The organism is Fodinibius sediminis (assembly GCF_900182555.1).
Lineage (GTDB): Bacteria > Bacteroidota > Rhodothermia > Balneolales > Balneolaceae > Fodinibius > Fodinibius sediminis.
In genome coordinates, this window is the sequence record NZ_FXTH01000014.1 from 57,672 (window position 1) to 100,784 (window position 43,113).

The following is a 43,113-nucleotide window of genomic DNA, read 5'->3' on the forward strand; positions in this document are numbered from 1 at the left end:
GCGGGGGTTTGATATAGGTTGTCATTGTATCCGGATCGATCTCCTTAATTTTCTTGAGATTGCTGATCCGCGAGTCATGCATCTCTCCAATCCCAAGATCGGCCACCTCCTTCAGATAGGCTTCATGTCCGCATAACAATTTTGTTGTGATTCCCCACTTGATATCGTTTTTCTTAAACAGATTATCAAGGAAGTTATAATTCTCACGCAGTTTCTCGCGATATAGTTTTAAATAGGCCATGCCCTATTTCTTCAGTCGCATTTCCAGGTACTTGTTGGTAAACCCGTATTTTTCATAAAGATATTTAGCCGGGTTGTCGTGTTCAACATGCAAGGCAATATCACCTTCGGTGGCGTCTATAGCCCGTTCCATCAGCTGTTTTCCAATACCTTGCCCGCGGGCCTCACCATGAACAGCAATATACACTAAAATATGTTCCGGTATATAACCACCCATGTTGGTATCATTAATAATCACTGCCCCCACAATCTCTTCGTCCTGGTGGGCAACCAGGATAAAACCGTCCTGTCCGGATTCATCGCCGTAGGCGTATCCTATACACTTCAGAATATGACGCTTTTCATCGCCATATTCATCGAGATGCTGAAATAAGAAATCGGCAATGTCCTCACGCGAAAAGACCGTGGGATTTTCCGTGTCCGAATGTATGATATCAAATTGCATGATCAACCGTTTAGAGTCATTACTATGTTATTATTCTCAATTTGTCAGGATTTGTTTCTTCCGTCGGGAAACATGAGTGATAATAATACAAACACCATGAACGAAGCCGAAATTCCAAAAACATTGGCATCAAGGCCCGCGGGCAGCTTTTCCATAAACACTTCAAGCAGGATGGTGACTGCCCCTCCAAGGATCATAGCGCCCATGGCGCCGACACTGCTGCTCTTCTGCCAGTAGAAGGCCCCCACAATAGGCACAAACAGCCCGGAAACCATAAAGGCATACGAATAGAGCATCAGATCCAGCACATTGGTCATCATACTGGCGATAAACAGGGCCCCGGCACCGATAAGCAGTGTTGTAACCTGCGAAAAACGAAGAAACCGGTCACTGTCATGATCCACCTCTTTAAAATAACCGATGATGTCCGAAACCACATTGCCTGAGGCAGCCATCAGGCAGCTGTCGGCCGTGGAGAGAATAGCGGAAAAGTAGGCACTCATCATGACTCCCATCAACCCTACCGGCAACACGGTGCGCAGCAGCATCGGCAAGCCGGTTTCGGGATCTGTTTCTGCAATATTTTCAGCTCCGAGATAATCAAACATGCCCTGGGAAGCGGCTACTTTCGCAAAAAGTCCCAGTGCAACTCCCATAAATGCCATAACCGGCCATTCAAAAAGGCCCGCCAAAAACCAGGCTTTTTTTGCTGTTTTCTCGTCGTTGCATGCATAAATTCGCTGGTACAGGGTCATACCCACAAACCAAATGGGGATAATGGTCACTGCCCAATACACTACTTTCTGCCAGGTAATATTGGTCATTGACAGCAAGGATGGGTCCACGGTCCGGCCAATGGCCTCCCACCCTCCAACCGCATAATATGAGATGGGAATACCTACAAAGACCAGTCCCATCATCAGAATGGCCCATTGAACCGTATCCGTATAAATCACGGCCTTAAGTCCGCCCATGACGGTATAGATGACGGCTACTGATCCCATGATGATAAGCGCGGTCTGCAGATCCAGATTTGCAAACGTGCCCTGAGCCAGTTTAGCACCTGCCAGTATCTGCGAACTGGTAAAGCCGGCATACCCTACTGCCGAAATAATACCGGCAACGAGAGCAACCTCAGGCGTGAAGTAGTGCTTGAAAATTTCCGGAAAGGTATAGGCCTTATCAAAAGCAGCATTCCCCTTTACTTTCGGGATCAGCAGCACGGCGGCAAGCCAGGCTCCCAGCAGTCCCGTAAAAAGCATCCATGAGCCTGAAATACCCATTACAAAACCAAGTCCGCCGAGCCCAATGGAAAATCCACCTCCCACGTCGGTTGCAACCACCGACAGGCCGATGTGCAGACTGCTCATATTGCGGCCGCCAACGTAATAGTCTTCAGCGCCTTCATTCCTGTTCAAAAAGAAAAATCCAAAGCCCAACATTGCCAGCATATAGCAGACAAAAATCGTCAGGTCAATCCAGTGCATAAATCTAAGCCATAAATTGGATTTCCACCTAATAAAAAAACCCTTGAGCAAACTACTCAAGGGTTCATTCATATCGACCCCATAATATATCCTTTACGTTCCGGAATTCCCAAATCTGAAAAGCGGATGCGGACGGCTAACCGACAGGGGACTGCCTGGGCCACCTGGAATCTGCCCCGATGAATTGCCGAATCCGTAAAAGAGAGGTACAGTACGCATTGATTATCCCCCTCTTTTCTTTTCTGTAAAATCATTTTAACTGAGATGAACGTTTTGAAAAACGTTTAGAAAGTATATTTTTCTTCTCTTTTCAACATCCTATCTTGTAACCGCAATGGGATTAACCATAATTTAACCATACATGACTACTACGGAAGAAGCTATCTCGCTCGAAGATCAATTTGGAGCTCATAATTACCATCCCCTCCCGGTGGTGCTTTCTAAGGGCCGGGGCGTTCATGTATGGGACCCGGAGGGGAACCGGTATTACGATTTTCTATCGGCTTATTCAGCGGTTAACCAGGGCCACTGCCATCCACGCATTATCAACAGGCTGAAAAAACAGGCTGAAGAACTAACGCTTGTTTCACGGGCCTTCTACAGCGACCAGCTGGGCACCTACGAAGAATATATGCACGACCTTTTTGGGTATGACAAGCTCCTGCCCATGAATACGGGAGCCGAAGGGGTGGAAACGGCTATAAAACTCTGCCGCAAATGGTCTTACGAAAAAAAAGACCTAGCGCCCGAACAGGCGACCATTATTGTAGCCAAAGGGAATTTCCACGGACGCACAACCAGTATCATATCCTTCTCAAATGACCCGGTGGCCCGCAAGAATTTTGGACCTTACACCCCGGGCTTCGTATCTATTCCCTATGACGATCTTGATGCGCTTGAGCAGGCCCTTCAACAAGAAGATGTTGCCGGCTTTCTCGTGGAGCCCATTCAGGGCGAGGCGGGCGTAAAGGTGCCATCCGAGGGCTATCTCAAGAAAGCATCCGAACTGTGTAAAAAATACGAAACTCTCTTCATAGCCGATGAAATACAGACCGGCATCGCCCGTACCGGAGCCCTGCTGTGTGTGGATCATGAAGAAGTACGACCTGACATTGTTATTCTTGGCAAAGCCCTTTCAGGAGGCGCCTATCCCGTTTCAGCGGTATTGGCCGACAACGAAGTCATGGAATGCCTGCGTCCCGGCGAGCACGGGTCCACCTATGGAGGAAATCCCCTGGCCTGTGCCGTTACCATGGAAGCCCTCGACGTAGTCCAGGATGAGAATCTGGCCGAAAATGCCGATCGCCTGGGTCATCTGTTTCGTCGTGAAATGGAAGCCCTTGCCAAAGAAACAGATCTCGTGAAGCTGGTTCGCGGTAAGGGACTGCTGAATGCCATCGTTATCAACGACGCCGAAGACAGCCAGACGGCCTGGAACATCTGCCTGCAGCTAAAAGAAAATGGGCTGCTTGCCAAGCCGACGCATGGTAACATTATTCGCTTTGCTCCTCCGCTGGTAATGACGGAAGAACAACTTCGGGAGTGCATCTCAATTATTTCAACAACTATTAAAAAGTTCGAAGCTGAGCTGTAAAACCTATCCCCTCCCGGGTGCAAAACAACCGTTTCATCCGGGAGATCTTCCCTCCTTCAGCTGATTTCATTGAAACTACCGGCCCCCCTTTACCCAAAAAACAGCCTGTGTTCCGCAGTCTTTTCTGCAGGTTGAAATCTGATAAAATGAGCAGATAAAACCATTTCGAGCTGCAAACCCCGGCTGCAGGACTCTTTTCCTGTGCTTATTGTGCGAGCAAGGGGCCTGTTCTTAGTACAACATCGTATTTCCACTCGTTTTTTGCTGGTGAAAGAGATGCCCGCGCGGTGAACCGATTCCATAAATTTTCCCCGCGAAATAAAAAAAGCGGCTCCCTGACCTCAGGAAGCCGCTTTTAAGTAGTGGCGGGGGCAGGATTCGAACCTGCGACCTTCGGGTTATGAGCCCGACGAGCTACCAGCTGCTCCACCCCGCGATGTGAGTGCCTATAATAAGGCTTGACATGGGTACTTGTCAATAGTAAATTTATTTTTATTTACCACCCTTCTTTGACTTGCATCAAAATCCTAAAAAACCGCTACAAGGTTTATGGCTATCACAGAAAACGTTACGGCAGCACAAGTTCATAACATTCTCAGCAAGCACATGCTTACCGATGGCTACGATATGGTGCTGGACCTGGAAAAAAGCAAAGGCAGCTATCTCTATGATGCCAAAACGGGTGATCGTTACCTGGACTTTTTTACCTTCTTTGCCTCAAACCCGCTGGGTATGAATCATCCGCGGCTTGCCAATGACGCCTTCCGAAATAAAATGGGCAAAATAGCCATCAATAAACCCTCGAACTCTGATATTTATACCGAAGAACTGGCGGCTTTTCTTGAGACCTTCGACCGGGTTGGCATTCCGGATTATCTGCCATACACCTTTTTTATCTCAGGCGGGGCACTGGCTGTTGAAAATGCCCTCAAGGTGGCCTTTGACTGGAAAGTGCAGAAAAACTTTGAAAAGGGATACCGCCGGGAACGGGGACAAAAAGTCCTGCATTTCGAACAGGCTTTTCACGGTCGAACGGGTTATACCATGTCGCTGACCAATACCGATCCCACGAAGATAAAGTATTTTCCAAAATTTGACTGGCCCCGCGTGATCTCACCGGCCATGACCTACCCGGCCACGGAAACGCACCTGCAGCAAACCAAAGCACAGGAAGAACGGGCCCTTGCCCAGGCAGAACGCTACTTTGAGATGTATAAAGATGAGATTGCCTGCATTATTATTGAACCCATACAGGGCGAGGGCGGCGATAATCATTTCCGCAAGGAATTCCACCGGGCCCTGCGCCGGCTGGCAGATGATCATGAGGCCCTGCTCATTTACGATGAGGTTCAAACCGGTGTGGGGCTCACCGGCACGTTCTGGGCCCATGAACACTATGTGAAGCCTGATATCCTCGCCTTTGGAAAGAAGGCCCAGGTCTGCGGCATTCTGGCGGGCAAGCGGGTAGATGAAGTGGAACACAACTGCTTTCATGTCTCATCGCGCATTAACTCAACCTGGGGAGGCAACCTGGTTGACATGGTACGCTTCGGGCGTATCCTGGAAGTCATTGAAGAGGACAACCTGGTTCACCATGCCGAACAGATGGGCGATTACCTTCTTCAGAATATCCAGGGGCTGGCCGACCAGTACGATTATATCTCGAATGCCCGGGGCAAAGGACTCTTCTGTGCCATCGACTTCCCCAACACGGAAATCCGGGATGCCGTGATCAGAGAATGCTTCAATCACAAACTTATGATCCTCGCCTGCGGGACCAGGACCATACGCTTCAGGCCCCCGTTAACGGTCCAAAAACAGCACCTTGACGAGGGTATTGATATCATTGAACAGGCCGTGAAGGCAGTTATGAACAACTCCAATGGCTTATAGAGCTTGATGCCTCCTTTTTTTCTTCTATATTGCTGTACACGGCAATGTAAGAACTACGAATTAATCAGACCATGGCACATATCGATCTAAAAAATGACCAACCCGGAATTGTGGGACTTTTCCATTTTAATCCGGAAACTTCACGGCCGCTCTGCGAGCTGGCTGAAACCCTTTTGAGAGGCCCTTCCCCTCTTTCCAGCGGAGAACGGGAAATCATTGCCTCCTACGTTTCATACCAGAACAAGTGCCATTTTTGTCATACTTCGCACGGAGCTTCGGCCGCTCATCATTTTGGAGGCGACCTTTCGCTCATTGACGATATCAAAAATGATTTTTCTCGGGCCGACATCTCACCCAAGCTTCGTTCACTTTTGGGTATAGCCAAGAAAGTTCATAAAAGTGGACGGGAAGTAACCGGCGATGACATCCAACAGGCCAAAGAGGCGGGAGCCAGTGACCAGGAAATTCACGACACGGTGCTTATCGCTGCTGCATTCTGCATGTACAACAGGTATGTTGATGGCCTGGGAACCTGGGCGCCGGAAAAAGATGAAGCCTATGATGAAATGGGTAAAATGATGGCACATGAAGGGTATCTTCGGGAACGCCCCGGGCTCGACACGGATTGATCAGACCATTTGGTGCGACTCGGGCTGGAGCACCATTTCGTTAAGAACAGAACCTTCCGGCTGATTGGCCGCATAGTATACGGCCTTCCCCACTTCTTCGGGGGTCAGCATCTTATCTTTGCGAACCCGCATGCCAACCTGGGAACGATCCCACAGGGGGGTATCCACCCCACCCATATACAGAAGTGTAAACTTGACGCCACTGCGTTTATATTCCTCGGTCAGTGATTTTACGAAACCGGTAAGAGCGAACTTGGAGGCGGCATAGACCGAGGTATTTTTCATGGGATATTTTCCCATACTCCCCGGCAGCATAATCACGCGGCCTTTTTTCTCGGTCGCCATATGCCGAACAACCGTCTGTGTGACCAGGAAAGTGCCGTAGACATTCACATCCAGCATCTCCCTGGCGTCATCGGGTTTGATGTCCAGCAGTGGCTGGATAACCGCCGTACCAAAAGCATTGACAAGCACATCGATAGTACCGAGATTTTCCGTTACCTGCCGTACCATATTTGAGACTGAAGCTAAATCCGTCACTTCCACATCAATGACATGGGCTTTCCCCCCGCTTTCATTGATCTCTCCGGCAACCTTTTCTGCTTTTATCCTGTTGCGTGCCGCAAGCACAACCCTGGCTCCTCCTCTGGCAAACATTTTTCCACAGGCACGGCCTATGCCGCCGGAGCCACCTACAATAAGTACGACTTTATCTTTCATAATCGAAGTCTTTATCCACCGTTAAAAAATTCAGCCCCAAATCGTCATGAGGAGGTTATCGGCCGACAGGTCAGGAGCTATTATTGCTGCATCGCCTGATCGATAACCGAATCGTAGAGATCAACCATTTCACGGACGGAAACTTCAATCAGACCGTCCATAACAAGTGCCTCCTCTTCGGTTCCTACGGATCCAATCTGCTGGAATGGGATCTTAGCGTCGTTGAAATGATCTTCCAGCTCATCTTTTTGATCGGCCCCGCAGGTGACAACCACCCCTGATTGCGCCTCGCTGTATAAAACCTCGTGGCTGTTTGACCCGAGTTCATCCAGAGATACCTTTGCTCCCCGGCCGGAAAAAATAGCCATCTCCGCCAGGGTGACCGACAGACCGCCATCGGAAATATCATGCACAGCATTTACCTTCTGCTGCTGGATAGCCGAAAGCATCGCCGCTTGCAGACGTCCCTCAAAATCCAAATCAATCTCAGGGGCATCGCCGGTCGTCAATCCATGTACCGTATGCAAATATTCACTGCCGCCCAGTCCCCGGCGCTCGGCGCCAACAAAGTAGATAAGATCATCCTGCCCCTTGAAACCCGGGGTCATGCGATGGTTCTCCAGATCCTCAATAAGCCCCAGCATGCCTATGACCGGGGTCGGGAACACAGCCATATCGGGATTTTCATTATAAAAACTCACATTTCCTCCGGTTACCGGCGTATTGAAGGTACGGCATGCCTCTCCCATTCCTGCCAGGGCCTCCTTGAAGGTCCAGTAAACTTCCGGCTTGTAGGGATTGCCAAAATTCAGGCAATTTGTAATAGCCATCGGCTTTGCTCCGCTGCATACCACATTGCGCGCCGCCTCAGCAACGGCAATTTGTCCCCCCCGGCGGGGATTCAAATAGACATACCGCCCGTTGCAATCCGTCTTCACAGCCAGCCCTTTGTTTGTCCCCTTGATACGGACGAGTCCAGAGTCTGAAGGGCCGGGGCCATTAACCGTGTTGGTACGTACCATGGTATCGTACTGCTCGAAAACCCAGCGCTTTGAGGCGATATTGGGCGACTGAAGCAAAGTAAAGAGCACCTCCCTGTGGTTTGTGGGGTGGTCCAGACTGTCAATATCGAAACTCTGCGTTTCGTCCAGGTATTCGGGCCTTTTTGTTTCCCGTACATACTGCGGGGCGCCCCCGCCCAGTACCAGACTGTCTGCAGGGATATCTGCTTTCACTTCGCCATCCTTGGAGTAAGTTACGTTCTCATCATCCGTCACCTCCCCGATCACTACAGCATTGAGATCCCATTTTTCATAGATGTCAATAATTTCCTGCTCACGGCCTTTTTCAGCAACAACCAGCATTCGCTCCTGGCTTTCAGAAAGAAGCAGTTCGTAGGCCGTCATTCCCTCTTCGCGGGCGGGAACCTTGTCCAGGTCAATTTTCATCCCGCTTTTACCCTTGGCACTCATCTCCGAAGAGGAACAGCTGATTCCTGCAGCTCCCATATCCTGGATCCCCACAATGCCCCCATTCTTAATCACTTCCAGCGTAGCTTCCAGCAGTAGCTTCTCGGCAAAGGGATCCCCCACCTGTACGCTGGGTCGTTTGTCCTCACTCTCCTCGCTAATCTCCTCAGAGGCGAAGGTCGCCCCATGGATACCATCGCGACCCGTCTCCGATCCTACGATAATAACCGGGTTTCCCGCGCCTTTGGCAATAGCCGATGCGGTGCGGTCGGCTTTTACAATACCAACACTCATGGCATTGACCAGCGGATTGCCCTCATAACTGTCATCGAAATAGATTTCACCACCGACGGTGGGAACGCCGAATGAATTTCCATAATCGGCAATGCCGCGAACGACGCCGTCCAGCAGGAACCGCACCCTGGGGGTCTCGAGGTCACCAAAGCGCAGTGAGTTCAGGCTTGCCACCGGCCGGGCTCCCATGGTAAAAATATCACGGTGAATACCTCCGACTCCCGTAGCAGCTCCTTCATAGGGTTCTATTGCAGAGGGATGGTTATGACTCTCTACTTTGAAAACACAACCCAATCCATCGCCAATGTCCACCAAGCCCGCATTTTCTTCACCGGCTCCGACCAGCATCTGCGGACCTTCATTGGGCAGCTTTTTTATTTCCAGGATGGAATTTTTGTAGGAACAGTGTTCGCTCCACATCACTGAATAGACTCCGAGTTCCGTGAACGTCGGAGTGCGGCCCAAAAAATCTTTTATTTTCTCAAATTCTTCTTCCGAAAGACCATGGTCTTTGGCCAGTTCCAGTGTCACTTCGGGTTCAATAACAGTTTGTTCAGACATCAGCTTTTTGTTAGAAAATTGGAGATTGAAAAATTAACGGTTGTATATCAGACCCTTTGCCGGCCGGATTGAATATGGTATTTTAAACATCCAGAAATTCTGCCAGGTCATTGAAATCGTGGAATACGAATTCAGCCCGCTTATGCTTTTCGGGCTCACCATTGGATGTGTACCAGGCAGTACTCCAGCCAAAATCACTCCCTCCTTCAATATCCGAGGTGAAGGAATCGCCCACGTACAAAATGTCACTGGCCTTCACATTAGCCTGATCCGTTGCATAGGCAAAAACGCGGGGATCCGGCTTGAGGACACCGACATCCTCGGAGATGACGACCTCGTCTGCCGATTCATACAGATCAAATGCCTCAAACTTCTTACGCTGGGTTTCAGCAAAGCCATTTGTCACTATACCCACCGCATATTGGCGGCTCACCCGCTCATACACAGGCCGGGCTCCATCCACCCATTGCCAGTGATTTCGGTAACAGGACATATAAAACCGGCCAACTTCGTAATGGCGGCTGGCGTCGAGCTGAAGCTGTTGCAGCGTTTGCTCAAACCGATTTCGCTGCAGTTCACTCCGGCTCACATCACCCTGGCTGTACTGCATCCACTGCTTCCTGTTTACCTGCTGGTATGCATCAACCAGTGCCTCGGCAGCCACCTCCGAGAGGAATGAAAAATTATCATGCACATCCATAAGGGCAGCCTGCTCGGCGGCCTGATGATCCAGAAGCGTGTCATCCAGATCAAAATAAATGAACTTGTACGACAAAAAGTATTAATTTGGCGGTTAATGAAAATTCACCTAAAGATAGGAATTAGATTGTTAAGAATTAAGAAATGAAAAATTTAAAACGAACTGCTACTTTTAGTGTACTGAATATTTGGTAAATGTATCTATTTGGGTGACCTTTCGTATATTAAACCGCTAAACTTTAACAGAATAACAAATATATGAATATCAAGACGCTCATCGGAATCGGTATCGTGGCCCTGTTGGTGATTTACGGGATCAATGTAAATAACAGCCTGGTGGAAAAGCAGGAAGCGGTAAACCAGGCCTGGGCACAGGTAGAAAACCAGTATCAGCGCCGGGCCGACCTCGTTCCCAATTTGGTGAATACCGTTAAAGGGGCGGCAGATTTTGAACAAGAGACGCTTACCGACGTCATTGAGGCCCGAAGCAGGGCTACGTCTATTCAGCTTAATGCGCAAGACCTGGATAATCCGCAGATGATGCAGCAGTTTCAGCAGGCCCAGCAGCAGCTTTCGGGAGCCTTGTCGCGCCTGATGGTTACGGTCGAACGCTATCCTGAATTGAAGGCCAATCAAAACTTCCGCGACCTGCAAACCCAGCTGGAAGGCACGGAAAACCGGATTGCCACTGAACGGCAGCGATTCAATGAAGTAGTGCAGTCTTACAATACTGATATCCGGAAGTTTCCGACCAGCCTCTTTGCGGGTGCACTGGGCTTTGATGACAAGGCCTATTTCGAGGCAGAAGAAAGCGCAAGCGAAGTACCCGAAGTTAATTTTAATTAATCCTTGGCTTTAGAACGTTCAATTATGGCAGAAAAACCCTTTTTAACGGATGAGCAGGAGCAGCTGGTCATCAAGGCTATCAAAGAAGCCGAACGGCAAACCTCGGGGGAAATCCGGGTACACATTGAGAGCCAGTGCAAAGGAGAAGCACTCCAACAAGCCGCCCGTATCTTCCACGACCTTGGGATGGATCAGACCAGAGAGCAGAATGGTGTCCTCATTTATGTTGCCAGCGAGGATCATAAAGCGGCTATTTACGCCGGCCGTGGGGTCCACAGCCAGGTTGAAGATCATTTTTGGAGCACCATACTTGACGATCTGATCACCCATTTCAAACAGCAAGAATTTGAAAAAGGTCTTGAAGAGGCCGTACGGCAGGTCGGAGAAGAGCTCGCCAGCCTTTTTCCCGGTGACGCCGAGGACGACGACGAACTTTCCAATGAGATAAGCTATAACTAAAACCATCCGTACCGGGATGGATTAACCAACAATTCCATGATGATAACAAAAAGAATACTTCCTTTATTATTCCTTCTCTTTTTTCAGCTAATTTCCAATCAGGCATTTGGCCAGGCAGATGATACCAGCCGGGATTATTTCCAGATCAAGGTATACCACTTTGACAGTGCTGATCAGCAGCAACAGACCGATCACTTCCTGGAAGAAGCGTTCCTGCCTGCTTTGCATCGCCAGGGTATTGAGCATGTTGGTGTCTTCAAGCCGCACGACGAGAGTGAGTCGACCGAACTCAAAACATATGTGTTGATTCCTTTTGATTCCATACAAGCCTTTGCATCGCTACCCTCAAAGCTCAGCAGTGACACGCGCTATCAGGCCGATGGGAAAGATTATCTACAAGCGTCCCACGAACAGCCGCCCTACCAGCGAATAACATCCACCTTGATCAGGGCCTTTGAGTATGCACCCGAAATCATGTCTCCCAGCCTGGAGAATCCCCAAAGCGAGCGGGTGTATGAGCTCAGAAGCTATGAAAGCCCCACCGAGGCACTCAATCGTAACAAAGTGGATATGTTCAATGCCGGCGGGGAGATTGAAATTTTTGACCGCCTGGATTTCAACCCGATTTTCTACGGCAATGTCATATCCGGTGGAGCCATGCCCAACCTGATGTACATGACCTCATTTGAGGATATGAAAAGCCGAGATGCTCACTGGGATGCTTTCCGAACAGATAAGCAGTGGGAGGAATTGTCATCCCTTGAAAAGTATCAGAATAATGTATCCCATGCCGACATCTACCTGCTGAAAGGAACCTCTTATTCTGACCTTTAATCACATATATCTCTCAGAAGCTACCTCGTGCTATGCATGACCTGAAACATTATTTATTCTGCTTCATTCTGATCGCTTTCACAGCTGGTTCCTCCATGGCCCAGGATCTCCCATCCGAGCCGGTGGGCCATGTCAATGACTTTGCTCAGCTGCTGAGTCGCAGCGAACAGCAGCAGCTGGAGACAAAGCTGCGTAACTACCGCGATACCACCACAACGGTCATTGCTATAGCAACCCTTGAGAGTCTTCACGGCATTTCGATTGAAGAAGCCGCTACCACCCTCTTCAATGAATGGAAACTGTGGGAGGGCGACAAAGACAATGGTGTTCTTCTTCTCATTGCCCCCAACGAGCGAAAAATCCGTATTGAAGTGGGGTATGGACTGGAAGGAGCGATTCCCGATATTATGGCCGGCCGCATCATCCGGGAGATTTTATCCCCGAGCTTTCGCAAGGGCGATTATTACTCTGGACTGGATCGGGCTACCTCAGCCATGATTCAGCTGGCCAGCGGCGAATATACCGGGCAACTGACCGACGACCGGTCTTCCGCCAACAAGGACGATACCATATCATTTATCATCTTTGTGCTCTTCCTCATTTTTGTGGTCTATTCCTCATCGCGCCGCGGGGGCGGTGGAAAAGGAAACGGCCGGCGCAGAACCCTCGGACCGGGTGGCTTCATCTGGATCGGCGGGGGCGGCGGTGGCTTCGGGGGCGGCTCCGGCGGCGGTTTTGGCGGCTTCAGCGGGGGCGGTGGTTTCGGTTCCGGCGGCGGCGGGGCCAGCGGCGGATGGTAGCATTCAGTGATTTCCAGATCTAAAAAAGGTGCCGCAAATGATAAATTTGCGGCACCTTTCTATTCTATATTCGGTACGTATGCCATTCTCCTTCTGAATGGAGCCCCAAGGTAGCCGTCTTCTAATTCAGAGCCGGCGTAATCGTTATATTACGGTATTCTACCGGTCCGTGATCCCCCTGCAGCATTATGGGACCCGGTTCTCCTTCATTACTGTCGAGCGCTCCACCCGTGATACCCGGAATAGGCCGCTTGCAAATAACCTCGGTTCCGTTCAGTACTACGGTGACGGTACGTCCGGTCAGTGTTATATCGTAGGTCTGCCATTCACCTGCCTTTTTGGCTGCATTAACACTCGGGTCGATGAAGCCATAGACCCCGCCCAGGAGATGGCTTTCCGGCTCCATGCCGTAGCTGTCAATAACCTGTACCTCATAGCGGCCCCGCAGGTAGATCCCGCTGTTGCTCCCCTCCGGGTAGCGGAACTCCACATGAAGCTTGAAATCTTCGAAAGACTGCTTGGTTACCAGGTTGCCACCTGACTTTTTATTTATCATCACACCATCCTCCACATGGAACTGGTTATTGTCCGGGACAACCCACTTCGACAGGTCGCTATCCAGCAGTTCAACGGGATCGCCCCACTCGGGTTCTTCCTCCCGCTCCAGCAGAGGTGCCCGAACGCCTGTCCACTGCAGCTTGTTCCCTTCCGGATCGGTTGTCCATCCCTTGAGCCTGCCATCCTCCAGGGAAAATTCAAAATGGGGATCTGTCTCGCGCTGGGTCCACTGCGGAGGAATCGTAAAACTGTAACGATCCTTTTCTTCCGAATAGTTGATCTCAGAGATCGGCCGTGCACTGCCCGACGGTCCCACATACTGTCCGACCAATGCACTGACGCCCGAGGTTTCAATTTCCAACCATGCCGGCTGTTGACCGCCCGGAGTTTCTATGGTTATATCCCAGCGTCCTGCTGCTTCATTGCCCGGAATTTGGGCCCGGGTATGCTCTACGGATAATCCCGCAATAACTGCTGTCAATGCAATAATTAAAACTGACTTCATAGATAATGCTACCTTGTTTCTTTTCTTAAAATTATCATTTGGAATATCCACACGCGGGGATACCATGCCCGGTTTACTTGAGTTCCTTAATGGTAATATTTCGGAATTCGACCCTGGAATCGTGATTTTGCAGGCCGATATGCCCAGACCGGCGCTTCAACCCGGGGTGTTCGTCCAGACGATCCATATAGTTAACCAAATCGGTATTTATGATGATTTCCCCATCCAGCTTAATCTTCATTTTGGAACCGTCGGCTGTAATCTCCATGGTATGCCACTCGCCGGCTTCGGCATTCCCCTTTTGAGAAGGGGCCTGCACATCGTAGATGCTACCGGTAAACTGCCAGGGTTCGAGGTCAGCATACTGCTCGGCGGTGTCATCCAACAGCTGGATTTCCATTCCTTCATAGGCCGGATTACCATCACGGGGTGCCCGCAGGAAGATACCGCTGTTTCCTCCTTCCGGGAGCCGGTATTCCAGCTTCAGTTTGAAATTGTCGTACATTTCGGTCGTTGACAGCCATCCCGTGCCGCCTTCGGTATAGAGCACCCCGTCATCCACATGCCACGGCCCCGTATCATCACTGGAACGCTCCCATCCGGAGAGGTCCTCACCGTTAAAAAGCGGTTCCCAGCGTGGAATTTCACGGATGAAAATATTCTTAAAATAAAGCGGTGTACTATGCGACTGCAGCTCAATCTGTCCCTTCGGGTAAATCGGCTGATCCCGGTTCCAGTAGTTTTCCAATACGACATTGTCTACCACCAGCTGATCGTTGAGGTGTACCGTCACCTTCTCACCAATCATCTTGATACGCATTTGATTCCATTCCCCGATGGCGTTGTCGGCCGGCACCAGGGGTTCGCTGGGATGATCCTGGTTGTTATACAATCCACCAGATCCCTGGGGCCATTCGGTGATATCCCAGATCTGAACCTGGGGCGTACCGCGGAGGTAGACGCCGCTGTCGCCACCCGGTTCAATTTTCCAGTCAACCATCATCTCAAAATCTTTGTATTTCTTCTCCGTCACCAGGCTGTGACCTTCTCCATCGAAGGAGAGCACGCCATCGCGCACGAACCAGTGTCGTTGCATCTCAGCATTGGCTTCCTGCTGTTTTCTGGCCAACTCTTCCTCGCTCATTTCTGCCCGGCTTTCAGGATTGCCGACCAGTCCTTTCCAGCCCTCCAGGCTTTCGCCGTCAAAAAGCGCCTTGAATCCTTCGGGCGGCTGATTCATACCATCGCCATTGCCCGAACCCGAGCTGTAATCGGGATAATAAACATCCAGATCCTGTATGCGAATGTTGCGAAATGCAACCTCATCACCATGCCCCAAAAATCCGATATGACCGGTTTCCCGGAGCAGGCCGGGATGCTCGCGCCCGTCTATTGTCTCGGGCGTTCCGACCTCTTCGATATTCGTATCGAGGATGGTATGCCCGTTCACTTTGACGGTTATCTGTGAACCGTCGGCAATGACTTCCTGGGTATTCCATTCGCCGGGCGGATTCAGGTATCCACGTTCTGCCGGGGCTACCCCATAAACCGAACCATGAAATTGATAAGGCTCCAGCTCAGCATATTTTTCTGCTGTATTGTCGATAACCTGCAGTTCCATGGCATCATAGGCCGGATTGCCCTCCAGCGGGGAACGGATGCCAAGGCCATTGTTGGCACCGGGGGTCAATTTAAACTGGAACCTGAGGATAAAATTGCTGTACTCCTGCTCAGTGAAAAGATTTCCGGCCGCCCCATCCTTGCTGATAATCTGTCCATCCCGAACCAGGTACGAATCCTTGTCGCCGACCCATCCGCTCAAATCCTCACCGTTGAAGAGGGAGGTGAAATTCTGCTCTTGGCCGCTTCCGGATTCCAGCTGCTGCATATACTGTTCAATCTTGTCCCGGTTATCGGGATTGGTCGTTGCCTCAACCAGTGAGAGCTGCTGTTCGGCATCTCCTCCGGATGCTGACAATATACCTGCCGCCGATCGCAGTGCCGCTTCTTTGACCGCTTCATCATCGTCATTAAAATGCCCGGCAACGGCTTTCAGTGCTTCCGCGGATTCCAGTCCGGCATATCCATTGATCACCGTCACCCTTTCGCCCGTCGATGAAGTTTCCCGGAGGATTTCATCGAGTAATTGTACTTTATCCGCCGCACTGTATTTGGACTGTTGGACCAGACGGATGTAGCCTTCCAACAGTTCACTCCGTCCGGATTCCGGAGCCACGGCAAACGCTTCTTTCAATGGCGCTATCGCCGTCGCTTCAGGCCAATCTGCCAATGCAGACCAGGCTGCCTGCTGCACGGCCTCCCCCGAACTGCCGGAGGCGTTAATGACAGCGTTCAACGCCTGTTCGCCGCCTATTTCCGGAAGCAGGGCCAACAGATGCGGTTTCTGACGGTCAGGAGCTTCTTCAAGGGCTTCCAAAACGGCCTCAGATCGACTTTCTGATTCCTCAACCCCTTCCGATACAGCCACAACAGCTTCCTGGACGGCGCTGCGTTCTTCTTCATTCCGGACCCCTGCCAGCAAACCCACTACACGGGGCAGATCAGCCGGTTCGGCTATTCCCTGCATTGACTGATAAATAGCCATTCGCACCGGTCCGTCCGCAGAATCAAGCTCATCCAGAACCACATCCAGCTGCTGGCTGGCCCTTCGCTGGGCCAACAGTTCAATCAGGGCAATCTGCACATTGCCTTCCGAAGACGGCAGTCGATCGGCGGCTTCAGCAACCACTGGCTGTGTAGGCAGCTGGAGCAATGCCGACTGCAGGGCAGTAATTTCCTGCTGCTGCTCTGCCTGTATCAGGGCCTCAAAAAGAACCGAGAGGGCCTGCTCCTGCTCCGTTAATGCAAGGGCCTGAGCCGCAGCTATGCGAACCGACAGGTCATCGCTGTCCAGGAAAGGACTCAGCACAGCAAGGGATCCCCGCCCGCTACGACCCAGCATGGCAAGGATATCTGACTGTACAGCTGGTGATAGTCCGCTCATGTCTCCCTCCCAGCGCTGAGGCGTTTCCCAGTCATCATGCTGCTCAAACAGGGTCAGCGCGGTTGCCCGCACGCGATCATCCGGCCCTTCGGCAGCTTCGATAAGTTCATCCCGCGCTTTTGCTCCCTCGTTTTCGACCAGCATGGTCAGGGCGGAGCTCTGGCCATCCGAAGAGAAGTCACCGGAGAGTATATCGCGACTGATCTCCGAGCTCAGCTCAACATGCCCTTCCTCGGCCAGTCGACCGGCGTAAAGCAGAAAATACCGTTCCGCCTCTATTTCCTGGTATCCATTTTCGGTATCCAGGGATGACCGCAGGGCTTCTGCAGCTTCAGGATTTCCACTTTGAGCCAATGCATAGAGCGTCACTTTCCGGCTCTGCGCATCATCCGGCGTGATATAGGGGAGCAAGGCATCCCCAACAGCGGAGACTTCCAGATCTCCAAGCGTTTTGATAACCGCTTTCCGCTGCTTGTCGGTCTGCGTTTGGCTCAGTCCATCAAGCAGCGCCTGGCGGGCGCTGGCGGAATTAACAGCGCGAAGGGCATGTACCGCTGACTCATTAAGCCGATCGCTCCCGATAAAGGACTGCAATACGGGAACCGACGTATCACTTCCGACCAGTTCCAGCTGTTCCATCAGGAACACTTTGACCAGCTTGTGCCGACCGGATTCCAACTCCTGGAGCAATACTGCTTCGAGCATGGCACGTTCGGTGTCGGCACCCGGTCGCGAAACGTACTTTGCCAGGCCATTAAGGGCAAAACGAGCGGCCGTATCATTGCCATTGCCCGGGGCAACCAGCATATCGGTAATCGAACGAACTCCTGAGGGGCCAAGATCCACCAGCTCCCCGAAAATCCACTGGTTTTCAGTCTGGTCCTGGGCCGGAAGATCGGCAATGAGACTACTTACTTCTTCAAATGATGATGATTCTGATTGTTTCTGCTGCATAACCTCCTGAGACGGGGCACAGGAAACCATCAATGCAGCAAGGAAAACATAAACTGTAAATCGTGAGTAACGCATAAAACTATTCTTTGGTTTATTAAATAAAATAAGCGACTGGTTGTTATCTCAGATATGCCAGGGGGCCCGCATCGGCTGGTTAATCAGGCGATTGGCCGCCTCATCCCCAACAAAACGCTGTGTCTCCGGATCAAACTCCAGTTTGCGGCCCAGGCGCAGGGCAATTTTACCAAGATTTACCAGCGTACAAGAGCGATGACCATTCGCTTCATTTAACGCAAAGGTCTCCCGGTTCCTAACAGCCTCACTGAAGTCTGTCACCTGCGGATCCGGGTTGGGAAGGCTGTCTGCAATTTTCCGAATATTGGGAATATCGGACTGAAAGCCCCGGAATAGCTTACCTTCGGGTCCCTCAATAAAAGCCGCATCCGTATCCTTGTTTTCTCCATCCAGGATAATCTGGCATCCGTCCGCATAATTCAACTCAATACGTCGCCAGGAACTCACGGCATCCGGATGCTGCTGCGGAGCATCGGCTTCCACACTCACCGGGCTGGTGTGATCTTTTCCGAGGATATACTGTACAGGATCAAGATAATGCTGGCCCATGTCGCCCAGGCCTCCACCATCGTAATCCCAGTACCCCCTGAAGGTTACATGCGTACGATGTTCATTGTATGGTTTTTCAGGAGCGGGACCCAGCCACATATCATAATTGAACGGTTCAGGCACCCACTCGGGGACAAGGTTTGTCAAGCCGCTCCAGTTAAATTTCCAGTTGAAACCGGTGGTTTCACTGATAGTGACCTTGAGCGGCCATCCAAATACATCATTCTCAACCAATTTTTTAATTGGCTGGACAGGCGTCCCCATGCCATAAAAAATATCGCGGAACCGGAACCAGGTATTAAGCCGGAAGATGCTTCCGTTACGCTGCACTGCCTCTACTACTTTCTCTCCCTCGCCAATCGTCCGGGTCATCGGTTTTTCACACCAGATATCCTTGCCGGCCTCGGCCGCATCCGCAGCCATGATGCCGTGCCAGTGCGGCGGAGTCGCAATATGAACGATGTCTATGCTTTCGTCTGCAAGAACCTCGCGGTAATCGGAATACCCCTTAACATTTGAATCTGTAATATTCAGGGCCTCCTGCAGATGCCGCTCATCCACATCGCATACCCCGACCAATCGTGCGCCCGGGTAGTTCAAGTGGCCCTTGCCCATCATTCCTACCCCGATAACAGCTTTGGTCAACTGATCACTCGGCGCCGTATACCCCGTGCCACCCAAAACATGCCGCGGCACAATACTGAAAGCCCCAAGTGTACCCAACGCACCTTTTAAAAATTTTTTTCTATCCATGATACTCGCCTTTTTGTTATTTGATATCTTTAAAAAATTAGTTGTGAAATAAAAACCCTAAGTGTGTGAGACAAATATACATATATAATGTTTTTGTCCCGATAATTAAAGATAAAAATCACTTGTTTATAACAGTTTTTCAGGGAGTCGGCACCTGATCTTCAAGCATACCTCATGCCGCAGCAGATTGGGGTCTGCAACAATGGGCGTCACTGAGCACGAGCATACCCCTTGCTTACAGAACCCAGGAATATCCGACCAGCCTGCATTCCCATCCCCTTGACCGTACTACTCAAAATGCAACCGAATTCTTACCCAATTATAAAAAAGCATAACCTATTTTGACACTTCCTCCATCCATCGCTCATATTTTTCCACCAAATCTCCCAGTACCTCCGGACGTTCCTTACTGAGATCATTGGTTTCCGTGGGATCTTCTCGCATGTTATACAGCTCCCAATCCCCCTTGTCTTCGTTCTCCGCTCTCCATGAAACAATCTTCCAGTTGTCAGCCCGCAAAGCCTTTCCTCTTCGCAGCTGTTGAAACAGCGGCTCGCCCCGTTCCAGTTCATTTCCTTTCAGCAAGGGCGTTATGCTTACGCCCTGTACCGGGACCAGGGGCTCATTGTTGTAAACCTTCGGATCCGCACCTGCTTCTTCATAGCTTTCTGGAATTTTGATCCCGGCCAATTCAGCGAAGGTGGGTAAAAAATCGATAACGTGAACCGGTGTCCGGACGACCCTGCCCCCATCCTCAATCCCGGCCGGCCAATAGGCAATCAAGGGGGTTCTGATGCCTCCTTCGTGGCTGTAGACTTTGGATTTTCTGAGCGGAGTATTTGCCACGTTTGCCCAGTCAGGTCCAAGCGAAGTCCACCGGCTGATGCTTCCAATGGGCCCCGAATCTTTCATGGTTACCACCTGGTGGGCACCGCCGTTGTCAGAAGCAAATAAAATGAGGGTATTCTCTTCTTCCCCCATGGCTTTTATTTTGTCGAGCACCCGGCCAATTTCCCGATCCAGCCTGTCTATCATAGCGGCATAGACGGCCATTGTGCTGTCTTCAACCAATTTTTCTGTTTCCGAAAGTGACCTCCAATCTCGGTGGGTTGCTTCCGAGAGCTCATACCTATCTCCCAGCAGCCCGGTTTTCTTTTGTTTTTCGAACCTGGCTCTCCTAGTGGCGGCATATCCCTCCATATAGGTTCCCAGGTATTTCTCAATATCTTCCGGCCATGCCTGCAGCGGATCATGGGGAGCCTGGTGTGCCAGGTAAAGGAAAAAAGGCTTTTCTTCCTTTCGGTATTCCTCCAGCCACTGCACCACCCGGTCTGTGATTGCCGTTGTAACATAGAAGTCCGAATCTTCCGGGGTAAAAGGCGCACAGAGCTCCCCCTCAATAATCCACTTTCGGGGATACATCGACTCCTTGCGGGCAGGTTTCTCCTCCCCCGGACGCCGATCCCCGGGGTTAAAATAGTTGGAACATCCATCCCTCAACCCATAGTAGCGGTCAAAGCCCATATCAAGCGGGCTCTGTGTTCCATGATGCTTGCCGGCCCACAGCGTCCTATAGCCCGCCTTTTTTAGCATATCTCCGACAGTGAAAGCCCCCGTTATATTTTCGGGCCCCTCCATCATGTCAACCTGCTGGGGATAGGCGCCGGTGAGGAATGCAGCACGTGTGGGATAACACACAGCATGGTTGTATGCCTGGCTAAACCGAATTCCATGTTCTGCAAGCCGGTCAAGATTCGGAGTGTCGATTTCCGAGCCATAGGCTCCTATATCAGAGTATCCCAGGTCATCCGCCAGGATAAAAACGATATTGGGTTGAGCGGAAGAGGATTCCGTCCCGTCTTCCCCTGCCACACATCCCATCACAAAAATGAGCCCCCAAAAAAAGCACCATCGCTTATTTATTCTCACTGTGCTAACCTCCTGTATTTTTCAGTGCAATTCAAAAACTGCACCCGGTACTAATAGGTGCTGCGGTCCGTATCATCATACTGCTCCTGCAGCTCAGCCAGACGAGCCTTCAACTGCTCAGTCAACTCCTCATAGCCCTCCTTTCCGTACAGGTCATTCATCTCCATCGGATCTTCCTTCAGGTCGTAAAGCTCCCAATCATCAATATCATTATAAAAATGGATTAGCTTATATCGATCAGTGCGGATGCCATAGTGCCGTTTGACCATATGCTCATTGGGAAACTCGTAGTAGTGATAATAAAGCGCGTCCCGCCAGTCGGTATCCGCATCCTGAACCAGGGGCACCATCGATCTGCCCTGCATATCTTCCGGCACCTTCACTCCTGCCAGGTCCAGCAGCGTGGGCGCATAATCGATATTCTGCACCAGTTCATCCACTTCTCTGCGGGTATCCATGCCCTCGGGAAACTTCATCAGCAATGGGGTACGCATGGACTGTTCGTACATAAAGCGCTTGTCAAACCAGCCGTGCTCACCCATATAGAAGCCCTGGTCGGAAGTATAGACCACCAGGGTATTCTCATAGAGCCCGTTCTCTTTCAGGTAGTCCAGTACCCGTCCTACATTCTTGTCAACTGACTGTACCGTTTTCAGGTAGTCGCGCATGTAGCGCTGGTATTTCCAACGGGCCAGCTCGATATCCGACATCTGTTCCCGTCTGTCCATAAAATCTTCGATAATAGGATCGTAATAGGCATCCCAGACGGCTTTCTGCTCCTCATTGAGCCGGCTGTAGCGGCCATTGGCGTAGGCCTTGCGGTACTTGGTCTGCAGCTCTCCATCCTCGTCAAGCATCTTCAGATCATAGACCAGATCCATGTCCTCAGCAATGCTCATCTTCTGCTCTGAAGCTGCGCGGCGCCCCTCGTAGTCGTCAAAGAAGGTCGCAGGCATACCCGCCAGCTTATTCGGATCCGCCGGTGCCTGGTCTTCCCCCCCCTCCATGGCCGGAAGTGTGAACGGCTCCGGCCCGTCGGGGCTCAGCAGCGAAGTGTCCGGCATCCAGATCCGGTGAACCGCCTTGTGGTGTATCTGCAGGGCAAACGGGCGATTCGAATCGCGGTTCTCCAGCCACTCCAGGCTCCGGTCCGTAATCACGTCTGTGACATACCCATCAGTCTGACTGGTGTCGCCGTTGGTGATGAATTCGGTATTGTAGTAGTCGCCCTGACCGATCAGCCGGTCCCAGTGATCGTAGCCGGTGGGGGTGCTGCGCAGGTGCCATTTGCCTATCAGCGCCGTCTGATAGCCGGTTTCCCGGAGATATTTAGGAAAGGTAGGCTGAGAACCATCGAAGGTTGTACGGTTGTCGATCTGTCCGTTTTTATGAGAATGCTTGCCGGTCAGCAAGGTGGCCCTGCTGGGCGCGCAGATGGAGTTGCCTACAAAACTGTTGACAAATTTCACGCCCTCTTCAGCAATGCGATCAATGTTCGGTGTCTCGATAAACCGGTCGTCGTAGGCACTGAGCGTCTGATAGGAGTGGTCGTCGGTCATGATAAATACAATGTTCGGCCGCTCAGCTTCAGGCTTCTCCTCCTCGTTTCCAGGCGTGCCGCAGGAAATCTGAAAGATCAGCAGCATGAACAGCGGCCCGGCCCAGAAATGTTTTTTCTTCATTACAAGCATATTGTTTAATTAAGCTATTGGTTGTTAATGATGGCTACCGGACCTGTCGCCCCTTGCCGGCACTCAGAAAATCAAGGTATTAAAAAGCGAAATCCTTTTAAAAAAGACGATTTATAATTACCGGCTTTCTCCTTTGTCGTAGGTAATTCCCAGTTCGTTGTCTCTTACTTCCTCAAGCTTCCTCTTCAGCTGGTCCTGAAAATCCGCGACTACCTCTTGATAGTGTGGATTGTGGGCCAGGTTGTTATACTGGCCGGGGTCGTTTTCCATGTCAAACAGCTCCATCCCCGACCCAGCATCTTCATCATACTGTATATAGGCCCATTTATCCGAGCGAAGCATGTAGGAGAACCCTCCCCTCCACCGGTGCATGGAAAAGGCCGCATCCCGTACAGTATGACCGGGGTCCTGCAGCGTTTTGACCAAACTTTTGCCCTGCAGCTGATCTGAATAATCCAGGCCGGCCAGCTCAGCAACGGTGGGATACAAATCCACCAACTCGGCCAGGGAGTGCGTAACAGCCGGTTCCATGCCCGGAACCTTGATGATGAGCGGAACTTTTACCGATTCTTCATGCAGGCTGACTTTCATCCAAAACCGGTGTTCTCCCAGGTGAAAGCCGTGATCAGAGGTGAATATGACAATCGTATTGTCTTCCAGCCCCTCCTCTTCAAGCGTCCGCAACACTTTGCCCACCTGTGCATCCATATATGAAACCGAAGCATAATAGCCCGCCACTGCTTTTTTCTCTTGCTCCTCCGACATTTGGGCATTCACGCTGGTAACATAGTTAATACCGCGTGAAGGGATGTCATCCCAGTCGTTCTGTACCCTGGGAGGCAGTACCATCTGCTCGTACGGATAGGGCCTGAAATATTCCCTGGGAGCCACAAAAGGTACATGGGGGCGGACCAGGCCGACGGCTAAAAAGAACGGTTCATCCCTGTGTTTCCGAATCAACTCCGAAGCTTTCTCGGCCGTCTTCCCATCCGAGTGAACCTGGTCTCCCCCTTCGGCTTTGACAATAGTCATCACATTCCCTCCCTGGCGCGGCTTATTGCCATAGGGATTATTCTGTACCAGCTCAGCTTCGCCTTCCGCTTTCCATTCAGGGCCCGGGCTGTTGAAGCGCTCGTTCCATGAAGCTGCATCGTCCGCACCGTTTGATCCGGATTCAATATCACCCGGTACACCCATGTGATAAATTTTGCTGACCCGGGCCGCGTAGTATCCATTGTTCTTAAACAGCTGGGACCAGGACTGGCGCTGATCGCCCACATTTTCCCTACCGCTTACATAGCCGTAGGTTGTAGTAGCGCTGGGATAATAGCCAAACATCAGCGACGCCCGTGATGGGCCGCAGACGGGATATTGTGAATATGCCCGGGTAAAGCGTACGCCCTCAGTTGCAAGTCGGTCGATGTGGGGCGTTGTCCCCAGTTTATTACCATAGGAAGAGACCGCTGTTGCTGTCAAATCATCAGAAATGATGAACAGTACATTCGGGTTTTCCAGCTCCTGTGCTGAAACCGGAAGGGTCACATACAAACTGACAACGATGAAAAAAAAGACTCGTTTTATCATATGAATGCTGCTGCAAATTATTTCCAGGGGTTTCATGTGTGCATTGGTTAAAATAGCTGATTCATTTCATGCGCTTTTGCCGACTATCGATCTCCGAGAGCTGGCATCCCAAAAGAGGTATGGCCCGGTTTCGTGTGGGCATCCTGCATGATCCTTCCAATTTTGTCTGTAACTTCCGGATAATCGTCGGCTACATCCCGGCTTTCCCGGGGATCGTTCTCCAAATTATAAAGGGCGATATCCAGCTTCCCCTCCTTCAGAATATTCTTGCGAATGCCTTTCCATTTGCCCATGCGCACGGCCTGCTGCCCCCCGTAGGCCGGAAATTCCCAGTAGAGATATTCGTGCTCCTGCTGCTGGTCCGGCATGTTCCTCAAGGTCGGGGCGAAACTTATCCCATCCGTATGCTCCGGCCTTTTTACGCCGGCAATGTCTGTCAATGTAGGCATTATGTCCCAGAATGCCGAGAGGTGATCACTCGTGCTGCCGGGCTCAATAACCCCGGGCCAGCTTGCAATCATCGGGACGCGAATCCCCCCTTCGTGCAGGAACCCTTTTCCCCACCCATAGTTCTCATTGAATTTACCTGCACTGTCAAAGAAGGCGGCATCGGTTCCCCCATTATAGGTGGGACCATTATCGCTGGTGAATATAATGAGGGTATGATCATACTGGCCGGTCTCTTTCAGTTTTTCGACCAGCGCTCCCACCTGTTCATCAAGATAGGATATCATCGCCGCATAGGTGGCCCGGGGATAACGGTTGGGGGTATAGCCTTCATCTCCGACATAGGGCTCCTCTGCTCCAAACTTTTCCCGGTAATAATCGACCCAGCGCTGCGGAGCCTGCAGCGATACATGCGGCAGCGGGGAGGCAAAATACAAGAAAAAGGGCTGCTTCCTGTTCCGTTCAATAAATCCGATTGCTTCCTCCAGCATGAGTGCGGGGGAGTAATCAGGCTGATCCTGAAACCGGTCATAACTTTTCGGGTCATCAGGATCCAGACTGTCCGGAAGGGGCGTATGAGGATTTACAGGCTCGTTATCCAGAGAAATCCGTTCCTTGTTTTTCCACAGGAAGATGGGATAATAGGTATGGGCTGCCGCCTGTCCCAGATAGCCGTAAAAAAAATCAAATCCCTGGTCGTTTGGAAGCCCAGAGCTGCCGGGACCGCCCAGCCCCCACTTCCCGATGGCGGCGGTTTGGTACCCGGCATGCTGGAGCTTTTCTCCCACTGTAAGAGTGGAGTCGGGAATAGCTATCTGCCCTTCGAGCGCGGGGTTCTCCCGCAATGCCTCAAAGTCCCAGATGCGCCGGTCTGCATGCCTTGGCCGGTTGTTTCGGATATATGCATGACCGGGATGCCTTCCCGTCATCAGCATATAGCGTGAGGGCGCACATACCGGGGAGCCCGCATAGTGTTGGGTAAACAGCATCCCGTTTCGGGCCAGGGCATCAATATTAGGCGTTTCAATCTTCTGCTGGCCGTAGGCTCCCACCTCACCATATCCCAAATCATCCGCCAGGACATAAACGATATTGGGGCTGGCATCCGGTGAATTCAGCGACGCATCTTCGGAATGCCCGGTACAGGAGGCCAGCGTCAGGAACAGTAAGAAAGTACCGCTATAGAATATAAAAGCCTTAATCAGTAGCCAGGATTTTGTTCGAGGTCGGGATTCAGTGAAATCTCGCTCTCGGGAATGGGATAGCGGTTATACATCGAATCAAAGCCCCCCTCAAATTTCGTATCAATTAATCCACCATCCCGGCTTCGTACCTCTATTGGATACAGGTCATCCCGAAAATCGTCTATCATATCCCAACGTTTCTCATCAGCCCAATATAAACCTTCCAGTGCAAACTCAATGCGACGTTCATGTCGAAGTTTTACCCTGGCTTCATCCAAACTCAAGCTCGTTGAGAGTGATGGCATACTTACATCGTCACGCTCTGTTCTGATACGATTTATTAACCGGACGGCTTCTGCAATATTGGGATTATCTTTTTCAATTAATGCTTCAGCTTTTGATAATAACACATCAGCATAACGCAAGACGATAAAATTGAGAGGTGATTCCCATTGAGTAACATCTCCCTCTATAGTGTATTTTCTTATGCCAAACCCAACCTGCTGTCCGGTATGGTTTTGTAGTTCATCCGGGTATAACTGTCCTTGAAAATAAGCACCCGGTCGTAAAATGGTAAAATCCAGTCGTGGATCACGGTTTTCATAGGGATTCTCAGGATCTACCTGACTCCCATCCAAGGTGCCATATGCATCGACTAAGTGCTGTATGGGTGCAACTGAGTTAGAACCATTGATACCATTCTCCAAATTTTGGGGCTGCCAGTAACGATCAAAAATACTTCCCTGCCCCCGTGGGCCTTCCATAAATTCTACGTTGAATATGACTTCTTCATTATGTTCATTCTCAACCTGAAATAGGCCTTCATAACTATGAAACAAACCATATTTATTCATATCAATGATTGTATCAGCATATTCAATTACCTTATCCCAGTCTCTTTGATATAAATACGCTCGCATTTTCATCCCATATGCGGCGCCCAGGGTTGCTCTTCCGGCTTGAGGTGCATCCTGATTTAATCGGGCAATAGCTTTATCGTAATCTGAGTGTACCTGGTTCCATGTCTCCTCCAAGGTAGCTCTAGTTAGTGATCTTGCCTCTTCAGCCGTTATAGGGTTCGTAAATACCGGGACCCCACCATAACTATTTGCCAAAAGAGCATAGAAAACACCCCGTAAAAAATAGGCCTCTCCAATCATTGTTTCCTTGGCTGACTCCGAGATGCCCTCAACATTATCAATATTTTCCAAGAATACGTTCACTCTGTTAATACCCCTATAACTATCCGTCCATCTTCCCAGAACGTTGCCGCCAATATCAGGGGTGACCGTACCATTACCAATCTGAAGCTGCTTTCCTTCCCAGTGGGCCCATTGGTGTGCATTAGAACTCTTCGCATCATTACCACCTCCATAGCCATATACACCATTATCCTGCAGAACACTATAAATGCCCATTAAAGCCATCTGGGCATCCTCCTGATTCTCCCAAAACATTTCATTCGTAATTCTATCTTCAGGCGTGACATTTAAAAAGTCCTCACATGAAAACAGTCCCAGTGCCACTATTATAACTGCTAGTATATTTATAAAATTCTTCATGATATTTCCTTCTTTAAGTTTGGCAGACATGACTTTTTAAAAATTTAACTTTATACCAATTGAAGTTACAACCGGAGTAGGATACTGATAGGCTCCTGAACCAAATGTACTTCTTTCAGGATCAAAACCTTCATAGTTGTCACTCACTAAGGTATAAGGATTAGAAATATTTAGATATGCATTCGCTCCCCTAAGACTTGCTTTATCCGTCCAGTTCGACGGGAAATCATAATTTAATTGTACATTCTGAATCTTGAGATAGGATATATCAGTGGTCCAGAATGAAGAAGGTAATCTATTATATTGGTCACCTATCCGTATTCTCGGCAATTCATTACTTTTATTATCAGGAGTCCAAGCATTTGACCAACGCTCTGTTACTGTAGCACCGGAAATACCTAATGGTTGAGTCCAGGCATTTTGAGTATATGCTGTTACATCATATTGTCCCTGCAATACAGCATTTAGCGACCAATTTTTATATGATAAACCAAAATTAAATCCGAAAGTATATTTTGGAATGGTATTGCCAAGAACTTTCTGATCTTCATTACCTAAACTGCCGTCGTTGTTGAGGTCTTCATATTTAATATCACCAGCTCTAGGATTGTGGCTGCTATTTGGCATATGCTGTTCAGCTTCATCGTCTGTTTGATATATCCCTATAGCATTATACCCAAACAAGGACTGATAGGATACTCCCTCCCGAATTAGATACAGTTGATCAGGGGCTTCTCCTCCTCTAAAAGAGGTTACTTCGTTAACTACATGAGAGACATTTGCGCTGATGTTGTAATTCCAATTGGAGGATCTAGATACATCAGATTGATAGGACATGGCTATCTCCAATCCTTTATTAGACATTTCACCAACATTCTCCACCGGTGGTGTTACACCGCCGAGCGTGTTGGGTATTGGTAATTGAACTAAAATATCTGATGTTTTTTTATCAAAGATATCAAACTCCATAGTAAGCCGGTTATCCATGAAACCAGCTTCAAGACCAAGATTAATCTGTTCAACCGTTTCCCAGCTTATACTTTTATCCACCAAGGAGGTTATGGCAGCCCCAGGTTGGAAAGTTCCATTCAGATTATAACTTGTACTATTATTTTGTGTAAATGTACTTAAATAAGGGTAGTTACCAGCAATTACACTTATATTTTGATTGCCAAGCCTTCCCCAGGAACCCCGCAACCTTAGATTGTCTAAAAAATTAGCCCCATCCATGAAGGATTCTTCACTAATTCTCCAACCCAGAGAAAAGGAAGGGAAGAAGCCCCATCTGTTACCCTCTCGGAATCTTGATGAACCGTCTGCCCTGAAGGTACCTTCGACCTGGTATCTCTGATCATAATTATAATTAAGTCGCCCAAAATAAGACTGCATGCGCCACTCACTCATATTACCTTGTGCAATGGCCGCTGCAGTACCTGTACTAACCTGTTTTAGACTTTCTTTTGGGGGATCAGATTGTTCAACATAGGTACTTTTAAAGGTTTGTGATTCAAACTCAATACCAGCCAAAGCCGATACATCGTGATGCTCACTCAACGTAGTCTCATAGTCAAAGGTATTGTGAAAATTCCAGTAAAACTCATCACCTAAATCACGATGTCTTCTCAAATTAGTATCATAATCCAGCGTAGTTGACTGCACTCCTCCATCGGTATATACATAATTTATTTCATTCCAACGGTCCAGCACATTTGAACGTTGTTCTGCCGTAAAAGAAGGATTTGCACTTAACCCATCAAGAATATCAATTACTGCACTAACGGTACCTCTGTAGAAATTAATGGTATTTTGATCCTGGCCATTATATTGATCGGCCAAGGGATTGCGGGAATCTACGATTGGATTCCCTTCGTTGGGACCGCTGAGATATACAGCCTGCGTAGCTCCAAAATTACCCTCTCTTGTATAGGGAGCGATAAATGGATAAGCCCCATTTTGAAAAATATACATGGTTCGGCCTCTACCACCATAAGGTCGATCATTAATTCTCCTTGTCACTCGTAGATTACTCTGCAGTTCAGCCCATTCCGTAATTTTACCCTTTACATTAATATTGAGCCCATAACGGTCACTGCTAGTTCTTTTCATTATCCCCTCCTGACTCAAATAGTTTATAGACGTATTATAAGTAAAGTCAGGAGTACCTCCACTTACACTAAAATTATGTTCAAATTGTGGGGCAATTTGATATACGTGATCAAAAAAATTGGTATTGGGTGCCAGATAAGGGTCATCAGTATTTTTGAAATAGCTTAGTACTTCTTCAGGAAATATTGGTGCTCCCCCTTCCATTTCAACGGCGGTGTTCCAAATATTCATAAACTGAACACTATTATCTATAATATCATATCGTCGGCCCAGTCTTTGCCATCCATACGAACCACTATATGAAGCTTGCATTCCAGCCCCATATGTTCCTTCCTTAGTTGTTACCAATACCACACCATTTGCTGCTCTTGAGCCATAAATAGCAGCAGAAGAAGCATCCTTCAATACACTAATTGATTCAATATCATTAGGGTTTAAATCCGACATCTGTCCTTCTACTCCATCAATCAGTATGAGGGGGTCATTATTATTTAATGTTCCAAATCCACGAACGCGAATTTGTGGTGTATCTTCCCCTGGAGCACCACTTTGCTGGCTTACCCAGACACCCGGACTCTTCCCAGAAAGTGCCTGTAATCCGCCTGTCATAGGCCGATTCTCAAGTTCTTCATTAAATGAAACAGAAGTAATAGATCCAGTCACGTTCTCCCGCTCTTGTTCACCATACCCTACAACAACTACTTCTTCCCCAGCGATAGCTTGTGGCTGTAAATTAATAGCAATTGTAGTTCTGCCATCTATTGGGATCTCTCTTGTTTGATACCCTATAAAAGAAACAACCAATGTATCCTGAAGAGAAGGAACCGTTAATTCAAAGCTACCCTCTGCATCCGTTGAAGTTCCGGTCGTAGTCCCCTTTACTAAAATATTGACTCCCGGTAATGTTTCTCCACTGCTCGCATCCGTAACGGTTCCCTTAATTGTTTCCTGAATCTTCTCAAGTGATTTTTCTTCACTTTTCCTCATCAATATTAATTGCCTGTTTGAAGAAACAGCAAAACGTAATCCTGTATTATCTAATACCGTCCACAGTGCATCTTTGATACTAACCTGCTTTAAACTGAGTGTTAGTTTCTCATTCAATACGGACAATTGAGTGTCATACGAAAGTGAAAGGTTTCCCTTGTCTGCAATCCTCTTTAATATGCTAATCAATGACTCCTCGCTAGTTTTGAGGCTTACCCTCTTTAGTAATACAGAGGATTCACTAACTTTATGAGTCACTTCAGCATTATAAACCTGTTCAATGGTATTAACTGAAACAACCTGTCCTGCAGAATGTCTGCCATCTTGAGCTTTTATTGGCAGTGCCATTAAACCCAACAGCATACCTGCCGCAAAGAAATTGGCTATCCATTTATGTGGCTTCATACCTCTATCCCTATTCATCATAATTTATTTATAAAGTTAGGTTTACCCATTTGCTATGTTAAAAATTCAGTTTTTCACAGACTGTTTTCTTGAAAAGTTATGACCTGTCCATCCTGCTTATATGTTATATCCAGTGAGAGTGCGATGACCGTCAGCACCTCCGATAGCGGCTCGTCTGTGAAAGAGGCCGACAAGCGACGCTTTTTCAATGAGGAATCCGCCAGCAGAACCTCGACGTTATACCATCGCTCCAGTTGAACAGCGATTTCCTCCAAGGGTTTATCGGTAAAAATCAGCCGCTTGTCCTTCCAGGCAATAAGGTCATCGATGTTACCTTCTCCCTTTTCTATAAGCTGCCCCGAAGAGCGGTATGTTACCCATTGATTCCTGGTAACATAAATGGTTTCCCTGCTTGACACTGGCTGTTCTTCAGCCCGGGAAACAGCTACCTCCCCCTCAGCCACAGCAACCTGCAAAGCGTCCTCGCTACTGTAGGCCCTTATATTGAAGGAGGTACCCAAGACCCGGGTTGTCGTATTTTTGGCATGGACCAGAAAGGGTCTGGATTCATCATGCGCGATGGAAAAAAATGCTTCTCCCTCCAAATAGACCTCTCGCCTTTCCCTGCTGAATTTCTCGGGATAACGGAGGGTGCTGCCCGCATTTAATTTTATCACCGATCCATCACCAAACCGCAGGGTGGCCGTCTGGCCCTTTGACAAGGTACGCTGATCGAATTGGGTTACGGAGTCTTCACTGAAGGACGAAAAATCACTGTAGTAAAGCCCCAGCCCCCCGGCTGTTAGGATGACAACAACCATGGCCGCTACTTTCAGCCACAGCCCCCGCCCAATGTGAGCATTTGGGCGATAACCCCGCTTTGCGGAACCAGCATCAGCCGTATTATCAACCTCTGCAAACAGCTGGTCCTTGACCTCTATCGTATCTGCAGCAGATAATCTGCCCTCATAACCGATCTCTTTTGATACCTCCTGCAGCAATGTGATATTGCCGGGCTCCTTGTCGAGCCAGTACTCTACCTCTTCTTCCTCACCAGGCGTACACAGGCCCAGCAGGTAGTTAATCAGGAGTTGTCGTTTTGGAAAATCGTTCATAAGAGTTTTGATCTGTGTTTCTATGTATATAATCCCCTTGCCCGGCCGATACCCTGATAAAAAAAGCAGCTTTTTTTCTGCCTTTAGACGCTCTGAGGGCATAACAAGGAAAACATATTCCTTTTTTTTCTTAAAAATGTGCGAGCCTGCCTGTAGATTTGATCCTACCCCCGGGAACCTCAGCCGTGCCTGGGAATACGATAGCTTGCAGGCCGGCGCCCTAATGCCCGAATACTATATCCCCTGATTGAACTCTCGCAGCTCCGATCGAAGTATTTGCAGGGCCTTACTGATATGGCTCTCGACGGTCTTGATGGAAATATTCATAACCTCTGCAATCTCCGGGTAGGTCAGTCCCTCTTCGCGACTTAAAAGGTAGGCTTTGCGTGCACGTTTTGATATTTTGGACAACGCAACCGAATACGCCTTCCTAATTTCTGTTGCATCTGAAATGGACGTGCCGGAAGCTTGTATGGCGACAAGCTTCTCTAAATTTTCCTCCAGCCAAAGATCGTATTTCTTCTCACTCTTCAACCGTTTCAGCGCATGATTACGCGCTGTTTTCAACAGATAACTTTTAAAGCCGGGATGCTCAAAATCAATTTGACCTCTTTTTTTCCACATTTTCAAAAAAACTTCCTGCACCCAGTCCTTGACCTTCGCCCTGTTAGAGGTATAGGTATAAAGAAAGGATGCAACATCATCGACATAGTTACAAAATAGCTGTTCAAACTGATCCCTTGTGAGCATTGTCCCCCCGTCTTATATCGTTACACCTGCTGCTTGCTGACTTTTTATTGTCCTCTTTACATTTTTCCTTACCAGGTCAGAGGACCTTTAATTTACATAACCCTTTTTAAATAATGTTTTTAATTCAATAATTAAAAATCAGAATTTAATTTATTGCCAGATAGACTGGTTATTACATTTTACAATACAGCAACAGCTGAAAATAACCATGCTTTTGAAATCTACAGCAGAAGTGATAAAGTCACAGCAGTCTCCCCGCAATATTGTGTGTAAAAACCAGATCTTAAGAAGATCAAAAATCGTGATATTGGCTTTCCATCCACATCCAGCCGTCCTCCGGACAAGGGTCTAAAAAGTCAAAATTAGAAATCCGTTGTTATACAAAAGCCTGCCGCAGCAAATCCAGGCTTTGGGGAATCGCTTTATCGGGATCTTCCTGCCCCTCAAATTCCAGTGATACGTAGCCCCGGTAGTCTGCAGCAGCAAAAATATCGGCAACCCGGTCATAATCGATATCCAGACTATACCATTTGCCGCCGCCAAAGTACGTCTTGGCTTGAAGCAGCACCGTCTTGGGTGCCATCATTTCCAGCTGTTCATACTGGCGCTCCAAAAAATTACCGGTATCGGTGGTTACCTGCAGCCAGGGAGAATCGATCTCTTCAACAATTCTCAAAACCCCTTCGGCCGTGCGACCAAGCCCCCAGTGGTTCTCCAGTCCCAGAACAACACCGCACTTTTCCGCGGTTGGTATGCACCGGGCTATGGCATCAATCACCCATCGAAACCCCTGCTCCCGGGTATATCCTTCCAGTACAGGTTCTTTACCGTCATTGGCCATCAGTTCATCAAAAGAACCCGTCGTCCCCCACCGACCGGTATTGATACGCATTGTAGGGATCCCCAGCCTGTACGCCAACTCAATCTGTTCAATGGTCTTTTCGATCTCCTTCTCTCGCTCCTCTTCATCCGGCGTCAGAAAATCCTGGTGGGTCGAAAAGCCCATCAAGTCAAGCCCGGCATGCAGTGCTTGCCGCTTGATATTCTGCAAATGACTGTTCTCATACGATCCCATTTGCATCCATAAAATTTCAAGACCGTCAAACCCCATCTCTGCCGCTTTCTCGATGCATTCACTTACAGGCGTTTCCTCCTTGGGACCATTGAACTGCCAGAAGGAATAGGTAGACACGCCGATTTTATTCCTGCTATTGTTGGCACGGTTTTCAGTCTGAAATTGCTGGAAAGGGGCTGCAATGCCTGCGGCAGTCCCAAGGGCGGTGTTTCTAATGAACTCTTTACGGCTGGTTTTCATAGCAAGTAATTTTGTTATGAATTAATATCTATGATATCGTATAAACAAGACTAACTGAAAGCTTGCTATTGAGCAAGTATAAATTACTTATTTGAAAAATAGATCCAATCGAGGTTGAATAAGTTTTCATCGCCCCCCCCAGGATGTCGGAATACAAAATACAGGTCGTACCTGCCTTCGGTGGGCTGAATCTCCGCAGTCAGTTCCCTCCATCGCGGAACCTCTCCCCCTGCCGGACCCGATGGAATATCCAGCGAGGAAATCAATGGTCCATCAGGACTGTCCAGGTGCATTTCAATGGTTCCACCCGGGCCTGCTGCCTGCACACGGTAGGAAATCGAGGCTATCTCCGTTAGATCCTTTTCATCAAAGCGTATATAGCTTCCCGGGCGGATATTATTAATATATCCCCTGTTCTCTGTAGCTACATGGGCTACATTCACATCTCCTGCATCATAAAGTTCAGCTTCCACCCGCGGATTCCGCAATACCACGTAATCTTCCCCCTCGAGAGGGGCAATGCCGTTGGCACCCTCGTCGGTGTAGCGGGCCGATACCAGATACGCCCCACTGGTACCGTGCCGGTCAAGGTGCAGGATTCCCGTCAGCGGGCGGGACTCTTTGGTATTTCCCAGCGAGAGGATATATCCCACAATTTCCCTGGCATCAGCCGTTGTGATGCCGGGGTGGGGCGGCATCACCCTGTCCCCCCAATTTCCACTGCCCCCTTCCTGAATACGCGATACCAGCCTGCCCGTTATCTCCGGTTCATCCCGGTAGCGCTTGGCAATGGCCGTAAAGCTGGGACCCACTGATGACTGATCCACGGCGTGACACGACCGGCAATCCGAGGAGGCCGCCAGCTGCTGCCCTTCCAGATGTTCAATTCGATCCAGCTGTTTACTGCCCGAGAGAATGACCGGCACATCCTGTTCATTTTCAAGATAACCAAACGAAAACTGTACCCGTGAGGTATCGATAGCCCCATCTTCCCGATCGGTCACCTCCACCTGGTAATCAAATGCAGCATCATCCCAGTAGAAACTTGTATTCGATTGGCTGGCGATGTGCACCTCAGGCGGGCTATTTCCCACCCTGACCGTCGCGGTTGCTGATCCTTCTCCTCCCTTGCCATCTTCCACATTAAGCGTAACCTTGTAAACCCCGGAGGTATCGAATGTATGAGTGAGCTGTTCGCCCTGCAGGGTCTGCTCCCCGATGACCCACCGGTACTGCAGCTCGTCACCTTCATCATAATCCCTGGAATCGGCTGCTGACAGTTTCACTGTCAGGGGCGCTCCTCCATATTTCTTATCGGCACGGATGGCTGCCACTGGATTCCTGTTGCCCTCCTGGTATTCAATGCGCACCAATTTGGCATCTACATTCTTGGAAAACCAGTTGCTCCCGTACTCCAGCACATACAAGGCCCCGTCGGGTCCAAATTGCATATCCATGGGAGAGGCAAATTCCATATGCTCCAGAAAGGGTTCCATACGTACATAGCGTCCCTGCTCATCCAATGTGACCGCCATGATCCAATTCCTGATCCAGTCGTATATAAACAGCTTGCCATCGTAGTAGGATGACAGCTTGTAGGGTGTCCGGGAAAACTGATGACTGTAATAGACGGGTCCCGCCATGGCGCTGGCTCCCCCGCTGCCTACCAATGGAAATTGCTCTGATGATTCTGGTCCATACCAGATCATGGCAGACCGGGCGGGCGGAAGCTCCTGAAGGCCTGTATTATTGGGCGAGTCGTTAATAGGCTTCGCCGGATCCTTGCGCGGCCCCTCCTCTCCAGTAGAAAAATCATACATGGGAAAGGCGTCATTATTGCCGAGAAAGTACGGCCAGCCATAGAAACCCGGCTCAGCCGCACGGTTAATTTCGTCGTAACTCATATTGGTCCCGTCGCGGCCGGGCACGATGGTATTGGGGCCGACCTCTCCCCAGTATAATATGCCGGTTTTCATATCAACGGTGAAACGGAAGGGGTTTCGCAAACCCATGACATAGATTTCCGGTTTCGTCTTCCCGGTTCCCTCCGGAAACAGGTTGCCCTCAGGTATGGAATAGCTACCGTCATCCTCCGGCCTGATGCGCAGAATTTTTCCTCTTAAATCCATGGTATTGGCGGCCGTGGCCTGGTCATCTGCCAGTTCATGTCCGGGACGCTCATCTACCGGCGGGTACCCCACTTTATAGGGATCATCTGCATTCGTATTGTCACCCGTAGCCAGGTAGAGCAGCCCATCAGGGCCAAAGCGCAGGTAGCCGGCCGAGTGACAGCAGTAGGTCCGTTGCGTTGGAATCTCCAGGAGCACTTTTTCGGAAGACCTGACGAGATCATCTCCCTGCAGTTCCATCCTCGACAGGCGATTGACCGAGCTGTCCGCCACGGCATAATAAAAATAAACCCAGTGGTTGGTATCATAGTCCGGATCCAGTGCTACGCCCAGCAGCCCCTCTTCAATACCGCTGAAAACATCGAAGTGGGCAATGGTTTTAAGACTCTTCAGGTTGGAATCAAAAAGTTTCACCGCTCCTTTCCGTTCTACAAAAATGACGTCATTATCCGGCAGTACGGCCATTTGCATAGGTTCATCCAGTCCCTGGGTCAGTACTTCTTTGCTGTATCGGCTGCTGTCGGGCACAGCCGGCGTCTGTGCATCTTTATAGTCGGGGGTCTTATTTTCCCCCACTGCGTGGGGCAGGGCTTGCATCCACTGTTGCCGGTCAGCCTCCGGCTCTAACAGGTAAAGGGGGATCTGATCCCGGCTATGCGGCGTTGCTGCCGCCAGGCTGTCCCACTGCTGCAGCCACGGCCAGCCCTTGCGGCTGAAGGTACTACTGTCCTTTATGAGGATCGCTCCGCCCCCGCCGGCTTCCAGGTAGCGCTTGAGGGCGTTCAACTGGCGATAGTCCAAACGGTCAATCCCTGAGGCTGACAAAACGAGGCCACTGACCTTTTCCAGGGAGTCGGAATTAAAATATGCTTCAGCTTCATGATCCAGAACCTGAGCATCTTCAAATCCCGGGGTTTCCAGCAGGATTTCCTCAAGCGGCACTTTACTGTCGCCGGTAAAGTTTAGAATTCGGGTTCGGCTGCGCTCCTGTGAGATTTGACTGCAGCCGGTGAAATAAATCAGCAGCAGTATCCACAGGCAGCTTCGGGGGTCCCTATACAATCGTTTCATGCAATTCTTATGATGCGGTTTACAGTTAGTTTTCCATCGGCGGTGCCTGCTGTTTCTTAACTCATCTGTCCGGCAGGCTCTACCACTGATCGACGATCCAAAACAGCGACAAAAATAACTTCTTTTGACAATTATTCCATATTTAAGAGATTAGCCTCCTCGCATCCCCCCCGTGAGGCCGGTAGCCTGGGATGGCCAGTTTTTTCCGGGGCATACCAATGAAACCGCCGGCCTATTTCGTCTGCTATCTGAGTGTTTTACTGCGCGGCTATTGCTCCTTCCTGCTGCTCCAGATCGTCCATCCCCACAGGACCAGAAAACCAATGCCGAGAATAGCCGCAACAGGCCGGTCAAAGAAAGGCAGAATTAATCCCTCGGAACCTGTGATAGTCTGTATAAAGCGTTCTTCCAGGGGGCCGCCCAGGATAATACCAAGCACGATGGGACCCAGCGGGATGGCCCGGCGCTCCAGAAAGAAGCCCAACACTCCCATAAATAGCATAATAACAATATCAAAATAACTTCCCTGTATGGCATAGGACCCAATAATGCAGAATAGTAAGATAACGGGCAGTAAAATTCGCTGCGGGATGCGTATTACAAATCGACCGGCCTTGATGGCAAAATAACCCACCACCAGGAGTGCAATATTGGCGGCGATAAAAGCTACATAAATGCTGTATACCAGGACAGGCTGGTTCACAAAAATTTCTGGCCCGGGATTCAAATTTTTCATAAGCAATACCCCGATCATAATGGCCGTGATGGAGTCACCCGGAATTCCAAAAACCAGGGCTGGTATCCATGTGCCGGCAAGCGCCGAATTATTTGCTGTCGTGGCATCTGCGATCCCCTCCAGGGAGCCCTTGCCATAATTGTCCGGTTCCTTACTGGCCTTCTTTGATGCCGCCAGTGATACCCATGAAGCCATATCAGCCCCCGCGCCGGGAAGCATACCAATGAGCGAACCAATAAATCCTGAACGCAGGAACGAGCGCTTGCGATTGGCAATCATGCTGAAGGGACCCCGGAAAAGTGATGTTACCGGCCCAATAAGCCACCTCTCGAGAAAACCCGCCGAAGATAAAGTCGACCTTTCTTCTCCGGGAATGCCTCCCGTAAACAGATCCGTATCAAGGTCTATCGTTTTGCGCAGGACTTCTGAAAAACCAAAAAGACCGATCATCGCCGGTATGAAACTGATGCCTTGATACAGCTGTGGAAATCCGAAGGTAAAGCGGGCCTCGGTATGCACAGCACTCAGCCCCACCAAGGCAAGCAACAAGCCGATAAGCAACCCCAGAAGCGATTTTAGAACGGGGCCCCGAGCCACTACTACGGCTGAACTCAGCCCCAAGAGGTACAGCCAGAAATATTCGGCTACGCTGAACATGGAAGCGATCTTGGCCAACTGTCCACCCAGCAGGATAAGCACAACTGCTCCGAACAAACCGCCCATGACGCTACCAACCAATGCCATCCCCAGCGGTTTCTCAGACTCTCCTCGGCGGGTAAAGGCATAGGCATCATCCACATAAGCCGCCGAGGCGGGCGTACCCGGTATGCGCAGCAGCGTCGTTGGGATGTCACCGGCAAAGATCGCACAGGCCGCCATGGTGGCAATACCCGCCAGGGCCGGTACAGGGTCCATCCAATAGGTTATCGGGACGAACAGGGCCACCGCCATCGTTGCTGTCAGACCCGGAATGGCTCCCAGCGAGATGCCATATACGGCAGACAGCAAAATAACCAGCCATATGGAAGGAGATAAAATTACCTGTTGTATTGCCTGTATAATTGCTTCTATCATAACATATCTGTTACCATCCAAATAATCCCCACGGCAGGGGTACGCGCAAATAGACAGCAAAGAGCTGGTAGCTCAGGGGAACAACGACAAGGATCACCAGCACGGCTGTCGACCAGTTAACATTTAACTGCCACAGCAACAAGGCGAGTATCAGCATAGCTGAAATTACAAATCCCAGTTGTTCCGCAAACAGCAAATAAATTATTACGGCTCCAATCATCAGAGCCATATACCCATAATCAGCCTGTTGCATGGCATTGGCCTCCTCTGCAAGCTTCAGATCTGCCGACACTATTAATTTTAACAAGATCAGCCCCATCAACGCCAGAATAATATAGGGAAAAAACATCGGGCCATAACGCTGGGAGACGACATCTTCAAAAGCCTGGCTGTTAAATATTTTACCATAGGTCTGGTTCTCTTCGCTGAGAAACTGCAGAAAGGCCTCCGGGGATTCGGCACTGCTTCCAAATCCCGAGTTTTCCAGGAACCGGTGGTATTCCTCGCTTTCCACCACTTCTTTAACAGCTTGCAAAAGTTGATCATATCGTGCATCGGAAATCTGGTCAGGTACGGCCAGGCCCCGCCAGGTTTGACTGGACCAGTCGTAACCCTGCTCCCCGAAGGTGGGAATTTCAGGGTAGTCAGCAAGCCGATCTTCAGCCATAACGCCAAGGCTGCGAATTTCACCTGCATCATACAGCGATTTTGCTTCGGGAAAACTGCAGGCCACCATGTCCACCCCTCCGGCCATCAATTCCTGTAACGATGGAGCCGATCCATTAATGGAGATCCAGGTCACATCATCGGCCGACAAGCCCGCTTCCAGCAGCCAGCCGGCCAGACTTACATGCCAGACACCTCCAAAAGCAGTTCCCGACGCCTGTAGATTCCCTGGATTTTCACGTATCGCCTCTGCCAGTTCTTCCAAATTCTGCCATGGTGCATCCTTTCGCACAAAAAGGGCAGCATTGTCCTGGTTGACTTTCATCAGGGGCCGGTAGTCCCGGTAGGTTATATTCGTCAGTCCCCGCCAGTGCAGCATATTCAATTCGGCCGTAATCATCGTCATACTGTATCCATCCGGCCGTGCGAGCGCCCCCCGTGTATGGCCGGTCACGCCGCCCCCCCCTGTGGCATTGATTACATTCACCGGTACGCCCATCTCCCTTTCCAGCTGAGAAGCTATCTGCCGGGCTACCCGGTCTGTTCCACCGCCGGCCGACCACGGACAAATCAACGAGATAGGGCGGTTGGGGTAGGATGTATCCCGGGCACAGCCCGGCAGGAGTAATACCGCCACTAAAAATAGGGCCACTGGAACTCCCGAAAGTCTGCCAATGCGGAAGTAAAGTCTAAATTTAAATTCAACCGGTATTAATCTCATACCACTCCCAATAAAAATTTACTGCCCCTGCTCCATAGTCACGCCTGTTCCGTATATTTTAACGGTTTTCAATAATATTAGCCCTTCCTCTCCCGGGCCCGGGGTTCATTTACTCACGTAGAAACAGCGTTATCCTCAATATACTGATCCAGCTTGGTCGGCTGGCTGGATGGCCCCACATAGTGTATTCGTTCTGCCCAATCAAGCCCGTATTTTTCTCCAACCTTTTTGTCAGATGGGGTACCCCAGCGTAAACGCATGGAATCCTTATCCAGCATGATATGCTTGATGTAGTTGAAATTGGCCATCTCGTCGTCGTCACCCAGTATGGGTAATTTTTTTCCCTCCTCGGCTAATCTCTTGCGCAGACGCGAACCGGCATTGCCTCCCGGTCCCTGTGTTGTATTGACCATATTGGCCCTCACTTTAGTATCAATCACATCGCTGATATCCACAATTCGGTTAATATGTTGTCGGCTTTTATTTTGATACCGTGCAAAGTAGTACATTTCACGAACGCTGTTGGGCTCAACTCCCGCGTCAAAATGTTCCGGGTAATTCCTGCTGCTGCCGGCCATCCAGCGGGCGGCTTCCACGGCCCGTGCTGTTATATAGTGATCCGGATTTTCTTCATAATGGGCCCATGGATCGTAGCAGACCGCCGTATCGACCTTCAGCATTCGAAAAAGAAATATCAATCGGCCTTTCAGATCCTGAATGTTGACTTCATCCATCTGATGGTTCCGGTTATAGAGATCATACGTTTTTTCCAATCCCAGCACTTCTGCAACAGCTTCATTGGATTTTTCATTATTCACAATAACCTCTCCCCTGCTATCACCCCTGCCCGCCTTTTCATCGTTGGAGGTGCGAATGAGGTAACCGGTATATCCTTCTTTTATCAGTTTGGCCACCGTGCCCCCTGCAAACAGCGATATATCATCGGAATGCGGTTGTATTACTGCCAGCACCTTGCCTTTGTGCGGCTGGCCTTCCCGAGCCTTTTCAACGACCAGCTCATCCTCGAAGAGATCTGAATCTCCCTGTTGCGGCTTTTTTTCGTTACCGCCCAGCGATGGCAGGTAGACGGGAGATCCCAGCAAGGCCCCGGTTGTTAATCCAGTCTGCAAAAAGTCTTTCCGTTTCATAGTTGCCGTTTTTATTTAACATTAACTCATAAACGAGGATGTTCGACCGTTATCCGCCGCAATGCCACTAATAGGGTGTCTGCCGTACTATATTCCATCATGCCTATTCTTCCCAAAGAACGGCGCTTCGGATAAAAGGTCACCCGGCGGGCACCCGGTATTAAACAGTTGAGGATGGCACGACTCCACCGTTGCCCTTCGTTCAGCATGCTTCGACTATTCATCCCATTTGGTAGCAGCCAGTCCGTTCAGGTCGTATACCACCTCGCCGTCCCGGATCGTCAGTTCGGTTTCCAGCTTGCGGGTAGCCCCCGGCTTCAGGTTCTCCCGGGAATCCAGGAAGCCGAACGCCCCCTCACGCATCCCGAAAACCGCCACATCGGCTACCGCACCCTCGCTCAGGTGCCCCAGCTCCTCGCGCTGGATCACCTGCGCCGGCTTCCAGGTCGAGGCCCGGATCACCTCCGGCAGCGACATTCCCATGTCCATCATCTTCGAGACCACATTCAGCATGTTCTTCATCCCGTCGTTCATGCTCCCCGTATGCAGGTCCGTGCTGATCGTGTTGGGCTTCAGGCCCTGCTCGAAGGCCGGGATGGCAACCGGGTAGAAAAAGCTCCCCCCGCCGTGGCCCACATCAAAAATAATGCCCCGATCCTGGGCCTCCAGCATGCCCTCGCGCAGCTGCCCGGCATCGTCAACCACCGCCTGGCGACCACCGTGTACGGTGCCCCCGCCCCCGTACATGTGGGTGTAGATATCGCCCGGACGCAGTACGTCCAGCAGCAGCTTTTCCAGTGGCAGGGGTGGCGATGCACCGCCAAAGTCAACCATGACCGGGATCTCTGCTTTCTCCCCGGCTTCCACGGCCCGACGGTAAGGCTCCCATTCATGACCATGGTAGTGGGCTATCTTGACCCCCACCACTTCCGGGTTTTGCTCAGCAACCAGGGCGGTCATCTTCGGATCCATATCATTCACATTCTGCTCAACGGGGACCACGCCCTTCATCCCGCTGCCGATGATGTTAAGAAAAGCAAGCACCCGGGTCTTGGAGCGGTCGATAACCTGTTTCTTGAAATGGGAGAAGTTGCGCCATCCGGCGCCCCCCACATCAACCACCGT

At 49.9% G+C, this 43,113-nt stretch carries 30 protein-coding genes and 1 tRNA gene (1 of these 31 cut by a window edge); 7 read left to right on the forward strand and 24 right to left on the reverse strand.

The genetic code is table 11. The annotated features are described in order from the left end of the window. The 3 genes in view from FN808_RS14790 to FN808_RS14800 are tightly spaced (at most 44 nt apart) and all read right to left on the reverse strand, a layout consistent with a single transcriptional unit that may run on beyond the window. Positions 1–241, reverse strand: partial view of an alanine racemase gene (locus FN808_RS14790; protein WP_142715386.1) — the 5' end (the start) only. Its footprint begins 836 nt before the window's first position; 241 of the gene's 1,077 nt are visible here — the first part of the coding sequence; its start codon is at positions 239–241; the stop codon falls past the left edge of the window. Between the two features lie 3 nt (positions 242–244). Continuing rightward, positions 245–685 carry a GNAT family N-acetyltransferase gene (locus tag FN808_RS14795; protein ID WP_142715387.1) on the reverse strand — a complete coding sequence of 147 codons (441 nt, stop codon included), beginning with the start codon at positions 683–685 and terminating at the stop codon, positions 245–247. A 44-nt stretch (positions 686–729) separates the two neighbouring features. Next, positions 730–2,172, reverse strand: coding sequence for a sodium:solute symporter family protein (locus FN808_RS14800; RefSeq protein WP_142715388.1), 1,443 nt, complete (start codon positions 2,170–2,172; stop codon positions 730–732). Between the two features lie 361 nt (positions 2,173–2,533). Between FN808_RS14800 and rocD the strand changes: the two genes are divergently transcribed. Beyond that, the gene (gene rocD / locus FN808_RS14805) at positions 2,534–3,766 is read left to right on the forward strand and encodes an ornithine--oxo-acid transaminase (protein WP_142715389.1); all 1,233 of its coding nucleotides are present in this window, start codon (positions 2,534–2,536) and stop codon (positions 3,764–3,766) included. Positions 3,767–4,129: 363 nt separating this feature from the next. Here the strand turns inward: rocD and FN808_RS14810 are convergent. After that, a tRNA-Met gene (locus FN808_RS14810) sits at positions 4,130–4,202 on the reverse strand. A 113-nt stretch (positions 4,203–4,315) separates the two neighbouring features. On the opposite strand from FN808_RS14810, the gene lat reads away from it, so the two are divergent. Further along, positions 4,316–5,659, forward strand: coding sequence for an L-lysine 6-transaminase (gene lat / locus FN808_RS14815; protein ID WP_142715390.1), 1,344 nt, complete (start codon positions 4,316–4,318; stop codon positions 5,657–5,659). 71 nt (positions 5,660–5,730) lie between these two features. Continuing rightward, complete coding sequence (locus FN808_RS14820) at positions 5,731–6,288, forward strand: carboxymuconolactone decarboxylase family protein (RefSeq protein ID WP_142715391.1); 558 nt, start codon at positions 5,731–5,733, stop codon at positions 6,286–6,288. Here FN808_RS14820 and FN808_RS14825 read toward each other — a convergent pair whose 3' ends face one another. The 3 genes from FN808_RS14825 to FN808_RS14835 all read right to left on the reverse strand — a co-directional run bounded on the left by FN808_RS14825 (position 6,289) and on the right by FN808_RS14835 (position 10,107). Beyond that, the gene (locus FN808_RS14825) at positions 6,289–7,008 is read right to left on the reverse strand and encodes an SDR family oxidoreductase (RefSeq protein ID WP_142715392.1); all 720 of its coding nucleotides are present in this window, start codon (positions 7,006–7,008) and stop codon (positions 6,289–6,291) included. It abuts the gene before it with no gap. An 80-nt stretch (positions 7,009–7,088) separates the two neighbouring features. Further along, the gene (gene purL / locus FN808_RS14830) at positions 7,089–9,332 is read right to left on the reverse strand and encodes a phosphoribosylformylglycinamidine synthase subunit PurL (RefSeq protein WP_142715393.1); all 2,244 of its coding nucleotides are present in this window, start codon (positions 9,330–9,332) and stop codon (positions 7,089–7,091) included. A gap of 82 nt (positions 9,333–9,414) precedes the next feature. After that, entirely contained in the window at positions 9,415–10,107 is a 693-nt protein-coding gene (locus tag FN808_RS14835) for a YjjG family noncanonical pyrimidine nucleotidase (protein ID WP_142715394.1), read from the reverse strand. Between the two features lie 182 nt (positions 10,108–10,289). On the opposite strand from FN808_RS14835, the gene FN808_RS14840 reads away from it, so the two are divergent. From FN808_RS14840 to FN808_RS14855, 4 genes are all read left to right on the forward strand, one after another. Next, positions 10,290–10,877 carry a LemA family protein gene (locus FN808_RS14840; RefSeq protein WP_142715395.1) on the forward strand — a complete coding sequence of 196 codons (588 nt, stop codon included), beginning with the start codon at positions 10,290–10,292 and terminating at the stop codon, positions 10,875–10,877. Positions 10,878–10,901: 24 nt separating this feature from the next. Further along, positions 10,902–11,336: a TPM domain-containing protein gene (locus FN808_RS14845; protein WP_142715396.1), complete on the forward strand. Its 435-nt coding sequence runs from the start codon at positions 10,902–10,904 to the stop codon at positions 11,334–11,336. Positions 11,337–11,372: 36 nt separating this feature from the next. Continuing rightward, a complete protein-coding gene (locus FN808_RS14850) occupies positions 11,373–12,170 on the forward strand; it encodes an NIPSNAP family protein (protein ID WP_221930068.1) in 798 nt (265 codons plus the stop codon). A gap of 95 nt (positions 12,171–12,265) precedes the next feature. Then, positions 12,266–12,970 carry a TPM domain-containing protein gene (locus FN808_RS14855; protein WP_142715397.1) on the forward strand — a complete coding sequence of 235 codons (705 nt, stop codon included), beginning with the start codon at positions 12,266–12,268 and terminating at the stop codon, positions 12,968–12,970. Between the two features lie 121 nt (positions 12,971–13,091). Here FN808_RS14855 and FN808_RS14860 read toward each other — a convergent pair whose 3' ends face one another. From FN808_RS14860 to FN808_RS14940, 17 genes are all read right to left on the reverse strand, one after another. After that, positions 13,092–14,033, reverse strand: coding sequence for a 3-keto-disaccharide hydrolase (locus FN808_RS14860; RefSeq protein ID WP_185958433.1), 942 nt, complete (start codon positions 14,031–14,033; stop codon positions 13,092–13,094). Between the two features lie 73 nt (positions 14,034–14,106). Next, the gene (locus tag FN808_RS14865; protein ID WP_142715399.1) at positions 14,107–18,066 is read right to left on the reverse strand and encodes a 3-keto-alpha-glucoside-1,2-lyase-like domain-containing protein; all 3,960 of its coding nucleotides are present in this window, start codon (positions 18,064–18,066) and stop codon (positions 14,107–14,109) included. Positions 18,067–18,114: 48 nt separating this feature from the next. Continuing rightward, entirely contained in the window at positions 18,115–19,368 is a 1,254-nt protein-coding gene (locus tag FN808_RS14870) for a Gfo/Idh/MocA family oxidoreductase (protein ID WP_142715400.1), read from the reverse strand. 336 nt (positions 19,369–19,704) lie between these two features. After that, entirely contained in the window at positions 19,705–21,297 is a 1,593-nt protein-coding gene (locus FN808_RS14875; RefSeq protein WP_142715401.1) for an arylsulfatase, read from the reverse strand. Between the two features lie 50 nt (positions 21,298–21,347). Next, the gene (locus tag FN808_RS14880) at positions 21,348–22,943 is read right to left on the reverse strand and encodes a sulfatase family protein (RefSeq protein WP_142715418.1); all 1,596 of its coding nucleotides are present in this window, start codon (positions 22,941–22,943) and stop codon (positions 21,348–21,350) included. Positions 22,944–23,105: 162 nt separating this feature from the next. Further along, positions 23,106–24,572, reverse strand: coding sequence for a sulfatase (locus tag FN808_RS14885; protein ID WP_142715402.1), 1,467 nt, complete (start codon positions 24,570–24,572; stop codon positions 23,106–23,108). 83 nt (positions 24,573–24,655) lie between these two features. Further along, entirely contained in the window at positions 24,656–26,185 is a 1,530-nt protein-coding gene (locus FN808_RS14890; protein WP_142715403.1) for an arylsulfatase, read from the reverse strand. Between the two features lie 35 nt (positions 26,186–26,220). Next, the gene (locus tag FN808_RS14895) at positions 26,221–27,795 is read right to left on the reverse strand and encodes a RagB/SusD family nutrient uptake outer membrane protein (RefSeq protein ID WP_221930071.1); all 1,575 of its coding nucleotides are present in this window, start codon (positions 27,793–27,795) and stop codon (positions 26,221–26,223) included. 6 nt (positions 27,796–27,801) lie between these two features. After that, a complete protein-coding gene (locus FN808_RS14900) occupies positions 27,802–31,263 on the reverse strand; it encodes a SusC/RagA family TonB-linked outer membrane protein (protein WP_185958434.1) in 3,462 nt (1,153 codons plus the stop codon). Between the two features lie 74 nt (positions 31,264–31,337). Next, on the reverse strand, positions 31,338–32,378 hold the full coding sequence (locus FN808_RS14905; RefSeq protein WP_185958435.1) for a FecR family protein: 1,041 nt from the start codon (positions 32,376–32,378) through the stop codon (positions 31,338–31,340). Between the two features lie 234 nt (positions 32,379–32,612). Further along, on the reverse strand, positions 32,613–33,128 hold the full coding sequence (locus FN808_RS14910) for an RNA polymerase sigma factor (protein ID WP_142715406.1): 516 nt from the start codon (positions 33,126–33,128) through the stop codon (positions 32,613–32,615). A gap of 376 nt (positions 33,129–33,504) precedes the next feature. Then, complete coding sequence (locus FN808_RS14915) at positions 33,505–34,443, reverse strand: sugar phosphate isomerase/epimerase family protein (protein ID WP_142715407.1); 939 nt, start codon at positions 34,441–34,443, stop codon at positions 33,505–33,507. Between the two features lie 83 nt (positions 34,444–34,526). Continuing rightward, the gene (locus FN808_RS14920; RefSeq protein ID WP_142715408.1) at positions 34,527–37,643 is read right to left on the reverse strand and encodes a PQQ-dependent sugar dehydrogenase; all 3,117 of its coding nucleotides are present in this window, start codon (positions 37,641–37,643) and stop codon (positions 34,527–34,529) included. Between the two features lie 268 nt (positions 37,644–37,911). Further along, positions 37,912–39,453: a tripartite tricarboxylate transporter permease gene (locus FN808_RS14925; RefSeq protein ID WP_142715409.1), complete on the reverse strand. Its 1,542-nt coding sequence runs from the start codon at positions 39,451–39,453 to the stop codon at positions 37,912–37,914. A 10-nt stretch (positions 39,454–39,463) separates the two neighbouring features. Next, positions 39,464–40,771: a tripartite tricarboxylate transporter substrate-binding protein gene (locus FN808_RS14930; RefSeq protein ID WP_185958436.1), complete on the reverse strand. Its 1,308-nt coding sequence runs from the start codon at positions 40,769–40,771 to the stop codon at positions 39,464–39,466. Positions 40,772–40,953: 182 nt separating this feature from the next. Continuing rightward, a complete protein-coding gene (locus FN808_RS14935; protein ID WP_142715411.1) occupies positions 40,954–41,988 on the reverse strand; it encodes a PIG-L deacetylase family protein in 1,035 nt (344 codons plus the stop codon). 216 nt (positions 41,989–42,204) lie between these two features. Continuing rightward, positions 42,205–43,113 (reverse strand): amidohydrolase family protein (locus FN808_RS14940; RefSeq protein ID WP_142715412.1); only part of this gene is annotated, 909 nt, incomplete at its 5' end.

What these genes read in the sequence shown, in the direction of transcription:
- FN808_RS14795 (WP_142715387.1), bottom strand. Translation starts at nt 685, where the DNA reads ATGCAATTTGATATCATACATTCGGACACGGAAAATCCCACGGTCTTT.
- FN808_RS14800 (WP_142715388.1), bottom strand. Translation starts at nt 2,172, where the DNA reads ATGCACTGGATTGACCTGACGATTTTTGTCTGCTATATGCTGGCAATG.
- rocD (WP_142715389.1), top strand. Translation starts at nt 2,534, where the DNA reads ATGACTACTACGGAAGAAGCTATCTCGCTCGAAGATCAATTTGGAGCT.
- lat (WP_142715390.1), top strand. Translation starts at nt 4,316, where the DNA reads ATGGCTATCACAGAAAACGTTACGGCAGCACAAGTTCATAACATTCTC.
- FN808_RS14820 (WP_142715391.1), top strand. Translation starts at nt 5,731, where the DNA reads ATGGCACATATCGATCTAAAAAATGACCAACCCGGAATTGTGGGACTT.
- FN808_RS14825 (WP_142715392.1), bottom strand. Translation starts at nt 7,008, where the DNA reads ATGAAAGATAAAGTCGTACTTATTGTAGGTGGCTCCGGCGGCATAGGC.
- purL (WP_142715393.1), bottom strand. Translation starts at nt 9,332, where the DNA reads ATGTCTGAACAAACTGTTATTGAACCCGAAGTGACACTGGAACTGGCC.
- FN808_RS14840 (WP_142715395.1), top strand. Translation starts at nt 10,290, where the DNA reads ATGAATATCAAGACGCTCATCGGAATCGGTATCGTGGCCCTGTTGGTG.
- FN808_RS14845 (WP_142715396.1), top strand. Translation starts at nt 10,902, where the DNA reads ATGGCAGAAAAACCCTTTTTAACGGATGAGCAGGAGCAGCTGGTCATC.
- FN808_RS14850 (WP_221930068.1), top strand. Translation starts at nt 11,373, where the DNA reads ATGATGATAACAAAAAGAATACTTCCTTTATTATTCCTTCTCTTTTTT.
- FN808_RS14855 (WP_142715397.1), top strand. Translation starts at nt 12,266, where the DNA reads ATGGCCCAGGATCTCCCATCCGAGCCGGTGGGCCATGTCAATGACTTT.
- FN808_RS14860 (WP_185958433.1), bottom strand. Translation starts at nt 14,033, where the DNA reads ATGAAGTCAGTTTTAATTATTGCATTGACAGCAGTTATTGCGGGATTA.
- FN808_RS14865 (WP_142715399.1), bottom strand. Translation starts at nt 18,066, where the DNA reads ATGCGTTACTCACGATTTACAGTTTATGTTTTCCTTGCTGCATTGATG.
- FN808_RS14870 (WP_142715400.1), bottom strand. Translation starts at nt 19,368, where the DNA reads ATGGATAGAAAAAAATTTTTAAAAGGTGCGTTGGGTACACTTGGGGCT.
- FN808_RS14880 (WP_142715418.1), bottom strand. Translation starts at nt 22,943, where the DNA reads ATGCTGCTGATCTTTCAGATTTCCTGCGGCACGCCTGGAAACGAGGAG.
- FN808_RS14885 (WP_142715402.1), bottom strand. Translation starts at nt 24,572, where the DNA reads ATGATAAAACGAGTCTTTTTTTTCATCGTTGTCAGTTTGTATGTGACC.
- FN808_RS14895 (WP_221930071.1), bottom strand. Translation starts at nt 27,795, where the DNA reads ATGTCTGCCAAACTTAAAGAAGGAAATATCATGAAGAATTTTATAAAT.
- FN808_RS14900 (WP_185958434.1), bottom strand. Translation starts at nt 31,263, where the DNA reads ATGAAGCCACATAAATGGATAGCCAATTTCTTTGCGGCAGGTATGCTG.
- FN808_RS14905 (WP_185958435.1), bottom strand. Translation starts at nt 32,378, where the DNA reads ATGAACGATTTTCCAAAACGACAACTCCTGATTAACTACCTGCTGGGC.
- FN808_RS14910 (WP_142715406.1), bottom strand. Translation starts at nt 33,128, where the DNA reads ATGCTCACAAGGGATCAGTTTGAACAGCTATTTTGTAACTATGTCGAT.
- FN808_RS14915 (WP_142715407.1), bottom strand. Translation starts at nt 34,443, where the DNA reads ATGAAAACCAGCCGTAAAGAGTTCATTAGAAACACCGCCCTTGGGACT.
- FN808_RS14920 (WP_142715408.1), bottom strand. Translation starts at nt 37,643, where the DNA reads ATGAAACGATTGTATAGGGACCCCCGAAGCTGCCTGTGGATACTGCTG.
- FN808_RS14925 (WP_142715409.1), bottom strand. Translation starts at nt 39,453, where the DNA reads ATGATAGAAGCAATTATACAGGCAATACAACAGGTAATTTTATCTCCT.
- FN808_RS14935 (WP_142715411.1), bottom strand. Translation starts at nt 41,988, where the DNA reads ATGAAACGGAAAGACTTTTTGCAGACTGGATTAACAACCGGGGCCTTG.